At 52.3% G+C, this 57671-nt stretch carries 52 protein-coding genes (2 of these 52 running past the window's edge); 15 read left to right on the top strand and 37 right to left on the bottom strand.

Annotation, left to right across the window (positions count from 1 at the left end; translation table 11 throughout):
* Positions 1–1414, top strand: the 3' portion of a protein-coding gene (locus NHAL_RS07110) for a PAS domain S-box protein (protein ID WP_013032500.1). 113 nt of this gene lie to the left of the window's left edge; only the last 1414 of its 1527 coding nucleotides appear in the window; its start codon lies off the left edge, out of view; the stop codon is at positions 1412–1414.
* A gap of 18 nt (positions 1415–1432) precedes the next feature.
* Here the strand turns inward: NHAL_RS07110 and NHAL_RS07105 are convergent, their stop codons facing one another.
* The 5 genes from NHAL_RS07105 to NHAL_RS07085 all read right to left on the bottom strand — a co-directional run bounded on the left by NHAL_RS07105 (position 1433) and on the right by NHAL_RS07085 (position 5955).
* The gene (locus tag NHAL_RS07105; protein WP_013032499.1) at positions 1433–2251 is read right to left on the bottom strand and encodes a glycerophosphodiester phosphodiesterase family protein; all 819 of its coding nucleotides are present in this window, start codon (positions 2249–2251) and stop codon (positions 1433–1435) included.
* 148 nt (positions 2252–2399) lie between these two features.
* On the bottom strand, positions 2400–4073 hold the full coding sequence (ettA, locus tag NHAL_RS07100; RefSeq protein ID WP_013032498.1) for an energy-dependent translational throttle protein EttA: 1674 nt from the start codon (positions 4071–4073) through the stop codon (positions 2400–2402).
* Between the two features lie 107 nt (positions 4074–4180).
* The gene (locus NHAL_RS07095) at positions 4181–4756 is read right to left on the bottom strand and encodes a DUF1134 domain-containing protein (RefSeq protein ID WP_013032497.1); all 576 of its coding nucleotides are present in this window, start codon (positions 4754–4756) and stop codon (positions 4181–4183) included.
* 156 nt (positions 4757–4912) lie between these two features.
* Entirely contained in the window at positions 4913–5428 is a 516-nt protein-coding gene (locus NHAL_RS07090; RefSeq protein ID WP_013032496.1) for a Slp family lipoprotein, read from the bottom strand.
* Positions 5429–5469: 41 nt separating this feature from the next.
* Positions 5470–5955 (bottom strand): DUF5658 family protein, encoded by a 486-nt coding sequence (locus NHAL_RS07085; protein WP_013032495.1) that lies wholly within the window; start codon positions 5953–5955, stop codon positions 5470–5472.
* A 143-nt stretch (positions 5956–6098) separates the two neighbouring features.
* Here NHAL_RS07085 and NHAL_RS07080 point away from each other — a divergent pair, with 143 nt between their 5' ends.
* A complete protein-coding gene (locus NHAL_RS07080; protein ID WP_013032494.1) occupies positions 6099–6758 on the top strand; it encodes an esterase/lipase family protein in 660 nt (219 codons plus the stop codon).
* Here the strand turns inward: NHAL_RS07080 and NHAL_RS07075 are convergent.
* The 5 genes from NHAL_RS07075 to smc form a co-directional block, all read right to left on the bottom strand.
* Entirely contained in the window at positions 6755–7177 is a 423-nt protein-coding gene (locus NHAL_RS07075) for a secondary thiamine-phosphate synthase enzyme YjbQ (protein WP_013032493.1), read from the bottom strand. The two genes, NHAL_RS07080 and NHAL_RS07075, sit on opposite strands and share 4 nt — an antisense overlap.
* A gap of 80 nt (positions 7178–7257) precedes the next feature.
* Positions 7258–7452, bottom strand: a complete 195-nt coding sequence (locus tag NHAL_RS20245) for a (2Fe-2S)-binding protein (protein WP_013032492.1) — start codon at positions 7450–7452, stop codon at positions 7258–7260.
* Between the two features lie 129 nt (positions 7453–7581).
* Positions 7582–9609: an NAD-dependent DNA ligase LigA gene (gene ligA / locus NHAL_RS07070; RefSeq protein WP_013032491.1), complete on the bottom strand. Its 2028-nt coding sequence runs from the start codon at positions 9607–9609 to the stop codon at positions 7582–7584.
* 43 nt (positions 9610–9652) lie between these two features.
* Positions 9653–10561 carry a cell division protein ZipA gene (gene zipA, locus NHAL_RS07065; RefSeq protein ID WP_013032490.1) on the bottom strand — a complete coding sequence of 303 codons (909 nt, stop codon included), beginning with the start codon at positions 10559–10561 and terminating at the stop codon, positions 9653–9655.
* Positions 10562–10573: 12 nt separating this feature from the next.
* Positions 10574–14083 (bottom strand): chromosome segregation protein SMC, encoded by a 3510-nt coding sequence (gene smc, locus NHAL_RS07060; RefSeq protein ID WP_013032489.1) that lies wholly within the window; start codon positions 14081–14083, stop codon positions 10574–10576.
* Between the two features lie 65 nt (positions 14084–14148).
* Between smc and queF the strand changes: the two genes are divergently transcribed.
* The 6 genes from queF to NHAL_RS07030 all read left to right on the top strand — a co-directional run bounded on the left by queF (position 14149) and on the right by NHAL_RS07030 (position 20189).
* Positions 14149–14538, top strand: coding sequence for a preQ(1) synthase (queF, locus tag NHAL_RS07055; protein ID WP_013032488.1), 390 nt, complete (start codon positions 14149–14151; stop codon positions 14536–14538).
* 1 nt (position 14539) lies between these two features.
* A complete protein-coding gene (locus tag NHAL_RS07050) occupies positions 14540–15868 on the top strand; it encodes an FGGY-family carbohydrate kinase (RefSeq protein ID WP_013032487.1) in 1329 nt (442 codons plus the stop codon).
* A gap of 12 nt (positions 15869–15880) precedes the next feature.
* On the top strand, positions 15881–16705 hold the full coding sequence (gene cysZ, locus NHAL_RS07045) for a sulfate transporter CysZ (protein WP_013032486.1): 825 nt from the start codon (positions 15881–15883) through the stop codon (positions 16703–16705).
* Positions 16706–16834: 129 nt separating this feature from the next.
* Positions 16835–18478 (top strand): sensor histidine kinase, encoded by a 1644-nt coding sequence (locus NHAL_RS07040; protein WP_013032485.1) that lies wholly within the window; start codon positions 16835–16837, stop codon positions 18476–18478.
* Positions 18468–19076 carry a response regulator transcription factor gene (locus NHAL_RS07035; RefSeq protein ID WP_013032484.1) on the top strand — a complete coding sequence of 203 codons (609 nt, stop codon included), beginning with the start codon at positions 18468–18470 and terminating at the stop codon, positions 19074–19076. Before NHAL_RS07040 ends, NHAL_RS07035 begins: the two co-directional genes overlap by 11 nt.
* 177 nt (positions 19077–19253) lie before the next feature.
* Positions 19254–20189 carry a sigma-70 family RNA polymerase sigma factor gene (locus tag NHAL_RS07030; RefSeq protein ID WP_013032483.1) on the top strand — a complete coding sequence of 312 codons (936 nt, stop codon included), beginning with the start codon at positions 19254–19256 and terminating at the stop codon, positions 20187–20189.
* 33 nt (positions 20190–20222) lie between these two features.
* Here the strand turns inward: NHAL_RS07030 and NHAL_RS20240 are convergent, their stop codons facing one another.
* Positions 20223–20600 (bottom strand): RNA-guided endonuclease TnpB family protein, encoded by a 378-nt coding sequence (locus NHAL_RS20240; RefSeq protein WP_238985463.1) that lies wholly within the window; start codon positions 20598–20600, stop codon positions 20223–20225.
* A gap of 32 nt (positions 20601–20632) precedes the next feature.
* Between NHAL_RS20240 and NHAL_RS07020 the strand changes: the two genes are divergently transcribed.
* Positions 20633–21733 (top strand): sensor histidine kinase, encoded by a 1101-nt coding sequence (locus NHAL_RS07020; protein WP_013032481.1) that lies wholly within the window; start codon positions 20633–20635, stop codon positions 21731–21733.
* Positions 21734–21742: 9 nt separating this feature from the next.
* Positions 21743–22189: a response regulator gene (locus tag NHAL_RS07015; RefSeq protein WP_013032480.1), complete on the top strand. Its 447-nt coding sequence runs from the start codon at positions 21743–21745 to the stop codon at positions 22187–22189.
* Positions 22190–22209: 20 nt separating this feature from the next.
* Here the strand turns inward: NHAL_RS07015 and putA are convergent, their stop codons facing one another.
* The 8 genes from putA to rocD form a co-directional block, all read right to left on the bottom strand.
* On the bottom strand, positions 22210–25338 hold the full coding sequence (gene putA / locus NHAL_RS07010) for a bifunctional proline dehydrogenase/L-glutamate gamma-semialdehyde dehydrogenase PutA (protein ID WP_013032479.1): 3129 nt from the start codon (positions 25336–25338) through the stop codon (positions 22210–22212).
* 306 nt (positions 25339–25644) lie between these two features.
* Positions 25645–26652: a GTP 3',8-cyclase MoaA gene (gene moaA / locus NHAL_RS07005; protein WP_013032478.1), complete on the bottom strand. Its 1008-nt coding sequence runs from the start codon at positions 26650–26652 to the stop codon at positions 25645–25647.
* Positions 26653–26700: 48 nt separating this feature from the next.
* Entirely contained in the window at positions 26701–27162 is a 462-nt protein-coding gene (locus NHAL_RS07000; RefSeq protein ID WP_013032477.1) for a ferritin-like domain-containing protein, read from the bottom strand.
* Between the two features lie 110 nt (positions 27163–27272).
* On the bottom strand, positions 27273–27485 hold the full coding sequence (locus NHAL_RS06995; RefSeq protein ID WP_013032476.1) for a dodecin: 213 nt from the start codon (positions 27483–27485) through the stop codon (positions 27273–27275).
* 112 nt (positions 27486–27597) lie between these two features.
* On the bottom strand, positions 27598–28071 hold the full coding sequence (locus NHAL_RS06990; protein WP_238985462.1) for an LEA/WHy family protein: 474 nt from the start codon (positions 28069–28071) through the stop codon (positions 27598–27600).
* Between the two features lie 75 nt (positions 28072–28146).
* Positions 28147–29253 carry a PrnB family protein gene (locus tag NHAL_RS06985; RefSeq protein WP_013032474.1) on the bottom strand — a complete coding sequence of 369 codons (1107 nt, stop codon included), beginning with the start codon at positions 29251–29253 and terminating at the stop codon, positions 28147–28149.
* A gap of 17 nt (positions 29254–29270) precedes the next feature.
* A complete protein-coding gene (amaB, locus tag NHAL_RS06980) occupies positions 29271–30812 on the bottom strand; it encodes an L-piperidine-6-carboxylate dehydrogenase (protein ID WP_013032473.1) in 1542 nt (513 codons plus the stop codon).
* Positions 30809–32047 carry an ornithine--oxo-acid transaminase gene (gene rocD, locus NHAL_RS06975; RefSeq protein ID WP_013032472.1) on the bottom strand — a complete coding sequence of 413 codons (1239 nt, stop codon included), beginning with the start codon at positions 32045–32047 and terminating at the stop codon, positions 30809–30811. Before rocD ends, amaB begins: the two co-directional genes overlap by 4 nt.
* Positions 32048–32811: 764 nt before the next feature.
* On the opposite strand from rocD, the gene NHAL_RS06970 reads away from it, so the two are divergent.
* The gene (locus NHAL_RS06970) at positions 32812–33975 is read left to right on the top strand and encodes a hypothetical protein (protein WP_013032471.1); all 1164 of its coding nucleotides are present in this window, start codon (positions 32812–32814) and stop codon (positions 33973–33975) included.
* 375 nt (positions 33976–34350) lie between these two features.
* On the opposite strand, the gene NHAL_RS06965 is transcribed toward NHAL_RS06970, so the two are convergent.
* From NHAL_RS06965 to NHAL_RS06900, 14 genes are all read right to left on the bottom strand, one after another.
* Positions 34351–35313, bottom strand: a complete 963-nt coding sequence (locus NHAL_RS06965; protein WP_013032470.1) for a type II secretion system F family protein — start codon at positions 35311–35313, stop codon at positions 34351–34353.
* Positions 35314–35323: 10 nt separating this feature from the next.
* On the bottom strand, positions 35324–36295 hold the full coding sequence (locus NHAL_RS06960) for a type II secretion system F family protein (protein ID WP_013032469.1): 972 nt from the start codon (positions 36293–36295) through the stop codon (positions 35324–35326).
* A gap of 20 nt (positions 36296–36315) precedes the next feature.
* Positions 36316–37695, bottom strand: a complete 1380-nt coding sequence (locus NHAL_RS06955) for a TadA family conjugal transfer-associated ATPase (RefSeq protein WP_013032468.1) — start codon at positions 37693–37695, stop codon at positions 36316–36318.
* A gap of 19 nt (positions 37696–37714) precedes the next feature.
* Complete coding sequence (locus NHAL_RS06950; protein WP_013032467.1) at positions 37715–38902, bottom strand: CpaE/TadZ family protein; 1188 nt, start codon at positions 38900–38902, stop codon at positions 37715–37717.
* A 133-nt stretch (positions 38903–39035) separates the two neighbouring features.
* Entirely contained in the window at positions 39036–39506 is a 471-nt protein-coding gene (locus tag NHAL_RS06945; protein ID WP_013032466.1) for a TadE/TadG family type IV pilus assembly protein, read from the bottom strand.
* 118 nt (positions 39507–39624) lie between these two features.
* The gene (locus NHAL_RS06940; protein WP_013032465.1) at positions 39625–40092 is read right to left on the bottom strand and encodes a TadE/TadG family type IV pilus assembly protein; all 468 of its coding nucleotides are present in this window, start codon (positions 40090–40092) and stop codon (positions 39625–39627) included.
* A gap of 3 nt (positions 40093–40095) precedes the next feature.
* Positions 40096–41292: a Tad domain-containing protein gene (locus NHAL_RS06935; RefSeq protein WP_013032464.1), complete on the bottom strand. Its 1197-nt coding sequence runs from the start codon at positions 41290–41292 to the stop codon at positions 40096–40098.
* Between the two features lie 34 nt (positions 41293–41326).
* Positions 41327–41623 carry a hypothetical protein gene (locus NHAL_RS06930; RefSeq protein ID WP_013032463.1) on the bottom strand — a complete coding sequence of 99 codons (297 nt, stop codon included), beginning with the start codon at positions 41621–41623 and terminating at the stop codon, positions 41327–41329.
* Positions 41624–41636: 13 nt separating this feature from the next.
* Entirely contained in the window at positions 41637–43334 is a 1698-nt protein-coding gene (locus tag NHAL_RS06925; RefSeq protein ID WP_013032462.1) for a type II and III secretion system protein family protein, read from the bottom strand.
* A gap of 125 nt (positions 43335–43459) precedes the next feature.
* Positions 43460–44257, bottom strand: a complete 798-nt coding sequence (gene cpaB, locus NHAL_RS06920) for a Flp pilus assembly protein CpaB (RefSeq protein WP_013032461.1) — start codon at positions 44255–44257, stop codon at positions 43460–43462.
* 50 nt (positions 44258–44307) lie between these two features.
* Positions 44308–45648: an ATP-binding protein gene (locus NHAL_RS06915; RefSeq protein ID WP_013032460.1), complete on the bottom strand. Its 1341-nt coding sequence runs from the start codon at positions 45646–45648 to the stop codon at positions 44308–44310.
* Between the two features lie 26 nt (positions 45649–45674).
* Positions 45675–46202 (bottom strand): A24 family peptidase, encoded by a 528-nt coding sequence (locus NHAL_RS06910; protein WP_013032459.1) that lies wholly within the window; start codon positions 46200–46202, stop codon positions 45675–45677.
* Between the two features lie 92 nt (positions 46203–46294).
* On the bottom strand, positions 46295–46483 hold the full coding sequence (locus tag NHAL_RS06905) for a Flp family type IVb pilin (RefSeq protein ID WP_013032458.1): 189 nt from the start codon (positions 46481–46483) through the stop codon (positions 46295–46297).
* 180 nt (positions 46484–46663) lie between these two features.
* The gene (locus NHAL_RS06900; protein ID WP_013032457.1) at positions 46664–47518 is read right to left on the bottom strand and encodes a helix-turn-helix transcriptional regulator; all 855 of its coding nucleotides are present in this window, start codon (positions 47516–47518) and stop codon (positions 46664–46666) included.
* 323 nt (positions 47519–47841) lie between these two features.
* Here NHAL_RS06900 and NHAL_RS06895 point away from each other — a divergent pair, with 323 nt between their 5' ends.
* The gene (locus NHAL_RS06895; RefSeq protein WP_162010821.1) at positions 47842–48687 is read left to right on the top strand and encodes a tetratricopeptide repeat protein; all 846 of its coding nucleotides are present in this window, start codon (positions 47842–47844) and stop codon (positions 48685–48687) included.
* A 12-nt stretch (positions 48688–48699) separates the two neighbouring features.
* The gene (locus NHAL_RS21490) at positions 48700–49059 is read left to right on the top strand and encodes a hypothetical protein (RefSeq protein ID WP_013032455.1); all 360 of its coding nucleotides are present in this window, start codon (positions 48700–48702) and stop codon (positions 49057–49059) included.
* A 382-nt stretch (positions 49060–49441) separates the two neighbouring features.
* Here NHAL_RS21490 and NHAL_RS06885 read toward each other — a convergent pair whose 3' ends face one another.
* From NHAL_RS06885 to NHAL_RS06875, 3 genes are read right to left on the bottom strand one after another with little or no spacing between them, the layout of a single operon-like run.
* Positions 49442–50122, bottom strand: coding sequence for a CPBP family intramembrane glutamic endopeptidase (locus NHAL_RS06885; protein ID WP_013032454.1), 681 nt, complete (start codon positions 50120–50122; stop codon positions 49442–49444).
* A gap of 43 nt (positions 50123–50165) precedes the next feature.
* Positions 50166–53078: an FAD-binding and (Fe-S)-binding domain-containing protein gene (locus tag NHAL_RS06880; RefSeq protein ID WP_238985461.1), complete on the bottom strand. Its 2913-nt coding sequence runs from the start codon at positions 53076–53078 to the stop codon at positions 50166–50168.
* 18 nt (positions 53079–53096) lie between these two features.
* Entirely contained in the window at positions 53097–53564 is a 468-nt protein-coding gene (locus NHAL_RS06875; protein WP_013032452.1) for a nucleoside deaminase, read from the bottom strand.
* A 137-nt stretch (positions 53565–53701) separates the two neighbouring features.
* On the opposite strand from NHAL_RS06875, the gene NHAL_RS06870 reads away from it, so the two are divergent.
* Positions 53702–54391, top strand: coding sequence for an ABC transporter ATP-binding protein (locus tag NHAL_RS06870; RefSeq protein ID WP_013032451.1), 690 nt, complete (start codon positions 53702–53704; stop codon positions 54389–54391).
* Positions 54388–56940, top strand: coding sequence for an FtsX-like permease family protein (locus NHAL_RS06865; protein WP_013032450.1), 2553 nt, complete (start codon positions 54388–54390; stop codon positions 56938–56940). The genes NHAL_RS06870 and NHAL_RS06865 overlap by 4 nt, the downstream gene beginning before the upstream one ends.
* A 583-nt stretch (positions 56941–57523) precedes the next feature.
* On the opposite strand, the gene NHAL_RS06860 is transcribed toward NHAL_RS06865, so the two are convergent.
* Positions 57524–57671, bottom strand: partial view of a response regulator gene (locus NHAL_RS06860; protein ID WP_013032449.1) — the 3' end only. The gene runs 4352 nt beyond the window's last position; the window shows 148 of its 4500 coding nt (coding positions 4353–4500); its start codon lies off the right edge, out of view; the stop codon is at positions 57524–57526.

The following is a 57671-nucleotide window of genomic DNA, read 5'->3' as shown; positions in this document are numbered from 1 at the left end:
CCTCTACGCCAATCCTAGCGGACTAGAGGAACTTGGCTTACCATTGGAGGCGGTGATTGGGCGCTCTTGGCGAGAACTTGGGCTGCCCGCCGACATTATGGAGCGCTTTGAGTGTGATCTCCAAATCGTCATCACCTCCGGAAAACCCCAGATCAGCCCAATTACTTATTCCCGAGATGGGGGTAGTCGATACTATGAATACCTCCTCAGCCCCGTTAATAACGCCGCCAATACTGTTCAGATGGTCGTCGCTACCGGGCGTGATATTACCCCACTGATTGAAGCAGAAAAGCAAGCCCGGGAAAATCAGCAACGCTTTCGTAACCTCTGTGAAGCGGCGCCTGATGGGATCGTGCTAGTCAACCCAGAAGGCGCCATCTCCTTGGTCAATACCCAGACCGAGCAGCTCTTTGGCTACCCCCGGGAAGCGTTGCTCGGCCAACCTCCCGAAAAACTTATCCCCGAACTCTACCGTAAACTACATGCCCAGTACCGAACCGCCCACCAGCAATCGCCGACGACCCAGGAAATAGGTGTCGGTCGAAAGCTTTACGGCCTAAGGGCGGACGGCACTAAATTCCCTGTTGAGGTGGCCCTAAGTTCTTTCGTGTCCCAACGGGGCACTAAGACCATTGCCATTATTCGCGACATCACGGTTCGGAAACAGGCCGAAGAGAAAATTAGAGGGCTGAACCGTTCCTTACAACATAAGCTCCAGGAACTGGCGAGAGTAAACCAAGAACTCGAGGCTTTTAGTTACTCGGTCTCCCATGATCTGCGCGCTCCCCTCCGAGCCATGACAGGATTTAGCAAGGTCCTTTGGGAGGATTATGGAGAAGTTCTGGACGAGGATGGCAAGCACTATCTCAGCCGGATTCAAGGAGCCAGCCAACGAACGGGGCTGCTACTCGATGGCCTGCTCCAACTCTCGCGCATCAACCGCCACGAACTCGACCGTTCAAAACTGAATTTGTCAGTTTTAGCCGCTGAAATCGTCAACGAGCTCCGCCAGGAACAACCCGAACGGGGGGTAGACATTTACATTCAACCGGACATAACCGCAGCGGCTGATAGTAAACTACTCCGAATCTGCCTTGAAAACTTGCTTTCGAACGCTTGGAAATACACCCGAGCACAAAAATACCCCCAAGTGAAATTTACCTGTCTGGAAAAAAAAGGGGAGCAAATATTTATCATCAGTGACAATGGTGTAGGTTTCAACCCGAACTACCAGTCCAAGCTGTTCCAGGTTTTCCAGCGGCTACATAATGAACACGAATTTGAAGGATTAGGCATCGGTCTAGCGACAGTACAACGTGTGGTACACCGTCATGGAGGAACCATTTGGGCGGAAGGAGAAGAAGGCCAAGGTGCTTCCTTTTGTTTTACGCTAAGCCCTCTTAATCTTAAGTAAGAGAATTTGCGGGACCAACTACCCCAAGGGTTGGGGGTCAAAGGCGCCCACCATCCCAGTCTCTACCACAGGCATTGGAGCCGAGGTTTGTGGCTGTGAGCCACTGGTGGCATGGAATAGGGGGTGCTGCAACATCTCCCCAATAGCCATGGTCTCGATAAATTCCACTCCCCAAGCAGCATATTCCAATGCCTTCTCCACCTCGGTAATCTCATAAATAGCCCAGCTCCAGGGGTATTGGGCAAAGTCTTTCCATCCTGGAGGAATGCGGGTCCAATTGCAAAATACATATTCCGGGTTAAGCCTAAGGGCGGCCGCCAAATCCCAGGAAGACAGAACCCAACCGGTAGCCGCCATCCCCTCTTCCCTGGCAAAGGAGACTGCTTGAGCATCAAATGAGATCAGGACACATTGGGCCTTTACAGGCTCCAAAACACTCAACACCCGGGTCACTGCCCTTTGAATCCCAAAACGTCGTAGGCTCTGGGTCTTAATCTCCACAAAAGCGGTCACCTGGGGAAGCCCCTTTAACCAAAGGACGATATTTTCCAAGGTGGAAATCTGCACCTCCGGGAAATAGGGACCAAAGCGGGCGGCTTCGTTAACACAAATATGCTCAAGATCGGCCGAATTCATTTCGAAGATAGCCCCGTCATGCCCTGCGGTACGAAGGAGAGTGTCGTCGTGGAGCACCACGGGGATCTCATCGGCAGTCAATTGCACATCAAACTCTACCAAGCGTGCGCCAGCATTTACAGCAGCATCTAGGCTCAGCAGGGTATTTTCCGGAAATGCTTTGGCGTAACCGCGATGGGCAATCAATTGAGGTGTTTTCATGAATAGTCGTCCTTTGGAGATGACTGGGCTATCCTGCTACTCATATTCCCCTTTCACCTCCATGGACAATAGAGCAGAAAAAACGTTCGAGCTAGACCCCTAAAATTCAACACTAGCTCGCGGCCTCCTTTACCCTCCGCGTCAAGCCCTAGGAAGACAAAGGCTTGTAGCGGATACGGTGAGGCTGATCGGCAGCCTCTCCCAAGCGCCGCCGGCGGTCCGCTTCATAATCGGCATAGTTACCCTCGAACCAAACCACCTGGCTGTCACCCTCGAAGGCGAGCATATGGGTAGCAACACGATCGAGAAACCAGCGATCATGGGAAATCACGACAGCACAACCAGGAAAGTTTAGGAGAGCCTGTTCCAGGGCCCTCAAGGTTTCCACATCCAGGTCATTGGTCGGTTCGTCGAGAAGGAGAACGTTCCCCCCGGCACGAAGCAGCTTCGCCAAATGCACTCGGTTGCGCTCCCCCCCGGAAAGATCTCCAATACGTTTTTGCTGATCCGAGCCCTTAAAGTTAAATCGCGCTACGTAGGCACGGGAGGGGGTCTCATAGGTCCCTACTTTGATAATGTCCTGACCTTCCGAAATTTCTTCCCAGACGGTTTTACTGGCATCCAAAGCCTCCCGGCTTTGATCCACATAAGCCAAATCAACGGTTTCCCCCAGCCGAATATCACCGGCATCCGGCTGCTCTTGACCCACAATCATTCTAAATAAGGTGGTTTTCCCTGCGCCGTTAGCACCGATGATTCCCACAATCCCCCCGGGGGGAAGGCTGAAACTGAGATCATCAATGAGTAAACGATCCCCAAAGCCCTTGCGCAACCCTTGGGCCTCTACCACCACATCCCCAAGACGGGGTCCAGGCGGGATATAGATCTCATTGGTCTCATTGCGCTTCTGGTATTCCTGGGAAGTGAGCTCTTCAAAGCGGGCAAGGCGGGCTTTGCTTTTAGCATGCCGCCCCTTTGGATTCGCGGAAACCCACTCCAGCTCGGCCTTGATTGCTTTAACCCGCGCTTCTTGCTGCTTTTCTTCCAATTCCAAACGTTTTTCCTTTTGCTCTAGCCAGGAGGAGTAGTTCCCTTCCCAGGGTATGCCATGGCCACGATCCAGTTCTAAAATCCAACCCGCCACGTTATCTAGAAAGTAACGATCGTGAGTCACCGCCACCACCGTCCCCGGATAGATCTCCAAGTAGCGCTCCAACCAGGCCACCGACTCCGCATCCAGGTGGTTAGTCGGTTCATCTAGCAGCAGCATATCCGGTTTGGAGAGAAGTAATCGGCAAAGGGCCACACGCCGCTGTTCCCCACCCGAAAGGTGGGTCACTTCTGCCTCCCAGGGCGGGAGACGAAGCGCTTCAGCGGCGACATCAAGCTTATGATCGAGCTTCCAGGCATCCGCAGCTTCAATGGTATCTTGGAGCTGGGCCTGTTCCTCAAGGAGGAGATTCATTTCCTCTTCGCTCATCGGCTCGGCAAATAGCATGCTGATCTCATTGAAGCGATCTAGCGCGGCTTTTATCTCGGCAATGCCCTCCTCGACATTACCGCGGACATTTTTTTCCAGGTTCAATTGAGGCTCTTGAGAAAGGTAGCCAATCTTGAGGCCTTTTTGGGGAATCGCCTCACCCTCGATATCCTTGTCAATCCCCGCCATAATTTTGAGCAAGGTGGATTTCCCCGCGCCATTTAGGCCTAATACCCCAATCTTCGCTCCCGGGAAAAAAGATAGGGAGATATCGCGCAAAATAACCCGCTTCGGTGGCACTACCTTGCCCACCCGGTTCATACTGTAGACATACTGAGCCATCAAATTACCTCGTTCATTTTTAGATCAAATGTAAGTTTTCAGTTTCTATAAAAAACGCCGGCATTTTGCCGGCGTTTTTTATAGAAACTGAAAATAACGACTAGTACTTAAAAAGGAATCCAAGACTTTTTGCGAGTATAGTGGACGTAACCTATACTAGCACCGGCGCGCCAACCTACACCCGTACGAATTGGAGCCAAGATGAGATCACCGGTTTGCTGATAATTGACGCTAATCCCCCCCACAAGATAAAGGCTTCCGTCTACCCCGGGAATCCGTTGAAAAAGATCATCGATATCCCCGAGATGATAAACTAAGGTAAAAACCTTGGAAAGATTACCGCCGAAATCAAACCCCACCGATGGACCTTGCCAATAGACTTTATTTCTTCCCCCTCTTTTGGTATGCAAAACCCCTTCGCCATAGCGCAACCCCACACCAATGGCGCCGCCCCCTTCCGTCCCCGTGATATAGCCATTGGGACGGCCCTGTTCTTCAAATACTTTTTCTATAGCCTGGGCAAGAGCCTTGGTGGTCTTGCCAAAAAATTCCGAGGCCGCATCAATAATTGTCTCTTCTGAATAAGTCTCGTCCTCTACCTCATCTTGCTTTTCAGTTGCGCCCACTGCCGCGCAAGTCATTAAAAATACCGCTAATAAGATTAAACGCCAAATTCTAACCATTTTCTCTAGTTATTGAGTACGTGCCGAAAGCCTTCGCCCATTCAGAGAGGGATAGAAGGCATTCCTTGTTATATGGACGGACCAGCCCGTGAAAGCTGGAATCGTTAATTTACCTTGAAGCCTCGCCTTGTGGGAAGCAAAAGACGGGGAAAGTCGCTACCAATAATACCAGAAAGGATAAAAATGATAGGGATAATAATAAGGATAAGGGTAAGGATAATAATAATATCTCGATTCTCTAGGCGCCCACAGATGATAGGTTTTCACCTGCACCAGGGGAAACAAATAAGGATATTCTCCAATTTGACCTTCGACAAGTTTCTCTACCGAGCCATAGACTGTAATCTCTCGCCCTTTCTGATAAATCACCGGCTCTAAGAAGCCGTCTACCTGGGCCCAAAACCGCCCAGGGCTAAAATCAGTCTCTTTCGGGCGTCCTTGCTCGTCCAGTTCCCGGGCGACAATTTCTACTATGGTGGTCTCTGTTTTATTCTGAATACTAGCAATAGTTCCCCCCCAGCGGACAATACTCCCTTGGTAATGAGCAATATCTTCTTGAACCGCGCTAAGGCTGGGGCTTTCCGGAGGCGGTTGCCGAATCATCACGGGGACTTGGCTGGCGCAACCCCCAAGGGCTAAAAAGATGAAGGCAAGACTTATTCTCCACGGCATGGTGGTCACTCTCCCGCACTTAACCTCCCTGTTTGGACTTATCAGCCAAATAAAGGTTCGGTCAGCAACAAGAAGCTTTCATAACCCACCAGCCCCAAATAGATAAATAGAAAACCATAGAGGAGCGCTTGCACGCGAAGGAGATCTAACACCATGAAATTATGATGTATTACCAACCATACCAGACTGAGCGTGGTAATCGCCATTTTCACCCCCGCAAAGAGATGAGTGCTCGTGTTCATTAATGTCGCCATAAACGGATTGATTTCCACGGCGCCTCGCTGGAGTAAAGACAAGGTGAGAATCGCATCCATAAAACACAAGCCTAGGATCACCACGGTGATCCACAATAGATGGGCTGGATATTGGTCTAGATAAATCCCGGTGAGATCCTCTTGCCGCCTAATCTGACAGCGGCGCCCCCGGCGGCCCCAGTAGCTAAAGCGGGGGATCAAAGTTGCCCGCCGCTCCCGTCTGCCACGGCGATCGGAGTGAAAATTTATTTTTTTAGTAATTGTATCACTCATTTGCTTAGCTTTAGGCAATAAATAACTCTTTAAAAAACTTGGCAAAAAATAGACCAAAAAATAAAAAATATTTATAAATCATAAAATTATGATAATATTTTAAAGTTATTTAAAACATAAAATGAAGAAATGTGTAAAAATTGATGACAGTCTATTCTCCTCCTCACCCTGCTGAAAAACCAGAAACAGTCATTTTGCTCCATGGAATCTGGATGAAAGGATTTTGCCTGTATCCCCTAGCCAAACGGCTTAGGGCACAGGGCTACCGAACCATCTGTTTCAGTTACCGCTCCCTCCGAAGCAGCCTTAATGAAACGCTTGTTCATCTACACCGTTGCATCGAAGATTTAGAAGCAGAGACCATTCACTTCGTGGGACATAGCTTGGGAGGGCTTTTAATACAGCAGCTATTAGAGAGGTATCCCGGGCAAAGACCTGGAGGAGTGGTGGCGCTCGGGACTCCCTTCGCCGGCAGCATCGTCGCTCGACGGCTTTACAGCCACCGGCTAGGCCGCTATCTTTTGGGGCGAAGCACTGAAGAGGGTTTACTGATTGAAAGCGCCCCTCCCTGGCAATTTACACAAAAATTAGGGGTCATTGCAGGAATTCGGGACTTTGGTATAGGCCAACTGATTGCGCGCTTGCCCCAACCTAATGACGGGACGGTAGGCGTTATAGAAACAAAATTGGCGGGGATGACGGATCATTGCCTGGTCAAAACTAATCATACGGGGTTGTTATTCTCCCCTGCCGTGGCACAGCTTACCGGGACTTTTTTACGCTATCATCGTTTTACTCCCTAAGCCTGCTCTCCATACACGGTCACCGTGACCCGCCGCCGTTGGCCCGAGAAACGATGCTCCCAAACATAAACCCCCTGCCACGTACCCAGGGCACAACGACCATCAGTGACCGGCAGGTTGAGTTCTGAATGGGTCAGCACCGTGCGCACGTGAGCCGCCATATCATCCGCTCCCTCTTGCCTATGGGTAAACAAGGGGTCGCCATCAGGCACGAGGCGACTTAAATAAGTTTCCAAGTCATGCCGCACAGCCGGATCCGCATTCTCACAAAGCATCAATGACGCACTGGTATGGTGAATAAAGACATGACACAAACCGGTCTTGATGCCGCTACTCGTGACGATGCGCTGCACCTGGTCCGTAATTTCCACCGTTCCACGGCCTGGCGCCGTTATTTCTAACCTTTCCTGGACTACCATCGGCCTGATTCTGCCAGAAAGTGGGCAAGCGTCAACCCAGGGCGCCCGAGATCACAAGCACCTATAAAGTACCCGGCAAGTTACGCGGCGCTGCTCACTTCAGCAGTCGCAGCTTGTTGGCACTGCTGCAGAATCTCCCGCACGCAACGACCACACTTGCCACAACTGCTCACCACCCCTAACTGGCGCCTTAAATCACGAAGATTATTAGTGCCTTCCGAAATCGCTTCTTGCAGTTGCTTATCGGTGACAGCACGACATATACATACATACATGGCTCTAGTACCCTCTGTACCTTTTCCTACTAGAGATCTAATTATAAATGCAAATGATTGTCAATATTAAATTTGGTTTTTTTAAACCCAACTTATGCAAAGCGATAAAATGGCGTCAGTCCTGACGTATCAGGGATGGGATGCCTCGTCGAGCAAATTCCTAAAATTCCCTTCGTCTAAGAGGGTGATATGGAGGTCTTTTGCTTTTGTCAACTTAGAACCGGGATTAGTACCTACTACTAAATAATCGGTATTGGAAGAAACGCTGCTCGTGACCTTGCCCCCCAGCGCTTGTAGACGCTCCTTGGCCTGTTCCCGGGTCATGCTTTCCAAGGTCCCTGTCAGCACAAAGGTCTTACCGGAAAGGGGTTGGGGGATTGGTTTTTTACCTTCCTTTTCTGGCCAGCAGACCCCCGCTTCTCGCAAACGTTGGATCACCTGACGATTGTGGGGTTGGCGAAAAAAAGCGGCAATATGGGTAGCCACAACCGGGCCGATATCCGTCACCTCTTGTAGCCTCTCCTCACTGGCGCCTTCCAAAGCTTCCAAGGAATTAAATTCCTCCGCTAATGCCTGGGCAGTGGCTTCTCCCACTTCACGAATACCCAACGCGTACAGAAAACGTGGCAAGGTGGTGTGCTTGCTGGCCTCGATGGCATGCATCAAGTTGGCTGCTGACTTTTGCCCCATGCGCTCTAAGCCAGCAAGTTGCTCCGCCGTAAGGTGGTACAAATCAGCTACATCCTCAACCAGCTCACGTTCTATAAGCTGATCCACCAGCTTGTCTCCCAAGCCATTGATGTCCATTGCCCGGCGCGAGGCAAAGTGTTTGATCGCTTCCTTGCGCTGAGCCGGACAGTATAAACCGCCGCTACAACGGGCAATGGCTCCCCCCTCGTCTTTGATGACCTCAGAGCCACAGATGGGGCATTGGGTAGGCATCTGGAAAAAGCGAGCATCAGGAGGACGGTGATCGAGGATCACCTTAACCACTTCAGGAATCACATCTCCAGCCCGGCGCACATAAACGGTGTCGCCAATCCGGACATCCTTACGCCGGATTTCGTCTTCGTTGTGCAAGGTGGCATTACTTACGGTGACACCACCCACAAACACAGGCTGGAGCCGGGCAACGGGAGTCAATGCCCCGGTGCGCCCTACCTGCACCTCAATATCCAAGATCTGGGTCAACTCCTCCTGGGCAGGAAATTTATAGGCAATCGCCCAGCGGGGGGCACGGGCAACAAACCCCAAGGCCTGCCGCTGATCGAAGCGATCCACTTTGAATACCACTCCATCGATCTCATAGGGGAGCCCATCACGCCGTTCCAATAAACGTTGGTAGTATTCTTGGCACCCCGCCAGTCCTGCCACCACCTCCACATGGGGGGGAGTGCGCAGACCCCACTGCTTAAGGCGGGCCAACACCTCACTATGACGCTGCGGCAATGTCCCCTGTTCCACTTTGCCAACCCCGTAGCAAAATATCGCCAAGGGACGGCTGGCTGCGATTCGGGGATCCAATTGGCGTAAACTGCCCGCGGCGGCATTGCGGGGATTCACAAAGGTTTTTTCGCCCTTAGCAAGGTGCTCCCGGTTAAGCCGCTCGAACCCCTCCTTGGGCATATACACCTCACCACGGACTTCCAACAGGGAAGGAATCTTGTCGCCACGCAAATGCAGGGAGACGGTGGGAATAGTTCGAACGTTGTGGGTGACATCCTCTCCCGTCACCCCATCGCCCCGGGTCGCGCCCTGGACGAGAATCCCTTCTTGGTACAATAAACTAACGGCAAGACCATCAAGCTTAGGTTCAGCCGCATATTCCACCTGTTCAATACCTAAACGCTCTTTGACCCGCCGATGAAAATCGGCCAACTCTTCCTCACTGAAGGCATTGTTCAGGGATAACATGGGGATTTCATGCTTGACCTCCCCGAGGGCTTTAAGCGGTTCGGCACCCACCCGCTGAGTGGGTGAATCGGGAACAACCAACTCTGGATATTGAGCTTCCAGATTCTGTAACTCCCGCATCAAGCGGTCGTATTCGCTATCAGGAACTACTGGACTATCAAGAACATAATAGTTATAGTTATAGTCATTTATTAACTTTCGCAACGTCTCTACGCGCTCCCTCGCTTGAGCCGTCGCCGTCATAATGTACCTCTTGGCCTACCGACGCTATAGGGGACTGTCTAAGCTACACGCCCATGGAACGGCGGGTCCGATTAAAGCCCAGAATACGCTCTCGTATCTGCTCGATTGCCTGGGCGGTCAGTACATTCCGCCGTTCATCACGGACTTCTCCATTGAGCTTTTCAGCCAACAGTTCGGCCGTCTCCAACATGGCATCGAAGGCGGCAAAACCGCCTGCCGGTCCAGGCAAACGCAGAAACAAAGCAAGCCCAGGGGTGGAAAGATGGTCAATCTGCTCCAGATCAAAGGATCCCGGCTCCATGATATTGGCAACACTAAATACCGCTCGTCCTCCAGGCGAGTAGGCATGATAAATATCCATTTCTCCATGCCGAAGTCCCTTGCCTTCCAAGACCTGAACGATCTCGGTGCCTCGAAACATGCTCTTTCCCCGCGCCACTACTGTCAGCACAATGATAAGCTCAGGTCCCGAGGCCTGGGGCGGGGGCGGAGGAGATTGCGGTGCCGACTCAGGTTTGGATTTTGTCTTGAACCACTTTTTCGGTAGGGCAAAGCGGCTTTTCTTAGCTTCCTTAGTTGACATAACTTCAGTGTGCTCCGGTACTTTTTTCTCAGGATGGTGTTCTTTAGTCTCCTCTACTAGAGTAGCCAAACCATCCAGATCCTCCAAAAACTCCTCTTCTGATCCTCTCGACCCTTGGATTTCCCCCAGGGGTGGGGAAGTCAAACTCTCCTCAGGTTCCGGTGGCGAAACCTTAGCCTCTTGCGGGGGCTCGGCGGACCCCGCTGGAGCCTCTAAGCCCTCCTCATAGGCGCCCAGTGTTGGCATGCGTCTACGCCCCAGTTGCTGATCTCGAATTCCTTTCCGTTTAGCTTCCCAACGGCTATAAAGATAAATTACAACAAGGATTAAAACACCGATTGCAAGCAACGCCAGGCGTAGATCATTCATAAAAACCCCTCGCTAAACGGCCGCCAGTTGCACGGCTTCGTCCACATCCACCGCAACCAAGCGTGAGACGCCAGGCTCATGCATGGTTACTCCCGTCAGCTGGTGCCCCATCTCCATGGTGGTCTTATTATGTGTCACGATAATAAATTGCACCTTTTCTGACATTTCCTTCACCAATTCACAAAAACGCCCCACATTGGCATCGTCAAGAGGGGCATCCACCTCATCTAACATGCAAAAAGGCGCAGGATTGAGTTGAAAAATAGCAAATACCAGGGCTATTGCAGTCAGCGCCTTCTCCCCCCCTGAAAGCAGATGGATAGTGCTATTTCGTTTACCTGGAGGGCGCGCCATGATCTTAACACCCGTGTTTAACAAATCATCATCGTTCAATTCTAAGTAGGCTTTCCCCCCCCCAAAAAGCTTGGGAAAGAGGGTTTGCAAACCACCATTGACCTTGTCAAAGGTGTCCCGGAAACGACTACGGGTTTCACGGTCAATACGTTGAATGGCATTTTCTAGAGTTCGCAGTGCTTCGGTTAAATCAGCATATTGAGAATCCAGGTATTGCTCCCGTTCCGCTTGGACCCGGTATTCATCAATAGCCGCCAGATTAATGGCACCCAGGCGCTGAATGCGCTGGGCAATGCGCTCGCATTCCCCTTCCAAGGCAGTCAGTTCACTTCCTGCAGGCATCTCCCCTAATATTTGCTCCGGGTTAAAGCCGCCTTCATTCAACTGTTCCCTGAGAGTCTGTGCCCGCACCCGAATCGCCTGTCCATCAACTCGGAGCTGCTCCAACGCGGTCCGCTGCTCCTCGATAGCTTTTCCAATCTGGCGCTGTTCCTCTTCCCTGGCGCGCAACTCGGCTTCCAGGGTAGTCACTCCCTCCCGCGCCTCGTTTAACTGATGCTCGATCTTCAGCCGCTGTTGCAAATGGGCCTCCAGCCGAGCTTGCAGTTCCTGCAGGGGTCCTTGCCCCCCCGCCAGAGTAGCTTCTAATATTTCCCGGCGCTGGAGTAACTTGCGGTACTCCCGACGAGCCTGAGCAGTGGCTTCCTGGGCCGATTCCAAGGTCACCTGGAGGGTCTGCCCCTCCATTTCCAACCGATGGAGGGTATCTTTTGCTGCCCCCGCCTCCCTGCGAACTTGCTCCACCGCTACCCTCAACCGATCCCGCTCCGCCACCAGCCGTTCTCGCTCCTCGGCGAGATTTTCAATGTCTATCAGCGCCTCTTGGAGTTGTTCTTCAGCCAATTGCCGCTCTTGTTCATTTTCAGCAAAATAGAGCTGAAGCTCTTCTAGTTCCTCCTCCACCTGCCTCCGGCGAAGACGCTGCTGTTCCTGCTGGGCCTCCGCCCGTGCCAAAGCGGATTGGTGCTCTCCTAGTTCCTGTTGCAACTGGTGAGTCGCACTTTGATACTGCTCCCGTTCGCCCTCTAAGGCATGAAGACGCCCGCGGACCTCCTCTAACTGTTTCTCAAGGATCTCCACCTCCTTCTGGCATTGGGCAACTTCCTGTTGCAAATCCTCTATCTCCCGCCCCCTGGCCAGCACCCCTGACTTCTCATCGCTCTCCCGGATCAGGCTTAACCAGCAGGAGCTAAGCCAAATGCCGTCGCGGGTGATGACCGATTCACCCGGAGCGAGGCGAGCCCGCAAAGCGAATGCCTCGGCCAGGGTTTCCACCGCGTAGATTCCCTCCAGCAAGGAGTCCAAAGGCCATGGGGCCTGGAGCTTGCTTAACAAGGGGACTCCCGCCTCTGCTCGGTTAGCCTGGGCTGAAGCGGCCGTATCAAATAGGATAAGAGACCCTGCTTCCAGATGCAGTAGCTTGTCGGCCAGTAGCTCCAGGTCTTCCACGCAAACAGCTTCCAGGTGCACACCCAAAGCCCGCTCTACCGCCTGCTCCCATCCCGGTTCAACCCTCAGGACCTCTGCCAAGCGGGAACTCTCCGCCAAGCCCTGCTGTTCTAACCAGGCACCGACTCCGCCCTTGCCACGGCCAAGAGCAGCCTGCTGTAACGCCCGCAAGGAAGTCAAATGGCCCTGTAAGTGATGCAAATGTCCTTGCTGGCTATGGAGTTTCCTAGAAAGTTGCTTTTCTTGCTCTCGCTGTTCGGTAATCTGAGCGGTAGAACGGGCAAGCGCTTCCTGCTGCTGGGCCACTTGTTGCTCGAGGATAAACCGCTCTTCCCGTAACTCATCCACCCCTTCCCCATCATCGCTCTGGCCCAGTTGATAGGCCTCCTCTTCAAGGCGGGCCCGACGTTGTTGCAGTTGCTGTTGCTGTCGTGCTAACTGCTGTTGTCGGCTACGCTCCACCTGGGCCCTCTGGGTCGGCTCCGCTGCCCGCTGGTTAAAATCTTCCCAATTTACCTGCCAATCCTGCATGGAGGCTTCCGTAGTCTCTAGCCATTCCTGTGCGGCCTGCCATTGTTGCTGTGCCCCTGCCTGGGACTCCCCATGGCTGGCCAGGGCTTGCTGAGTCTGCTCAATCAGCGTCCGCTTCTCCTCTTGGGTCTGTTGCACCTGTGCCAACTGATGCTCTATCTGTTCCTGCTCCTGTTGGTGCTGTGCCCACTGCTCCCGTTCATGGTGAAGTTGCTGTTCCAGTCGGGCAATCTCGGCCCCCTGACTGTAGTAGGCCTCCTGAATTTCAGCCGCCTTATCCCGGGCTTGATGGAGCGCCTCTCGCTGCTGTTCTAAACGGGCTTCCACTTGACGCAAAGCCGCGACGCGCCCTTCCAGGAGAGTCTCCTTTTGCTCAATGTCCTGGTTTTGTTTGCGTCCTTCCTCATCCAATGCCTGCCAGCGAAGAGCTTGAATTTGAGCTTTGATTTCCCGTTCTAACTGCTTAAATTCCTGATATTTTTCTGCATTTTTTGCTTGGCGCTTCAAAGTATTGAGCTGTCTTCCAATTTCCTCTCTTAAATCATTAATGCGATTAAGATTTTCTGAGGTATGCCCCATGCGATTTTCAGTCTCCCGCCGGCGCTCCTTGTATTTGGAAATACCTGCGGCTTCTTCCAGAAAAACACGCAGCTCCTCCGGCTTAGCTTCGATAAGACGAGAGATCATGCCCTGTTCAATAATCGCATAACTCCGTGGCCCCAGGCCGGTCCCCAGAAAAATATCGGTAATATCACGGCGGCGACAGCGGGCACTATTAAGAAAATAATGGGACTGACCATCCCGGCTGACCTGCCGCTTGATGGCAATTTCGTTGTAAGTGGCATATTGCCCGCCCAAGCTCCCCTCACTGTTATCAAACACCAGCTCCACGGAGCACTGACCTACCGGTTTACGGGAAGTCGAGCCATTAAAAATCACATCGGCCATGGAATCGCCGCGCAAGTGCTTCGCTGAACTTTCTCCCATTACCCAACGCACGGCATCAATCACATTGGACTTGCCGCAGCCATTGGGTCCCACAATGGCTACACAGTTACTGGGCAAGGGTAAACTAGTGGGATCGACAAAAGATTTAAAGCCAGCGAGCTTGATTTTCTTTAGGCGCATGGCATGGATTTAAGCGATAATAAAACCAAATTTGAAAGACGCAACGCTAACACAGAGACAACAAGATGCCTAGCCAACCGAGTAGAGAACTTGAAACCTTTCCCAACCCCTTCCCGGAACGAGACTATACCATCCGGATCAAAATTCCGGAGTTTACCTGTTTATGCCCAAAAACGGGCCAACCGGACTTCGCCACCTTACATCTGGAATATGTGCCCGATCGCACCTGCGTGGAATTAAAGTCCCTCAAACTCTATATCTGGTCCTATCGGGACCAAGGCGCTTTCCACGAGGCAGTCACTAACCAGATCCTAGATGATCTGGTCGCTGCCTGTACGCCTCGATTCATGCGCCTGAGGGCTGAGTTTAATGTGCGTGGTGGCATCTACACCACGGTGGTGGCTGAATACCGCCAGCCCGAATGGGATGCCCCCGAGGTTGTCCGGTTGCCCTGAAATGTTTAAGGATCTTTTTCTTGGCATTGATCTGGGCACTTCAGGCTGTCGAGTGGTGGCGATCGATGAAACGGGGGTTGCCGTAGGTCGCAGCCATGCCTCCCTCCCCTCTCCCCGGCGTCAAGGGGAAGCGGTTGAACAGGATCCCACGCAGTGGTGGCAAGCTGTTCAACAAGCCCTCCAAAGCTTGTTTGCTTCGGTGCCCGCCAGCGCAGTTCGGGCCCTCGCCGTGGATGGGACCTCCGGCACGGTATTACTCGTGGATGCAAAAGGGAATCCCCTGACCCCCGCCTTACTCTATAACGACAGCCGCAGCCGTACCGAAGCACGGACCATTGCCGAACAAGCGCCTTCCGATAGTGGGGCTTTCGGCGCCACCTCCAGTTTGGCCAAACTCCTCCACTTACAAACCCGACCCGAGGCCAGCCAAGCCGCGTATTTGCTCCACCAAGCAGACTGGATCGCCTTCCGCTTAGGCGCCAGATTAGGACTCAGCGACGAGAACAACTGCCTCAAAACGGGATACGATCCCCGTCGGCGGGAATGGCCCGCCTGGCTCGAACAGGTAGGCGCACGCTATGAACTATTGCCCTCGGTGGTCCCTCCAGGAACGATTATCGGCCCGGTTCACCCTGCCCAGGTAGAGGCTTTTGGAATCCCCCCCCAGGCGGTCCTGGTCGCGGGCACTACCGACAGTATTGCGGCCTTCCTGGCCACTGGTGCGGGCAAGCCAGGCGATGCCGTCACTTCCCTTGGTTCTACCTTAGCCCTCAAAGTAGCCTCTGAGCGTCCCCTCTTCAGCGCAAAATATGGAGTCTACAGCCATCGCTTGGGCAACCTTTGGCTGGCTGGTGGTGCTTCTAATAGTGGTGGTGCTGTCCTGGGACAGTACTTCACCCAGGCCCAACTTGATGAGATGACGCCACAGCTACGGCCGCAACAACCCACGGGATTGAATTATTATCCCCTGCCGGCTCAAGGCGAGCGCTTTCCTATCCCCGACTCCCAATATCCACCACGCCTCACTCCCCGCCCCCCTGATGATCTTACCTTTTTCCAGGCTATCCTCGAAGGCATCGCCCATATCGAAGCACAAGGATACCGGCAACTCCAAGCCCTTGGCGCACCCTTTCCCGGTCTGGTAAAAACTACCGGCAGGGGGGCTCACAATCCCGCTTGGATCCAAATCAGGGAGCAAATTCTCAAGGTCCCCGTCACTATGGCAAGTGAGACTGAAGCAGCTTATGGAAGCGCGCTGCTAGCACACCAGGCCTTGACCTGTTCTTCAGGCACGGCAACGCTGTGCCCCTACTTAGATAATTTTAGATAAAAGGAATCAACCATGGCTACTCAAACACTTGTAGGTGCGAGTTACCTTTTACGGGGGCTTTCCCTTATCCATCGTCCTGGTTTGCGTCTCTACGCCTATATTCCCCTGGCCATTAATACGCTCCTTTTTGCTACTCTCATCTGGCTAGGGGCAGCCCAGTTCGGCACCCTCATCGATTCGCTGCTGCCCCAGTGGCTGGATTGGTTACGCTGGCTGTTATGGCCACTGTTTGCCATCACCATGGCCGTCGTGGCCTTTTTTATCTTCTCCATGATCACCAACCTGGTCGCTGCCCCCTTCAACGGAATGCTGGCGGAGGCGGTCGAGCGGCAGCTCACCGGCCAGGAAATTCATCAATCAGGCACTTGGAAAACATTGCTTCAGGAAGCGCTCCCCGCCATTTGGATGGAACTGAACAAGATCGGTTATTTTGCCTTGCGGGCCATCCCCCTGCTGATCTTATTTTTCATCCCAGGGCTTAATATTGTGGCTCCTTTCCTATGGTTCGCCTTCAGCGCTTGGATGCTCACCTTAGAATATATGGATTACCCCATGGGAAACCATGGAGTCACTTTCCCCGAACAAAGGCAACGCCTGCAACAGCACCGCTTGTTAGGGCTGGGATTTGGGGGAGCTACCATGCTAGCCAATTCTATTCCTTTAGTGAATTTTCTAGTGATGCCCAGCGCCGTCGCAGGCGCCACCGTCCTCTGGGTCACCCAGCTAAAACCCAACAGCCCAGAGCAGGAACGTTCTTCCACTACCCAAAACGTTTCCGGCCAACCGGAAGATGTAACTGCTGCCTCTTCCCACGAAAGTCGGGCAGAAATCCGGTAAACACCACTAACCCCATGACTTATGGTTATATTTAATTGGAAGGCCTAGCAAGTCTATAATGACGCAATAAATAAATTTTGATAGGCCATCCATGTCGGATAACGGCTGGTAGTGACTCTACCAAGGGAAATGCGGTCCTCTCCGATTCAACTACTGCTTATTGAGGACAACCCGGGCGATACCCGGCTTGTGCAATTGGCCCTGCAAGAGGCCAAAGGAACCCAATTCGAGGCCACCTCGGTAGAGCGGCTCAGTCATGCTCTGCCAATGCTTCGCAACCAGCCATTCGACGCCATTTTATTGGATCTGTCCCTCCCTGATGGTCACGGTCTAGACACCCTGAATCGGGTGAAGGAAGCCGCGCCTCAGCTCCCTATCGTGGTACTCAGCGGTCTTGCTGATGAAGAATTGGCGATTGAAGCGGTGAAACGGGGGGCTCAAGATTATTTAGTCAAAGGTCAAGGTGACGGCCAACTTGTCGGACGGGCTTTGCGCTATGCCATGGAGCGAAAACAAACGGAAACCGCATTGCGCCAAGCTCAAGACGAGTTAGAGCAACGCGTCGCCGAGCGAACAGCTCACCTGAAAGAGGCAAACCGTCAACTTCAACAAGAAATCTTACAGCGCAAGCACACAGAAGAGCTGTTTCGCAAAGAGCGGGATTTCACTTCTGCAATTTTGGATACCGCCGACGCTTTGGTAGTCGTCCTGGACTGCCAAGGCCGGATTGTTCGCCTTAATCGAGCCTTCCAGAAAATCAGCAGGTATTCACCCAAAGAAGCTAAGGGGCGGTATTTTTGGGAATTCACCCCTTCCCCAGACCAGACTAAAAAAGGTGTCGCAAAAAAATTTAAACAATTGCAAGCACGAAATATTCCCAAAAAATATGAGGACTATTTGCAAGCTAAAACCGGAGAGCGGTACCTCATCGCCTGGTCGAGCACGGCGTTACTCGACTCCAGCGGTGCCCTGGAATATGTGATCTGCACCGGTATCGACATCACGGAGCAAAGGCAGGCAGAAGATCTTGCCAAGCAACGCCTGTTAGAGCTGGCCCATATTTCACGCCTAAGCACCCTTGGGGAAATGGCTGCTGAGATTGCCCACGAACTCAATCAACCACTGGGGGCTATCACCACTTACAGCGATATTTGTTTACGCACCCTTGAACCCCATTCCCCGGAGTCTCAGCCTCTTCGCGATATTCTAGAAGAAATTGCCATGCAAGCGGAGCGGGCAGGCAAAATCATTCGGCATCTTCGCAATTTTGTCCGTAAAAAAGAACAACAGCGGGTGCCCGTGGAAATTAATGAACTGGTTCGGGAAGCAGTGAATATCATGCAGGTGGAGGCCCGCTGGCAAAATATCGCCATTGAATTGGCCTTGCAGACGCCCCTTCCCTCTGTCACAGCCGATAATCTTCTACTCCAACAGGTGCTCCTCAATCTAGTGCGCAATGCTTTCGATGCCATGATCACAGCTCAATACACAGAACGGAAACTCAAGATTCAGACCCTATGGGTCGGAGAAACGGCTATTGAGGTGCTGGTCCAGGATACGGGTCCGGGCTTGTCTGATAACCTCAAGCAGAAAATATTTGAACCTTTCTTTACCACCAAACAAGAGGGCATGGGAATGGGGCTATCCATTTGCCAATCCATTATCGAGGCCCACAGCGGCCAGCTCTGGGCTACTTCCAACGGTCACAGGGGCACTACATTCCAGTTTAGGCTACCGATTACCCCTGCAAAGGATAATCATAATGCTACCTGAAAACACGATATACATCGTGGATGACGACGATGCAATGCGTAAATCATTAGCTTTACTTTTAAAGGGAGAAGGTTTTAATGTAAAGACCTATGCCTCTGCCCAGGCGTTCCTTGAGAGCGAGGAATCCCCATTCACGGGATGTATTTTGCTCGATGTGCGGATGCCGGGTATGGATGGATTCGAGCTGCAAGAGCTGTTGCCGCAACGGGGGATTCACCTCCCTGTCATTATGATCACCGGCCATGCCGATGTCCCCATGGCAGTTCAAGCGATGAAATCGGGGGCTGAAGATTTCATCGAAAAACCTTTTCGCGCCCAAGCTTTGTTAGACCGGATCCATAAAGCTTTATCCGAGGGGAATCACCAGGGACAGTTCCAAGATCCCCAGAGGGAATTTTTAACCCAGCTTGAGTCTTTAACTAAACGAGAGCGACAAGTCTTCGAGCTGTTGGCAGAGGGCAAAATGAACAAACATATTGCCGCTGAACTGAGCATTAGTATCCGAACCGTCGAGGCTCATCGGGCCAAAGTCATGGAGAAGCTCAAAGCAAAATCCTTAGCCGATCTGATCCGTTTAGCCATCTTAGAAAGATCTTAACCCCCGTTTGCACCAGGTTGGGATAAACAAAACAATATACCACTTAAGTCAAATAGTTATATTTAATGTTAGCTCACTCTTCATCACCTTATCCGTAGAACTACGGATAGTCAGCGCTAGGATTTGCCCTTATAAAATGGCTGCGAAATAGGCCAATAATGAGAGAGAACAGCAGCTATGGTGAACGAAAAAATTCCCTCTTCCCAATCGGCAAACTCCCCGGCCACCTTGGTAGATCATGAAGAGATCGAAAATAGCGCTGACCCCACCTTAGAGCCTGGATTGACTCTAGAAAATCTTTATATGCGAGATGCCGGCAAAGCCCCCCTATTAAGCGCCGAAGAAGAAAAACATTATGCGCGATTGGCCCAACAGGGGGATCGCAAAGCCCGTGACCGCATGATTGAAAGTAACTTGCGCATGGTCATAAAAATGGCGACCCGTCATGTTAACCGGGGCCTACCTTTGATGGATCTGATTGAAGAAGGCAATCTTGGGCTGATTCACGCCGTGGAAAAATTTGATCCCGAGCTTGGTTTTCGGTTCTCCACTTATGCCAGTTGGTGGATAGAACAAGCCATAGAACGGGCCCTGATGAATCAAGTACGAACCGTTCGAATTCCCGTTCATGTTTTAAAGACCATCCGCCGCTATCAACGGGAAGCAAAGCGACTGGGCCAAACCCACAACACCGAGCCGCGCTTGGAGGAAATTGCCAAAGCACTTAACGAACCCCTGGAGAAAATCCAGCGCTATCTGAGTTTCCAGATTCCGGAGACTTCACTCAATGACCCCCTAAGCGAGGACAATGAAGATTGTCTTGCCGATTTACTTCCGGATGAAAGGAACAACCCGGCCATTTTATGGGAAATTTTCGATAAAAATATCACTATTAATCATCAGCTATCGCAGCTTACCGATCGCCAACAGGAAGTCCTTAAACGCCGTTACGGATTAGATGGATATGAAGCGACGACTCTAGAAGAAGTGGGTCAAACTATTGGGATTACTCGCGAGCGGGTACGACAGATTCAACAAACCGCTATCAAGCGACTGCGTGCAATTGTTGAAAGCGAGTCCTCAAAAGAAGATAACTGCACAATGGCAATGTAACGAATCCCCTCCCTAAAGGAAGGGGCTTTATGGTCAGCGGCGAGCCACTGCCACATGAGCCGGCGCTACCTCCGACCTGGCGATGCCGATAGACTTCGCCAACGCTGCAAGATTTCGAGTGGCATTCCAGTCGGCGTGCGCAACGTGACCACACGAACAGGAGAATTTATGTTTAACGCGAGCACCCAGGCAACCACAGACCGAGCAGGTCTTGGAACTGTAGGTCGGGTTAACGTAGATCACTCGGATACCCGCCGCCTCGGCCTTGTACTCGATAAAGGTCTGCAACTCGCGCCAGGCCCATCGGTGCAGGCGGGAACGCATACGCTTACCGGCTTTTATCCGCTGGCGGATATGGGTCAACTCTTCCATGGCAAGGGTCGAAGCCCCCTGTTCCAATGCTTCGACCACAATCGCCTTGCTCGCCTCGTGATTGACATGAAATGATAGCGGAAGTCCAGATCCCTTTTCGCCAGTTACTGGATGCGGCTCCTGATGCGATGGTGATCTCCGACCAGTACGGTCGCATCGTGCTCGTGAATGCTATGGCGGAACAAATGCTGGGCTATTCACGGGCTGAACTCATTGGCCAACCCATTGAGATCCTAGTGCCTGAGCAACACCGCCCTGGCCACGGACAATACCGCCAGGAATATTACCAACACCCCCGTACCCGCCCCATGGGTGAGGGCCGGGAACTCCATGCGGTACGCAAGGATGGGAGCCTATTTTCTGCTGAGATCAGCCTGAGCCCTATGGAAATCGAGGGCAACCTCTTAATTACCAGCGCTATCCGGGATATTACCGAACGCAAAGAGATACAAAAGGCCCTAGAACGGCAAACCCAGGAACTGACTCGCTCAAATACCGAACTAGAGCAATTTGCCTATGTGGCGTCCCATGATCTCCAGGAGCCCCTGCGGATGGTGAGCAGCTATGCCCAACTGCTGGCGCGACGCTATCGAGGCCAACTGGACTCAGATGCCGATGAATTCATTGAGTTCATGGTGGATGGGGCCACTCGAATGCAAGCGCTTATCAATGATTTGCTGGCCTATTCCCGAGTAGGCACCAAGGGAAAGCCCTTCACCACGACAGACGGTAACCAGATCATCCAACAAGTCCTGGAGAGCCTCAGATTTGTAATTGAAGAAACCCATGCCCATCTCACTGTTGACCCTTTGCCAGTCTTAATCGCGGATAGGGCCCAATTAGTACAGCTGTTTCAAAATCTCATCAGTAATGCTTTAAAATTTCGGGGGGAAGAGACACCAAAAATCCATATCAACGCAAAAGAAGAAGGAGACCAAGTTATTTTTTCCGTAGCCGATAACGGGATTGGGATTGAACCCCAATACGCCGAGCGGATCTTTCTACTTTTTCAGCGTCTGCATACCAAAAAAGAATATCCCGGCACGGGGATTGGTCTTTCCATTTGCAAAAAAATTGTGGAACGCCATGGAGGACAAATCTGGCTAGAATCTAAGCCGGACGAAGGCACCACCTTTTTTTTCACCCTGCCGTTACCAGCAAAAGAGGAATAGCCGCCATCAATGAGAGTATCCACGAACCGACAAGATATCGAAATTTTATTGGTGGAAGATAACCCCGGCGATGTGCGATTAACCCAGGAAGCCCTCAAAGAAGCCAAAGTGCAGAACCAGCTCCACGTAGTGGAAGATGGGGTTGCGGCAATGGAGTTTTTACACCAAGAAGGTCAATATGCCGATGTACCTCGCCCGGATCTCATTCTGCTGGATTTGAACTTACCGAAAAAGGACGGTCGCGAAGTCCTCCAAGAGATCAAGCAGGATCCTGTCCTCAAACGGATTCCAGTGGTGGTCCTCACCACTTCCCGAGATGAAGAAGACATTTTAAAAAGCTATGATCTGCACGCCAATTGTTATGTCACCAAACCAGTGGAGCTAGACGAGTTTATTCAGATTGTGAGGAGCATCGATAACTTCTGGCTCACTATTGTCAGGCTGCCGGGTGAATAATCGGCTCAATCAACCCCCTATTACTCCCGCAGGGACATGAGATCGGTATTGCCTCCCACCGCCGCCGTATTGATACTTGTCGAGCGCTCAGTGGCAAAACGCAATAGATAATGGGGGCCACCGGCCTTAGGTCCCGTCCCTGAAAGCCCCTCCCCCCCAAAGGGTTGCACGCCGACTACAGCACCGATCATGTTGCGATTGACATAAACGTTGCCCACTTGAGCCCGGTTCTGGATATAACGGACCGTTTCATCCACGCGGCTATGAATTCCCAGGGTTAAGCCATATCCCGTCCGGTTGATGGCATCAATCACTTCATTGAGCTGCTGGGATGAATAGCGGATAACATGCAAGATAGGGCCAAAAACCTCATAAGTCAGTTGTGCCAAACTCTCCAGTTCATAGATCCGGGGCGCAAAATAACAACTCTCTTGAGCGTCTTCAGGTAAGGATAATCGGTAAAGCAAGCGCGCTTCCCGGTCCATTCGTTGGCAGTGGGCTTCGAGGCGGGCTTTGGCCTCCTCATCAATGAGAGGGCCTATATCGGTCTCAATCCGCCCCGGATCACCCATTCTAAGTTCCTCCATGGCGCCCATAAGCATTTCCAATATAGGCTCGGCCACTTCTTCCTGGAGAAACAGTACCCGCAATGCCGAACAACGTTGACCGGCGCTATTAAAGGCTGAACTCATGACATCCACTACCACCTGTTCCGGCAAGGCGGAGCTGTCCACGATCATGGCATTCTGGCCGCCGGTCTCGGCAATGAGCGGCACCATGGGCCCCTCACGCTCGGCCAATATCCGGTTAATGGCATGAGCGGTTTCGGTTGAACCGGTAAAGGCAACGCCACTAACCCGGGGATCGGCCACTAAAGCCTGACCCACGGCCGGACCTTCCCCTGGCAGGAGATGTAAAACCCGGGATGGAACACCCGCCTCATGTAACCATTGGATCACCAACCCTGCGATTAAGGGGGTCTGCTCAGCAGGTTTGGCAATCACTGCATTTCCCGCCGCCAACGCAGCCGCCACTTGGCCGGTGAAAATGGCCAGAGGAAAATTCCAAGGACTGATACAAACAAACACCCCGCGCCCATGAAGAGCCAACTCATTGCGCTCACCCGTGGGCCCTGGTAATCTCTTGGGCATAGCAAAGTGCCGACGGGCTTCAGCGGCATAATAACGACAAGCATCCACCGCCTCTCGCACTTCAGAGAGGGAGTCGGGAATACTCCTTCCCCCTTCGCGAATACACAAGGCCATCAGTTCAACTTGGCGCTCTTCAAATAAATCAGCCGCATGTTCCAGGCACTCGGCCCGCCCCAGGGCGGAGGTAGCATCCCAGCCGGGGGCGACGGAGGCGGCTTCAGCCAAAGCTTCAGCAATAGCTTCTTGACCGGCTTCAACCACCGTTCCCACCACTCGCTGCCGATTACTGGGATCTCGCACCACTCGCCCATTCCCCTCTCTCGCCTCGCCACTGACGATAGGCGACGCTTGCCTTTGCCGCCCCATAGCAGAGTCAAGTTCAGCCATTAAGCGATCCAAAGTGGTGGGATCATTCAGATTAATCCCCAAAGAATTACGCCGGTCTCTTCCATAAAGATTGGGCGGTAAGGGGATCCGGGGGTGGGGCTTAGAAGACAGGGTACGAACGTACTTAGCCGGGTCGGCCACCATCTGCTCGAGGGGCACTTTTTCATCCTCAATCCGGTTGACGAAAGAAGTGTTGGCGCCATTTTCCAGCAGCCGACGCACCAGATAAGGCAAAAGGTCTTTATAACCTCCCACGGGGGCATAGACTCGGCAGGGAACCTTAATTCCTTGTTCTCGCAAAGCACTATACAGGAGTTCTCCCATCCCATGTAACCGCTGAAATTCGAAACCCTCCTGCTCCCCCGCCACCTCCAACACCCAAGCCACGGTGTGGGCATTATGGGAGGCCAATTGAGGGTATAAGGCATCGCGAGCATTGAGCAATCGGCGGGCCAGGGCAAGGAAAGAGACATCCGTATTGGCCTTCCGGGTAAAAACCGGGTAGCCTGGTAATCCCTGTTCCTGGGCGCGCTTGATCTCCGTATCCCAGTAAGCGCCTTTGACCAAGCGCACTGGAATACGCCGACCTTCCTTTCGGGCGAGATCCAGCAAATACTCTAAGACTGGTACGGCCCGCTTTTGGTAGGCTTGTAGCGCCAGGCCGAAACCTTCCCATTTCTTTAGGGCGGGATCGCGGAATACGGCTTCAAAGACATCTAGCATCAACTCCAAACGATCGCTCTCCTCCGCATCCAGGGTTAAGCCGACGTTGGCAGCAAAAGCTTCACGGGCTAACGACAACACCCGAGGAACCAGCTCCGCTTGCACCCTTTTTCGTTGAGAAAAAGTGTAACGGGGATGTAGCGCCGAAAGCTTAACGGAGATTCCTACCGACTCTCGCTCCTGTTGGCCTTGCCCTACCTGGGTTAGGGCGGCAATCCCATGCCGATAGGCATGATAATATTGCTCAACACGGGCTTGAGTGAGGGCGACTTCACCCAGCATATCAAAGGAGTAGCGTTCATTCCTCCGGCGCTGCGTCAGGGCTTCCTCAATGGTAGGCGCCATAATGAATTGGCCACTAATAATGCGCATGGCTTGCCGGAGGGCTAACCGCACTAAGGATTCCCCCCCGCGCTTCACCAACCGTTTAAGAACGCCCCCACCATCATCAAGCAAGTGGGTTTCCAAACGCACCCATCGCCCCGTCAGCATCAACCCCCAGGTAGAGGCATTGACAAAGAGTGAATGGCTATGTCCAAGGTGCTTATCCCACTCGCCCTTGGTGAGTTTGTCATGGATAAGCCGGTCCGCATTCTCATCATCGGGGATCCGCAATAGGGCCTCGGCCAAGCACATGAGCACCACCCCTTCCTCACTGGAGAGATCATACTCATGGAGAAAAGCATCTAATCCCCCATGGCGATGACGCCTCTCGCGCACTAACTGCACCCATCGGCTTGCCCGCTGCTCCACTCGCTCACTGGCCTCCTGGTCCAACTCCGCCTCACGCAATAGGGACCGAATCCAGACGGTTTCATCGGCGAGATAGGCCGCGCTGACAGCAGCCCGCGGCGAGCTTGGGGAGGGTAATTCAATACCAGAAATCATGAGCTTCCTCGCTTTTTATAACAGTTCCCATTTAGTTAAGTGGGTTAAGGCGTGTTAGCGCCGTACCCACCAAAAATTAAGTGCTTAATGGTGGAACTATTTTTCAAGCTTGACTTGCCCTTCGCTGCAAGCAAGGTTTTCCAGCAGCTTCTTAGGCAATCAGCATCGGCCCCACGAATCGGCTAACATTGGTCAATCTCTTTCTGTAAATATAGTTCAGGAAAGCCGTAAAATTAGGGGGTAGCCCCTGCTATAGCGCGGGCAGCCTCGAATTGGGGGCAGAGTTAAAACAGAGACCGGGGGCGCTCAGCCCCCAATGCGTGACATTTCGACCTTATCGAAAGCAACTGTTTCCGCGCTGCGTAACTCTGAATAGCGGTCATTGCGGCGCCACCAGATGAGCTTGAGGAAAGCTGCAATATCAGCATCGGAACAATCACTGCGCAGGAGCCGCCGCAGATCATGGCCCCGGTTCCCAAACAAGCAGGTATAGAGCTGGCCATCGGCAGCAAGCCGGGCCCGGGTACAACCCCGGCAAAAGGGCTGGGTCACCGAGGCGATGATCCCAATTTCTCCCCCCCCATCACCATAGCGGTAACGGGTGGCCACCTCTCCAGGATAATGGGAAGCGATCCGTTCTAGGGGCCAGTGGGCAGCGATTTGGTCAATCATCTCTTGGGCCGAGACAACCTCTTCCCAGCACCAATCATTAGTGTGGCCCACATCCATGTATTCAATAAAACGGACAATATGACCACTATGCCGAAAATAGCGGGCCATGGGCACTATGTCCTGATTATTCACGCCACGTTTGACGACCATATTGATTTTGATTGGCATTAGCCCGGCTTTGGTGGCCGCCTCAATCCCCTCCAATACCTGGGCCAGAGGAAATTTAACGTCATTCATGGCCATAAAAGTGGTTTCATCCAGGGAATCCAGGCTTACCGTCACTCGCTTCAGACCCGCCTCCTTAAGCCTCTCTGCTCTAGAAGCCAGCAGGGAACCATTGGTGGTTAGTGTCAGGTCTTGCAGCGCCTCTATGGACGCCAACATCCGGACCAATTGCTCCAAATCTTGGCGAAGCAAGGGTTCACCCCCTGTGAGCCGGACTTTCTCAACGCCAAGAGTGACAAAGATCCGCACCAGGCGACTTATTTCCTCAAAAGTTAATAGCTCATTGCGGGGCAGAAAAGCCCACTTCCGCCCATAGATTTCCTTGGGCATGCAATAAGGACATCGAAAGTTACAGCGGTCAGTCACAGAGACCCGCAAATCCCGTAAAGGACGATCCAAGGTATCGACAACCGACAAGTACGTGTGTCCTTAACTCAAATTAAAATTTTGAAGCGTGTTGAGGGGCTAGGGAGAAAACACGCCTACCTCTCCAGGCTTTCGCAACATCTTATTGATCTCACCTTGATGGATCTCCTCCTCTGAAATCAATCGCCGTGCATATTCTTCAAGAAAAACCGAGCGATCTTTTACCAAATCCAACAATTCAAAATAGACCTTGAGGGTAGCCTTTTCATGCTCTAGGGATTCTCTCAAAATAGCCCCAATATCATGATTGTGGGTCTCCAACAAGGGGCCAATCCCCAAGGAAGGGTGGCCGCCAAGATGGGTAATCATTTCCCCCGCTTCATGAGCATGGGCAAGGCCTTCATCCGCTTCTTTGCGTAACCAAGAGACAATAGGTATCCGGCTATAGCCAAAAACCATGAACGAGTAATGGGTATAACGCACCACTCCCGCCAGCTCCATCTCCAGGATTTGATTAAGCTTGGCGATAACCGCCTCGGTATCAATATTTTCGCTACTCATCACGAGCCTCGCTGATTGCCCTTGTCTCGCTTCGGTCCGTCTTCCCAATGCTTATCAGCGTCTTCGCTCTTCCTTACCTCTTAAGAGTTCCAAGGCCGATAAGGTCCGCTTTACCCGTCGATTCGGAACCCCACCTTCAAGCTCACCTGCCAATGCTTGATCTGCCCCTTCTCATCAACCTCACCCCGGGTCTCGACCACCTCAAACCAGCGTAGGTTATGGAGGGTTTTCGAGGCTTTACTAAGCGCCTGTTGAACGGCATCCTCGATACTTTTAGTAGAGCTTCCCGTCAACTCTATCTTTTTATAGACATGATCTGACATAGAAATTTCCCCCTTACTATGAATGTCTATGTGTTCACCTAGGGCACCGTCATCAATTCAGACTTGCCCCCTTCACTCATAGCTTAGGCAATCGCCAGCCATACTGCCAAATTCAGCGTCCGCCCGGTACGGTATTCAATCTTGTACCTCCCTTCTGGATCCTGTCTAAATCTAATACTCCCTGCTCTTGGAAAGGAAAATCGTACCGCCCAAAGCCTAAGCTGCGGTCGAGGTGTAATCGTCCAGCGATTTCATAGCTCAACTTCTCTCGGCCTTGAAGGGAGAAAATCTGTTGAAGTAGGCTAATAAGGGTCGTCGTCGCCTGCACCTCCACCTCAGCGCTGCCAAAACGAGGCACGGAAAGGGATTGATTGCTTAGCCCCTGGGCAAGGGAATGCCCGTTCAAGATGAGTTCCACATTAATCCCATTAATGGGCAGGGCACTATCATTGGGATTATCGATACGTAAGCGTAGTAAAAAAGTCTGCGCCAGCATACTCGCTTCTTGGAATTGGAGATGAGTAAGGTAAACCCGTGGCCGTTCATAGTTTGAAAGGGTGGCACAGGCCATCAACGCTAAGCTCAAAAGAGTGAGTACCCCCCATTTGGGGTCTAAAATTCTTCTAAAGAAAGTAATTTTTGGCAACCCGCTTCCTAACCATTAAGGGATTTGGTAAGCCCGCGTTTCATCAATTAGTTGCTTGAGCCATTTGATATAAGGGGTTCCCCCCGTGCCCAAGGGATCATCCGTCTGATTCTGGATATATTCTCGGGCCAAGCCATAGTGAAATTCCCGGAAACTGGCTATCGCTTCCAACACCTGATTATAGATTTCTTTCTCCCCATAGGGGCGCAGGTCCGGTAACTCCTCTACCGCCTTGAGCACTTGGAGATGTTCTTTTGGCATGTAGCGGCGCATATCGGCCAGATGCTCAGTCAGGGACGAAGGTTGATGGGGGATTTTGAGCAAAGCCACCAACAGAGGCATAACACTACTTTGGGCACCGGTCTCGCCGCGGAAATCCATGGGCGCTTGCTTCACGCCCTCATAGATGACATTCTCGAAGTAGCGAATGTAGGGCCGGAAAGTTCGATAGTAAAGCGCTGGGTCCATTCGTTCCGGAATCCGCCTGAGAACAGCGACTTGACGCCAAACCGTTTCCCCGATGGCCTGGAGAACCGAATTGATCAGATCATCCTGCCACGGTTCTTGCAGTAACCGGCCAATCCCCGAAAAGATACCGGCGGCAAGGGCCTCGATCTCCACATGAACCAAGATAAACCAATGCTCATCGTAAAGATGAACGAAATTCTGCAAGGTGTCGATGTTGCCTAATGCAATGGGCTCTTCGGAACGGAAACGTTTCCAGTTATAGAGGGCATAACCGTCATAACTGAGGATGGGGGGCCGTTTCAGCAGGGCGCAAGCCTGGCAAAGGGGGCGGGCAATATTAGGGGGTAATCGGGTCGCCCGAGGTTCTCCCACCTGATTAATATAAGCTGAAGCCAAAAATCCCAGACGCAAATAATAGAGCCGCAGTTCAGGTAGATCCTGGGGACGGTTCCGCTCTCCTGGCCAGAAGGGTATCTGCTGCTCCCGCAAGTACTGGCGGCATCCGGGATCCTGTAACAAGCTGGGCAAATCCCGGCCAAGCTCATCAAACACAGCCCATTCAGAATCACAGGGAAAGTGCCGAACCGGATCAGGCTCGGGCAGAAATCCTCGCCGGGTAAAAGATCTATTCAGAGCCAAATCCCACTTATTCATGGCCAGAATGTTCCATCTCACCCTTCTGCTGGGCCTGCCTCATCCAGATCGAAGCGAATCCCCTGGGCCAAAGGCAACTCCGTGCCCCAATTCAGGGTATTGGTCTGCCGCCGCATATAGTTTCGCCAGGCATCAGAGCCTGCCTCCCGGCCCCCGCCGGTTTCCTTTTCACCGCCAAAAGCCCCCCCGATTTCAGCTCCCGAGGTCCCAATATTAATGTTGGCGATACCACAGTCACTGCCCCAGTGGGAGAGAAACTGTTCTGCATGACGGAGATTATTGGTAAACAGGGAGGAGGAAAACCCTTGGGGCGCGGCATTGTTAAGTTCAATGGCCTCATCCAGGGTTTTAAAAGGGAGCAGATAAAGGATAGGCGCAAAGGTCTCTTGCTGCACAATCTCCCAATGATTTTCGGCCCGGACCAAGGTAGGCTCGACAAAATATCCAGGTTTCTGGAGCACCCGGCCCCCGTAGAGAATCTCAGCTCCCTGCTGCTTAAGCGCTTCAATGGCATGGCTAAATCTGGTCACGGCCCCCCTATCAATGAGGGGCCCCACTAAGGTCTTTTTGTCTAGGGGATCCCCAATGGGGAGCTGGGGGTAAACATGAATGAGCCGGGAAATCAGTTCCTCATAGCGGCTTTGGTGAACAATAAGACGCCGTGTGGTGGTACAACGCTGCCCCGCCGTACCTACCGCTCCAAAGACCACCGCCGGCACAGCTAGGTCAAGATCAGCGGTTTCATCCACAATCACTGCATTATTGCCAGAGAGTTCCAGGAGGCTCCGTCCCAACCGTGAGGCCACCAACTCACCCACTCGCCGCCCGACCTCGGTTGAGCCGGTGAAGGAAATCAGGGGAAGCCGTGAATCTTGCACCAAACTTTCGGCAAGTTGATTCTCATCGGTAACCAAGAGACTAAACACCCCTGGATAACCGGCCTCTTCCATCGCTCGGTTGCAAAGGTGCTGCACCGCCACCGCCGTTAGAGGCGCCTTGGGTGAAGGCTTCCAAATCACCGTATTGCCACAGATGGCGGCAATCAGGGCATTCCAAGCCCACACCGCGACCGGAAAATTAAAAGCGGTAATCACGCCAACCACCCCTAAGGGGTGCCATTGTTCATACATGCGGTGGCGGGGACGTTCCGAGTGCATCGTCTTGCCGTAGAGCATCCGCGACTGGCCCACGGCGAAATCCGCCATATCAATCATTTCCTGCACTTCCCCATCCCCTTCCTCCTTGATCTTGCCCGTCTCCAAGCTCACCAGGCTGCCCAATAGATCCTTATGGGCCCGCAGGGCCTGCCCCAGCCGACGCACCAACTCTCCCCGTACCGGAGCGGGGACGATACGCCAAGTTCTGAAGCTCTCCTGGGAGGTGCTAATAAGGGTTTCCACATCGGAGGCAGTGGCTCCCCCGACACTGGCGATCCGCTGCCCAGCCGCCGGATTGATGGAATCAATTCCCCGCTTAGTATCTTTTCCAGACCAACGTCCCGGTCCCCCACAAACCCCTGGATTGAAATCTTCTAGGCCCAGATCCTTAAGTAATGTCATCGTGAACTTACCTTTGCTGCGGAAGGGGGGTGTTTTTCTTCCAGATCTTGAAAAGTCCGGACAATACGCTCCACCGCCCAATGGATTTGCTCTCGGGTAATGGTGAGCGGGGGTGCCAATCGAACCACCACCTCATGGGTTTCCTTGCTTAACAGCCCCTGTTCCATCAAAGCCTCGCAAACGGTTCGCGCCGTCACCCGTTGCGGATCAACCTCAATGCCAATAAACAGGCCCCGGCCCCGGATCTCGCGAATCAGGGGGCTTTGCAGCCGCTGAAGCTGTTGCAATAAGTCATCTCCCAGTTCAGCCGAGCGTTCTGGTAGCCGATCTTCAACCAGAATTTTGAGGGCTTTCAAGGCCACGGCACAAGCTAAGGGATTACCCCCAAAAGTACTGCCGTGATCCCCAGGCTGAAAAACCCCCATGACCTCCTCCCGGGCCAGAAACAAGGAAATGGGTAACAGCCCCCCACCCAGGGCCTTGCCAAGAATGAGGCCATCCGGTTGGACTCCTTCATGCTGGCAGGCAAACAACTTACCGGTGCGTCCCAACCCGGTCTGAACTTCATCACAGATGAGCAGAACATTATGACGGCGGCAGATCTCGGCACATCCCCGGAGATAACCCTTATCCGGGATAATAATGCCCCCTTCACCTTGAATCGGTTCGACCAAAAAAGCGGCGGTATGAGGCGTTATTGCTGCCTCCAAGGCTTCCAAGTCATTATAGGGAATGCATTTTAAACCCCCAGGAAAGGGCCCAAAGCCTTCTTGATACTGGGCTTCAGAGGAAAGACCCACAATGGCGATGGTACGTCCATGGAAATTCCCCTCACAGGCGAGGATTTCCGCTTGCCCTGCCGGGACTCCTTTGACTTGATAAGCCCACTTGCGGGCTGCTTTAAGCGCGGTTTCCACGGCCTCCGCACCGGTATTCATGGGGAGAGCCCGGTCGTGCCCACTCAACTCGCACGCATACTTTAGCAACGGCCCTAGTCGATCGGTATAAAAGGCTCGGGAAGTCAGGGTCAAGCGCTGGGCCTGGTGGGTCAGGGCCTGAACGAGTCGGGGATCGGCATGGCCGTGACCCACCGCCGAATAGGCACTCATCATATCCAGGTAACGCTTTCCTTCCGTATCCCAGAGATAGACTCCTTCGCCCCGGGTCAATACCACCGGCAGCGGATGGTAATTATGGGCTGAGTACCGATTTTCCAATTCGATAATTGGGTTCATGGGTAAACCTCTGTGGCGTAAATGCCGAGCACAGCAACTCACCAATGGGGCTGGTTTCTGGCAGGTGACCGTCCTTTAACATCCTGACGCAGATCTCCCCGCATTTATCGACTTGCTCTTCAAATTGGACCCCCAGGACGCTGCTTTTGTTCAGGGATAGCGTTTCCCTTATAGGAGGATTGAGAATTGAGAATTAAGGTCCTGCTAGGTCGATATTCGTATCTCATTTATTCGGGAAACGCTATATGTATCCCGGCAAAAATTTTGAGATATTGGAGCGAGGGGGTAGTGTGGAGCCAGGAGACAGGGGTGTGCCGGGCGCGAATCGGGACATCCAGAGGATGCTCTCAGGGGGCGCGTCAGGGAGGGCGCGCATCAAACCCTTACCCATCGCTGCTTGTTAATTCTCCTAAAATAAAATATTTAGCCGCGAATTAGCGCCTATGAACGCAAATATTTCAATCGCTTAAAGACAGGCAGGCGTTGATCCGCCAGAAAATCATTCCAGGCCATTTTTTATAAGCGTTTATTCGCGTGCATTGGCGGCTAAAAACCGAATCTAGGTTGTTCCTCGTCTCTATTTCTTTGTCCCTGTCGGTAGGTTCTAGCGTAGAGCCCCACCGCTACCTACAAAGGCTTTCCACCAGCCTCTAAACATCCCCATATGTTATTCATAGGCACTAAGCTTACATCCAGGTCATTTGAACGCCCAGTGGCCGCTAAAGTCAAAATAGAATAGGAATATCCACCTTGAGGATTTGGAAATGGGAGACCCCTATACCCTCTTTGCAAAAGGTCTCGTCACTGCATTACTTGAGGAGGCCCCTCAATTAATCCCCGATCCTGATAATCCCTACCGGGTGCGGGCACCCCGACCCGATGGAAGCTTTGCCAGCCTTGATCTCACTCCCTTCCAAGGTCAACCCCAACCGGTCTCGGCTCTTCCCTACTTTCAGCATGTCCTCACCATGGACGATTTGCTGGATGCTTACCACCAAGCCAGCAAGGCCATGCCCTTAGAAGGAGACCTGCCCGGGATGACCATCAGCCCACCGGCCCGCTCCTTTTTAGAGGATTTGCTCGGGCAGGCGCAGGCCGCCTTAGCGGACACCCATGCTCAACGTATCGCCCGTTTCGTGCAAAATTTCGATATTTATGTAGCCGTCAAGGCAGTGGAGTCCCTGCTCAACAGCCGGGCCGATCTTGCCTTGCTTGGGATTGCCGAAGAACAAGGCTGGGTCGTGCATTTTGACCATGTGGCTATCCGCTGCGGTTCGGGAGCCACCCAAGATGCAGAGAGGGTGGCCCAACTATTACAAACAACACACGGTTATCTGCCAAGCCAGGTTCCTGAAGAAGCCGCCTACCAATTTCCGGACGGCTGGAATGCTTATCCGTTATACAAAATATTGTCGAACGGCCAGGTGCTGCGGATATTTTTAGATCAATCCGATGCCGAGGCGCCGGCCCAAATCATCCAGCACTGGAATCGAGTTTATGGTTTTACGGCTCATCACTTGGCTCTACGGGCCAGTCGGCAAGACTCAGATAAGCGCCGGGCTATGAGCTTGGAAGCCCTTATCCAGGCCTTGAAAAAAGCGGGAATAGCTTCCAGGGAGGCGACGGGCCAGTATACGGCAGGATTACTATTGCAAGTCTTTGTCCAACCCGAGCGTCATGTAAAAGTGGCCCTGAAGATCAAACAAGAACTTGCCGCCATTGATCCCAGTCTTGAACGCAGCATTGAAAACGGCAAGCTATTGGAGTTGGTTTCACGGCGCGAGATGCCGTCCCTCTTAGGGAAAGAATATTTCGCTCTTTATGGCCTCACCTATGAACAGAGCGACCCTCTCCATTCAGCGCCCTACTATCATTATTTTCTTCCCGCGCAAGCGGCCCATGTGATCCGGACCTCGGTCGCCAGTTAACTCAGTCTAAATAGCGTTCGGTTTTCCCGCTTTGCCAACTCTTGGGGTTGCTTCTTGAGATCGGATTCGACTCGCACATTCAATAACTCTCTTGCCTTTTTCCCTTAACACCTAAACCTTCCTTAAAACTTTTTCTCCAGGCTGACAAGGTGAGGCTAGCCTGAATTTTTCACCACCAAGACACAAAGAACACGAGGATGAGGGAATCTCAGTCAGTTGGGAGAAATTGATGGATATGCTCATTGCTAACGAAGCAAATTATTTTAATCTATTTACCTTTTTGATTTCTTTGTGCCCTTAGTGCCTTTGTGGTGATCTCATGAATTATCCAGGCTAGTCATGGTGAAACTCCAAGGATCTATCACCTACTCATGACTAACGCACTCCAAGCGCTTTGAGAACGCCGAGAACAGCCGGGCCTATAGCCACCAGGAAAAAGGATGGCAGTATGCAAAAGATGAGGGGAAAAATCATTTTGGTGCCCATCTTTGCCGCCATTTCCTCAGCCCGCTGCATCCGTTTATCCCGGAATTCATCGGAGTAAATTCGCAGGGTATCCGCGATGCTGGTGCCGAAACGCAAGCTTTGGGAAAGGAAAGCAACGAAGCTGTGGATCTCCTCTATTCCAGCTCGCGCGGAAAAATTTTTCAATGCCTCGACGCGATTTACCCCCGCCCGGATCTCCATATTCACTAAAGTCAGCTCCCCGGAAAGTACGGGATGGCTGACAGCACATTCCTCCGCTACTCGCTTTAAAGCCGCATTCAACCCCAAACCAGCCTCAGTACAAGTGATAAGCAAATCGAGCACATCGGGAAAACCGTTGTAAATCTGGCGCTGACGTTTTTTAATCAGTCGTTCTAGAACAATATTCGGGAACAATAGCCCGATAAAACTTAAAAACAAACCTAAGAAAACAATCTGGAAGGTTGTAAATTTAGGATAAAAAATTGTCGTTAAAAATATTGCAATCGCCGGTAGAATAATTCCTGAAAGCAGCTTAATAGCATAAAACAGGGTAAGTGCATTACCTGAGCGGTAACCGGCGTGAACCAGCTTAGTGGTGGTTTTGGATCGTTCCCATTCTTGCCTCGGTAAGATATAGGGTGATAAAGGCGCTATCGCTTCCGCTACCGCATCCGTGGTTTTCCTATCATGATGTCCGGAATTGGCTATGGAACGCAGCCGTCGGCGCACTGGATCGGACAATCCAGCGACGAGCAACAATAAGGCCAGCACAAAAAGAGTGGTCGCCACACCCATGATAACGGCAAAAAACCACGTGGTTTGGCCAGGTTCACTCAGCAATTTGGACAAAGTTTGCAGAAGATATTCCATGAGGGCCCCCTCAAACATCAATACGGATAATACGACGCATCCAAAAAACACCCACCATGATATTAATAAAAGCCAACAGGATTAGGGTTCGACCCAAGGGTTCCTTTACCAACATAGGCAGGTATTCAGGATTAATCACATGGAGTGCCGCTGACAGGACAAAGGGTACTAAAGTCAGGATCCAAGCGGAAAGCCGTCCTTCCGCCGTGAAAGTCCGTACCTTGCGCTGAAACCGAAATCGCCCTCGCACTACTGCGGCAATCTTCTCCAGGATCTCTGCTAGATTACCGCCCGTATCCCGCTGAACTAAGACTCCAGTCACCACAGCCATCAGACTCATGCTGGGAACCCGCTGTAATAGACTGAGGAATGCAGTTTTGATATTCATTCCATAATTAATGTCCGCAAATGTGGTACGAAATTCTTTGGCCAAAGGATCCCGCATTTCTTCTGAGGCGACGTGCAGCGTTTCCACAAAAGGGTATCCCGCCTTCATCGCCCGGCTCATGATATCAAGGGCCTCAGGCAACTGTTCCTCAAATTTTCCTATCCGCTTGTCCCGCTCTATGCGTATCCTTAAGATAGGAAAAATAAAACTCACGAAGGCCACCAGGAATCCCAATAATGGGGACCGGGCCAAAACCCACACCAACAACCCAAGGCCCATACCCAGGCTAAAAGCGAACAATACGACCCGATAAGCGGCGGTCTCCCGACCGGATTGCTTGATAAGCAGGCTCAGCCGCACCATTCCTGGCAGCCCTTCTATCCAGCGTTCAAGGGGCGAGAGTTTATGAAAGCTTTTCTCCCGTAACAGAGAGATCGCCGCAGGATCTAATTCCTCTATGGCTCCCTGAATACGCCGCCGCAGATTTTTCGCCGCCTGGGCTGAGGTTCCAAAGGTGGGGACGATAATAGCGGTGGCAAGCAGGAATACCGCCAGAAACACCATAATCAAAAAGATCAGCTGGTCACCGGCCATAGAATACACCCTGTCCTTTATTACATTTGACGATCAGGATCGAAAAGATCAAAATCGAGCTCAATTCCTCGCTGGCGCAAACGTTCATGAAACTTAGGCACCAGTCCCGTGGACTGGAAGCGGCCTTGCACATTGCCATCGCCGTCGATACCTTGGCGATGAAATTTGAAGATTTCCGACATGGTGATCACATCCCCCTCCATCCCCTGGATCTCTTGCAGGCTGACCACTCTGCGCTTGCCATCCTCCATCCGCTCGAGCTGGATGACGATATGGATAGCAGAAGCCATCTGCGCACGCATGGCGCGAATAGGCAGATTAAATCCGGCCATCGTGACCATGGTTTCAAGGCGGGAGAGCGCATCGCGAGGGCTATTGGCGTGAATCGTCGTAAGTGATCCATCATGGCCCGTATTCATCGCCTGGAGCATATCCAAAGCCTCGGCCCCACGCACCTCACCGACAATGATTCGATCCGGGCGCATGCGCAGACTATTGCGGACCAGATCCCGCTGCGTCACCTCCCCTTTGTTTTCAATGTTGGGCGGTCGTGTCTCCAGCCGCACCACATGGGGTTGTTGCAGTTGCAGTTCCGCCGAGTCCTCGATAGTTACGATCCGCTCATTATGGGGAATAAATCCAGAAAGCACATTGAGCAAGGTGGTCTTGCCCGATCCGGTGCCGCCTGAGATCAAAACATTTAACCTCGCCTTCACAATCGCGCTGATGACCTCTGCAATCATTGCAGTAATGCTCCCATACTCAATCAGGTCTTCAGTACTGGGGCGATACACGGAAAAGCGGCGTATCGACAACATGGGACCGTCAATCGCCAAGGGCGGGATGATCACATTCACCCGGGAACCATCTTTCAGGCGGGCATCGACCATGGGAGAAGACTCATCAATGCGGCGTCCCACATTGGAAACAATGCGGTCAATGATATTCCTCAGATGGGCGTCATCCCTGAACTGCACCTCAGTGCGTTTAATTTTTCCATGCCGCTCCACATAGACCGAATCGTGACCATTGACGAGGATATCAGAGACACTCGGGTCAGCCAGCAGGGGTTCCAAAGGTCCCAAGCCCAGAATTTCATCTTCGATCTGCGTCACCAAACGCTGCCGCGTCGCAGCGGGCAGGGGAACGGATTCCTCTATCATGAGGCGGTTAACCACCTCACGAATCTGGGTGCGCGCCTGTTTTTCCTCAAGTCCCGTGACTAAAGAGAGATCAATGACTTTAAGAAGTTTCTGGTGGATATGATGCTTCCACTCTCTTTCCAGGGCGGACGCCGTTTCCTTTGCAGGGGACTGATCGTGAGATGCCGGCGGGGGAGTATTCGCCGGTACCAAGCTCTCTTGGGAGCCCGCGTTACGCATTCTTTCCTTTAAATTCATAATTGAATACCCTTAAAAGCTAATGCGGCAGAAAGTACGATAGCGCCCTTCGCAATATATTTTGTGATTGCGTTTGGGGTTTACCACTGAGTTTCACCGCCACCTCAAGGACGGCTTTAGTAATCGCCGCATTCTTTTCGCTCTCAAAAAGGGGAACACCCGTGTTAATGGACTGCATGACTCGTTTAAAATCATTGGGGATGAGCAAAAAACTCGAAATCTTCAAGGCATCCCTCAGATCGGCCAGGCTAATCGCATTCTTATCTTGATGGCGATTCACCACCACATAGATATTTTCATCCAATACCGCCAAATCCCGTTGGACAATTTGTAGCAGCCGTTTGGCATCGCGGATGCTGGTTAAACTCTCCTGCATCACGATGATGACATGATGAGCCCGCTCCAATACCGTGCTTGTCAAGGAGTCGATTTGCCGAGGTAAATCGACTACGACATGCTCATAAGTTTGGAGGGAGATATCCAGGAGACGATTGAGATCTTTTTCAGAGATTTCCCAAGGGAGCAATACTTGCTCAGAGGCGGATGCCAAAAGGTGTAACCCGCTAGGGTGTTTTCCCATATAGCCTTCAAGAGCAACCCCATCGAGTTGGTCCACCGCAGCAAACACCTCTGAGAGGCTGTTGCGAATATTCATATCCAGATAGAGAGGAAGATTGCCAAACTGGAGGTCCATATCCATTAAAGCGACCTTGATCCCGGAGTGGACAGTCATCATATGGGCGATATTACAGGCAAGGAACGTCGCCCCTGATCCGTTGGTCCCATTGATAACCGCCGTCAACACGCCTTGCCCCGTTACCGCCGGCGAATGAAGGTCTTTCACAATTTGCAATGTGGAAGCCAATAGTTCTTCTGGCGGTGCTGGATGGGTAAAAAAGTCACGGGCACCCGCCTGCATTGCTCTTCGCATGACTTGGGTATTTCCCGCGGGTCCGATGGCAATCATCGGCAAGCCTTGGGAAGCAGCACGGGTTCTAAGGGCGCGCAGTTCCTCTTCCCAAGCAGCACTTAGGACCAGCACAAGAATATCGGGTTGGACGGTTATCCCATATAAGGGATCGGTATGGCCATTTTCCATGTGGTGAATGCGCACCTGTAACTCTGACGGGTCACAAAATAAACGTCCCATCGCCTGTAGATGCTGTTTATCCCGCCCCGCAACAAGAATCATGGGTTTGTTTTTCATCAATATCTGCTCCTGACCTTTAATTCCTCGCTTGGAGTTTGGCTAAGCCTTGCTGTACTGTTCCCGACAGCCGCACTCGCCTTGTTTCCTCCTCGCTGGAGGGGCATCCCACTTCCTTGTGCTTCTTCAACGGTTAAACCCCAAAACATTCTCGGGTCCCTAGATCGGGGATATAGCCCAGGCTTTCAACGGGGAGTGTGGTGCTAAAGGCAGGCACCTCCAGGGTTTGCCCCACAAAGGGAATCAGTAAAGTATGCTGATAATTAGTGATGCCAACCCGTACATAGGCGATGTCGGCAAAAGTTGCCGTGGCCGCACCCCCATTATCAAGATAATTGAGGGTCACGTTGCCCGCCGACAAGCCGCTGAGAATGGGGCTGGAATCCCCCCCATCTGGCTCGCCGAAGATGGTAATGCGAGCGATAGCAGGATGATTTACGGGACAGACAGTGGCAACCCGCGCCCCGCGCCGCGTTGCTTCGGCAATGGTGTTCCAGACGAAAAATGCCCGCGCGACTTCAATAACCCCAAATAGCACGATCATGACTAGGCCAGCAATGAGCGAAAACTCCACCGTGGTCAGTCCTTGCTGTGATGTCTTCATACAACCCTCTTACTAGCACTCCTGTTAGCCGATATTTCCATTTTCTTTTTTAATAGACACGCATTGCTTCGTTCTGTGTGATCTAAACCTAGCCAACCCCATGCCTGGCAGCAGCAGTTCATAAGGCTCTCATGGTCGTCGCCGCCTGGAAGTTGAGCTCAAGCACAATGTCCTCACCCAACCCAAACGCAGGTATCTTTGAAAACATTGGTTTAAAAGCAAAGGTAGCGCTGACCCGGATATGGGCGGCATCAAATCCAGCAGCGGTAACTTCTGCCGGCGACCACCCTTCTAAGAGCGGACTACCGCTTCCCGTCGTATTTCCATACACCACCAAATTCTTGGTTTCCGCCTCAGTCGCCGCATCAATGTCAATCACCCCCGTCGCCCCCTTAATGGCATTGTCAGCCAGGTATCGCGCCCCATCCCGCACTGCTTTCGTCATGGTGTTGTACTGGTAAAAGGCACGGCCTAGCTCGGCTGTCCCCAGCATCAGCAGCAAAATCACCGGAAGCACGATGACAAACTCAGTCGCCGCAATGCCCCGTTGCCTGGCTTTCGTTGAATCACACGGTGGTATCATCATGGCTTACGAATCTTGGCTATCCGGGTCCTTATAAAGGACGATTTTGTACAGATCGAAGTCATCGTCATCGATGGGCGGCGCTTCGATGACGCTACCATCGGCCTTACACTCGGCGATGAACTGTCCATAGATTTCCTGGGTGTTACCTGAATGGGAGGTGGGTCGAGTCATGAAAAAGCAACCATAACCCAACACTTCCACCTCTCCTCTCCCATCCGTGGTGCCGGTGCAGTTGCCAAAGGGCACAGCCAATATTCGGCGTTGGGGGACACCCATCCCCTCCGGCTGGGGACTGTAGTCCCAAGGCCCGTTCTGCAGGCGGCTCAAGTAGCCCTCATGCCAAAAGTAGTTACCTGAAGAATCAAAATCCCGATAAGTCACCACATCAGGAGGAGCCTCGCTTGAAGACATGCCCCCCTGATAAATACCAAAACGGGTATTAAATCCTTGGGCCACAGGGCCTACGGTATTCCCTGGCTTGGTGGTGACACTATCCCCTTCAATACAACCTTCGTATTCACCGGAGAGGGCATCCCGGACACAATCTCCGCCTGGACCGCAATCAAGCTCAATCAGCTGAAAGTTACCGGGCCCCACTTCCCAATCACTACTGTTCCCCGAATGGGTTTTGAGCGTCTGTTCTTCCTCTCCACCCATGGAATAACCAAAGCAATTCCCATCGGAACAATCCGTATCCCCTGGATCGGCGCAAATGATCATAGGTGCGATATCACATTTTTTAGGCCCTAGGGGGATGGGGCCCGCAACCGCACTCCCCCCTACCGATTGGGTGTTGCCGATACCCGGGAGCACCTGGGCCAGCCAGACCTGCATGGGAAAGTCATTCACCCTGGCCCGGAGGTAACGGGGATTGATCCCCCCGGGAGCAAAGGGGGACAAGGTCTCAGAAACCTCCACCGTGGGAACCAAACCGGCATCCGCTAGTTCACCCTCAAGATGCATATTGAAGGTGGTTAAAGCAGCCGCAGTGGCCTGACCCACATCATGCATGTCGTTCAGGACCTTGGCACCGCTCAGGGCGGCGGCATCCAAGGCATTCTGCAAACGGGTTTTGTTCAGGTAAGCATGGCCCATGTCCAACGCCAGCCCGGCCATGCCGATAATAGCCACCATGCCGATAGTGAACAGAACCATAGTCACCCCCCGCTGGGAATGGGGCGTAGAAGGCAGTACGTTCATTTCAGTCCCTCATATTCACAAATAACAGTACCGATCACTGGCCGATGAGGATATTTAAGGGTAATTCTTTTTCCACTTTGCTAGGCTTGCCCACATCCTGGCGATATTCTTTCAGGGCCTCCCCCGCTTTAGCGCCGTCAAGTGCCGCCGGTGGTTCTACAGGAGGATTACGGGCGGCCTCTGGATCATAGATTTGCGCCTGAATCATATTGCGTACTGAATTGCCAAAGTCCTGCTCGACACGCACCGGATCAGTGCTGGTACAACCGAGCAGTAGCACCAGGGGAATTCCACTGGAAAAACAAAAGACTTTTATCAGGTTTGCTCGCATCGGGGCATGCTCCTTACAACTGGTGGCCAAAACGGTGACTCTCGGGGCCAATATCAATAATGCCCTGAGAAGATGGGGAGGAGTTCGACATTTCCCGCGCCTCCATTCTGCCCATTAAATAAAACTCAAGATCGGTAGGGGGGACAAAACTGTCCGTGGGCAGTTTGACCTGCTGGGGTGAAATGGGACGGGCTAAATGGGGAGTAACGAACATCACCAGTTCCGTCTGGCCGGACATAAATTCTTGGCTCCGGAATAGAGCCCCCAGGATCGGCACATCACCCAGGCCTGGAAGCTTAGTCACGAGTTCCCGAAGGTTATCGTTAATCAATCCGGCAATGCCGATGGTCTGACCATCGGCCAATTCCACTGTCGCTTTGGCGCTGCGCTTAGTCAGCGAAGGAATCACGAAGGTGTTTTCGGTGCCTTGGACTCCCAAGGTTACCGGGACATCCTGAGACAATTCGCTCACCGCCACATTGAGTTTAAGATTGATGCGGCCCGAATCCAAAACCAGCGGTAAGAAATTGACGATCACGCCAAACTCCTTGAATTCAATGGTCACATTGCCGGTAATGCCGCTCTGAGGGACCGGAATGGGAAACTCACCTCCCGAGACAAACTGGGCTTCTTGGCCCGTCAACGTCGTGAGGGTGGGTTCCGCCAAGACTTTGGCCAGCCCTTTCTGACGCGAGGCTTCCAGCACCGCTTCCAGGAAGAACTTGCTACTCAGGTAGCTCAGAAAGACCCCCTTATCTTGTATCCCGGGAGTATTGGGCTGAAAGAGATCAACCACGGGGCCAATGGGGCTGTCCTCTCCATTGAGAGAGCCTAAGATCGGAACCTCATTGCCACTGGGGGTCAAGGCATTGGGGAAGGAAGCCCCCCCACTGTTAGCACCAAACTTCCAGGGGCTGTCGAAGCTAAAGACATTAAAATTGGAGTCGAACCGTTTCAGTACCGTACGGGCAATCTCGGCGACCTTGATCTCCAGCATCACCTGATGAGCGCCGCCTACCTGCATCAGATTAACCACACTGCCTTTCTTACAGCCCTCCTGGTTCGCTCCACTGGCGCCACGCCCACCATCACCCTGTTGAATAATAATGGGCGTTCCTTGGGTGGTATCCCGCACCAAGACATTCGATTCGGCACTGATGCATTCGGGTAAAAATCCTTGGGCCAAATCCTCCGCCGCCTTCATCTTCACCACGCTCGAGACCTGACCACTGAGAATAATCCGTTCCTGGGCGGAATGGACTTCGATGACTTCACCGGGCAATAGCCGATGAAGTTTACGTTTTAACGTGTCCAGGTCATGGACGACTTCTATGTTGAAGGAAGCAAAAACCCGTTCATTTTTATCCCAAACCACCACATTGGTGGTGCCGAGGGCCTTACCCACCACATACAATTGACGGCTGTGGAGCATGAGAATATCGGCAATACCGGGATTACCCACGGAGATCCTCTTTGCTCTTTCTTCAAGCTCAATCACCCCAGACTTATATAAAGGAACCTGAAAGTCACCCTCGATATCGGATTGAATAATCAAATTCTCTGACTGCCTTGGGGTCAAGGGAGAGGTTTGCGCCAAAGCAAGAGAGGTCAGGCTGAAAAAAACAATAATATTAATGACGAGAAAAAATAAGATACCGGATAGCCAGGTTCGGCGATTGCCAACGACAAGATAATTTTTTTGCGGGGACATGCTGAGGACTCTCCTTTCTATAAATATAAGTCGCTGGCTAATCGTTCGGCGGCAAAATTAATCTCTTTAGATCTCCCTACTTATTTAAAAAACCTCAAGCGTTCTGACTCCTTCCAAGACTTAAACTAAAGCCTGACTTTGGAGATATCCACCTGGGTTCCCCGGATCACGGTGACCGAATCGGAAATCGGCTGCGGCGCTTTAGAATAGGTTTTCTTGGCCACCTTTACCGGTTCGGGATCTTTGATAACGGCCACATCTTGTGGATTGCGCAGAACCAGTTGAATGGTCCCCTCCTCGGTCGCTTTGAATAGCTTCTCTGCTTGCTTCGGATCAGCTTCCAGGGTCACCGCGCGCACCACCAGGGGCTGGTTTTTATCCTGGGAGGCCGTTTGATCCACCGCCAGGACTTTTAAGTTTTGCAAAATGGTCTCGATTTGAACTTTGTTTTGACTCCTATCAATTTTGCGTGAGGACAGGACATCCACCTGGTTGCCGGGCAAAAGAAAACCCGCCACACCGATGACGTCATTGACACGCACGGTCACCGCCCGTTTATCGCGAGGAACAATGGCCGACAAGGTGCTACCGCCAAGCTGCTCCACCGCCCGATCCTTCATGATCGGCTCGCCTGGATAAATTTTTTGACTGGCAACCCGGCCTTCCACGGCGGATGTCTCATGAAATATTCCCTCTGGCATGTTATCGGCAGGCCAGGAAATTACTTTCAGGTGCATCGTCTCTATTTTTTGTCCAAAGGGTATCTCCAGGGCAGCAACCACTACGGGAGCAGTCTCCGGAGCGACCACTTCTACCGGCCCAGGCTGCATCCGATCCTGGAGCCATTGATTGGCCATCCAAGTGGCGCCGGTACCCAGGACGATGGCGATGAAAAACAGCATCAAACTCTTACGCTTGATCATGTTGACCTCCTATTTGATTATGACGATAACTACAGTGCAGTCTCCGTAAATCAGCTTTTGTCACTCTCCAGTCCGACAAAATAACTCTGCCAGGCCAGATCCAGCATTTCTTTGGTCACTTGATTGGAAATCTCCAAGTAGCAGGCTTGGTCCAAGGCCATGGACAGCAAATCCCGCGGATGGCAAGGCAGCAGCGGCCGAGGACTGGAGCCATAAAGCTCCTCCAGCACATACCTCAACAGTTCCCCATCGAACTCGATGCCCCGCGCTTCACAGACTTGACGCCAGATTGCCGCATATTCTTTCGCATTCAGCTCTCCAAAGCGGATTTTGTAGCCCAGGCGGCGGAGAAAGGCCTCGTCGGCAAGGGCGCTGGGGTTCAAATTGGTGGAAAAAATCAGGATCACATCGAAGGGGACGGGAAAGCGCTTGCCCGAGGCCAAATTCAAATAGTCCTGCTGACTTTCCATGGGAACAATCCAGCGATTAAATAAATCTACCGGCGCCACCCGCTGGCGGCCCAAGTCGTCAAGGAGGTAGATCCCGTTATTGGCTTTGAGTTGTAACGGCGCTTGATAGACTTTAGTGGACGCCTCATAGCTGATTTCCAGCATATCCAAGGTTAATTCCCCCCCCGTGAGTACGGCGGGACGCTGGCAGAAGACAAAGCGGGGGTCGTACCCTTGCTCGAACAGCGCATGGGGGGTTCCCTCAGGATCTTTAATAGGCTGATGGAAGATGGGATCAAAGAGTTGAATGGGGGTATCGCCGACCGCAATGGCGTGGGGAATCAGCACCGGATCGCCCAGCATCCAAGCCAAGCGTTGGGCAATATAGGTCTTGCCGGTACCGGCAGGACCGTACACGAAAATGGCCCTACCGGAGTTCAGGGCCGGACCTAACTGATTTAAGAGATTATCGCGGATAACGATCTCAGAAAAGGCGGACTGCATCTGGGCCTGGGTGACCTGGTGATGATGGACGCTTTGGGCCTGCACGACCTGAATATATTGCGTTAACGACACCGGAGCCGGTCCCAGATAACCGCTTTTCATTAAAGACTCAAGGGCAAAAGCCCGGCCCCGATCCGTGAGTCCATAGCGCAAGGCGGTGGTTCCGTCCACACTGCCCCGGATTTCCACATAGGCTTCGCTGCGCATCAGGGCCAACACCGTTTCCAAAATCGATCCGGCTAACAGGGTTCTCGCCACCAACTCCCGGAGGGTGCTGACGCCTCCATCGTAGAGGTGCTTGGCGATCAATGCTTGCAAAAAATTCTGGCTAAGGCCCGTCTCCTCCACCGTTCGGGGACGGGGAGCTAGGGCGGCCAATTTCATTTCCATGGGGTCCATGGAAGGCTGCTCTGAAATTTGTCGTGCCAATGCGTCCACAAAAATCACCTCATTGAGTATTTACCCTAGGGCGACAACAAAAAGACCGCACCCAAAGTTCCCGCCGCAATGGCCACGGCATAGGGAAAGCGGGTATTCAAAGTCCTATTGATCTCCGGGGGAATGTAGGTTCCCGCCAATAACAGGAATTTGGCCGTGGTGGCATAGGGACGCCAGACTTCCAGAAAAATACCCCGGACAAGGAGTACCCCCATGCCAATCACTGAACCAGCCAAGAGGCTTAAAATGGCAACCCACAATATAGCTTTGGCCCCTAAAAAGGCGCCCACAGCCGCCAGGAGTTTCACATCCCCTGCCCCCATACCGCCGAGAAGATAAAAAGGCAGATACAACAATAAGCCGAGGGTCAATCCTCCCAGGCCAGAAAGTAATCCCTCCAGACCTAAAAACCAGACCTGTAATATCAGTCCTAGCAGAGCGCCGCCGAAGGTGAGCACATTGGGAATGCGATGAGATTTCAGATCCCGATAGCTGGCGGCAGCCAGCAGAAATCCTAAAAGACTAAAAGCCGTGAAACTGATAGAGGTAAGCATGGGTTTTACCTGGAAAGAGAATGAGTAAATTTTTAAAATGAGATGTCCCAGGAAAAATTAGGGAGGGGAGCCGAGCCCCTCCCTGCAGCGCTTTAGGCTCCTCCTACTTTTGCAAGCTCAGCATTAACTAACCCAATTACTCTCTCAATTTCACCTCCCAGAGCCATAAATACCGCAGCACCACCAACAACGATTAAACCACCCGCCACTGCATATTCGGTCATGGTCAAGCCTTCTTCATCGCGCAAGAAAGAACGGATTTTTTGGGTAAGATTGCTCATGATATCTTCCTCCATCGTTATAAATTTGTTAACTCAAGTTCATCACAGACAGCGGTAAAGTTGATGCAAGATTGATTAAGTTGTTTACCGTTGTCTGGTGGTCATTATGGGACAGAGAGGATTTAAGTGTTATAAAAATATTGCGTTCGATTAAGACTGTTTTGCTTTTCCCCTGCCGGCCTAGGAAACTTGGGAGGAAGAAGAAAAGGAAGTATGCAGGTTCTCCAGATCGGCCTTATAGCGAGAAGGGGTCATCCCCACATAGCGCCGAAAGGTGCGGGTAAAATAGGACAGATCCCGGAAACCCACGGTATAGCAAACATCCGTAACCGAGGCGCTCGGATTCTTAAGCAAGCGTACGGCCTCGGTCATCCGCCGCCGGATGACAAATTCTTGGAAGGTCATGCCATAGGCTTGCTTGAAACAGCGGCTAAACTGGAAAGGCGTCATGCCACAAAGCTCGGCTACCTCGGATTGGGAAATATTCTCATGGAGATTCTTTTCTATATAGGAGATTCCCGCATTAATGGCGTTTTTTTTTTGCGACAAAGGCCGAAAGCGGGCATCCGTGGGGATGGAATGGGGGGGTAAAATCGCTTTCCTGGGCACCCCTTGGTGCCGCTCTGCAATCACAAGCTCAAGACTTTCCATGCAGTGCAGAATATCGTCGACGACAAGGGGCTTTACAAAATAATCCCAAACCCGTGAACGAAACGCCCAGACAGCAAATGCCTCGGAATGCTGTTCCGTGACCAAGATAATGGGAATGGAGGGATAGTGGAGTTTAGTTTGCTGGAGGAATGAAAGCCTGGCGATGTCGGGATAATCGTATTCGAAAAAAAGGACCTGGGCTGCCGTCTCCGCTATCTTCTTGGGGATATCACCCGTCCAAGGAATGTGGTGAACGACAGCCCGCTGTTCCAGAATATGCCGGAGATCAGATCTAGCATCAGGTGGCGTTAACTCCCTCCCCTGCTGCCTCAGATCGATTAAAAGTAGGGTTAACCCTTCCGAAGTCGATGCTCCCTTCCTCATAATGGTCCCGAAATCTTCTCATACTGTGATTAATTTCCTCTATCTATCTGTTTCGGCACCTTGGCCTCTAGGTTTAACACGCTTGAAAATCAGGGTAGCTTGGAGCTGAACTCGGCATAGAGAGGCAACAAGTAGCGTACGCCGTGCGCACGAAAGGGCTAATAAATAGCTTCTTGCTGCCGATAAGTAAGACACCGCTCTTTGTAAAAATAGTTACATTTTATTTTCCCCATAAAATCGGCTAAGGATAAAAAATGGATATCCTCTATTCTCAACAATACCCACAAAGAATGAGATTACTCGTGCAGATAATGCTGCTAGCATTGTCTACATCACTTTTGGGTTGCGCCACCGCCACTAAGCCTCCTCCCGAGAATAGGGATGCCGTTGCCCCCGATCCCCAAGCTATTCAAAAGGCGATGGAGACCGGCGACCAAGCCCTTAAGGTAGGCAATAGGGATCTGGCTCTATTTCATTACGTGAAGGTCTTAACCTTAGACCCGGAAAATGTTGAGGCGCTCTATAAAATAGCCACGATACATCGGGAGAAAGGAAATACGGAGCTAGCCGAGAAAGCCTATCGGGACACCCTAAAACAAAAAGCGAATCATGCCGGGGCATTGGAAGGTTTCGGATTATTGCAACTCCATAAAAAGGAGTTTGACTTGGCGAAGGATAAATTAGCCGCCGCGGTTAAAATAGATCCAAAGCGCTGGCGGGCCCATAACGGCCTGGGGGTCATTGCCGATCTTCGCAAGGATTACGTCACCGCACAGCAACACTACCAAGCCGCCCTGGAAATTAAACCGGGACTTCCCTTGCTGCTCAATAACCTCGGGTATTCCCACTATCTTGCCGGGAATTGGAAATTGGCCCGTTCTTTCTTTGAAAAAATATTGGCCAAAGATTCCCGTCATGAAAAGGCCTGGGCCAATCTGGGTCTTATCTATGTACGTCAGGGTCATCATGATGAAGCGACAAGCGCCTTCCAAAATATTATGGACGAACCCGAATCCCTCTACCATATCGGCTATATTCTGATGATGGAAGGCGACCATCGAACCGCTGCAAATTATTTCCGTAAAGCCATCAGTGCTTCACCCACCTACTATCCAGAAGCCAATGATAATTTAGAGAAAATACAGGCCCTCTTTAAAGCAAACCGATAGAGGAGAACAATCATGTCTGGACAAAAAAGAAAAATGCCTACTTTGGTTTTAATTATTATCTTGGTGCTGACTATCATCGGTTCCCCCGCCTTCTCTCAAGAAAAAGAGCCGCAAAACACCGAAGAACCTAGATGGACAGCACCAGAAGCCCTGACAGAGGTTTTAATTCTTCGTCCTGTAGGGCTTGTGGGGACTATTGTGGGAACGGCGGTTTTTATTGGGATAAGTCCTCTTACTGCCCTCGCTAGTATCGCGGATAGAGAAGCTTTTAAAGTGACGGCTCAAACGCTAGTGGTCGCCCCTGCCGAGTTCACTTTTAAAAGGCCGCTAGGACACTATGAGAAGGATTATTATGCGCCCCCAAAGCAATAACCCGGCGCATTAAAGTATCTCGGCAAAAATTTTGAGAAGAATGCGGTCGATTTCACGTTGCTCAACCGCCCCTACGAGCTCCCGTGCGCTGTGCGCACGAAGAGGCGTCGGCGGGGGATGAATGCTAAAAGAAACAAACAATCCCTCAAAACTTTCGCTGGGGTATTTAATTAGAAGAAAATTAGCCTGAATTTTTCACCACCAAGACACAAAGGACACGAAAGTGAGGGAATCTCAGTCAGTTGGGAGAAATTGATGGATAGGCTCATTGCTAACGAAGCAAATTATTTTAACCTATTTAACTTTTTAATTTCTTTGTGATCTTAGTGCCTTTGTGGTGATCTCATGAATTATCCAGGTTAGAGCAGTTGCAGCATTAAGCTTACGGTACTTGCTCAGCAAGCCGTTCTAGAATAACAAGGGAAAAGGTATTGAGTATGGCATGTGCAAAAATTGCCGGCCATAGGGTCCCCCAACGTACCGTTAAAGCGGCAAGCACAATACCGAACAGGGTCGTTTGCGCTACCCCGATCCATCCTTGGTATAAATGACCTAATCCAAATAGAAAGGAGGATAACAAAATGGGCGCCCATAGGCCTCCCAGTGCGGTCCGGCATCGAGTCAAGAGGAAACCTCGAGCCATGATTTCCTCATACACGCCCACAAAGAACATCATGGCCGCGATTCCGGCAAACGGGACTTCACTGCCCAGTTGGGTGGCGATCACTTTGAGCTGATTTGCATGCTGCTTGAGCAATTGCGGGTCGATAATGAATGCCGCCGTTGTCAGCACCATGTTGGCGCCAATACAGCTTAACAGTCCTATCAGAGTCCGGCCCAGATCCTTGAAGGTGAGCGCCTGTAACCCAAGGTGCCGCCAACTCTGCCCCCGCATGGCCAGCAGGAGGCGTAAACCGAGGAGAATGAACACCCCCTGCAATATCAACAGCAACGAAAATTGATGTTGGGCCATCAATGCGCTCATAAGCCCAACCGCTACGCCACTCACCCCCACTAAGGCAAGGGCGAGAATAATATCAACCCATGCTTGCCGCCGGTTCATGTCAATACTCTACCTAAGTTTTTTTTAAACTGTAAAACAACCGCTAGAGAGATAGAAGCGCTTTCTGCAACAACTCCGCAGGATGATAGGCCAGGACTTGGGCACCATCTTTGATCTGGGCCCGGCAACTGGTGCCCGGTGCACATATCAGAGTGCCCGCCGGGGCCCGGCGAACCGCCGGCAATAACACCAACTCACCGATACGTAACGAAAGGTCATAATGCTCCTGTTCATAGCCAAAAGCACCCGCCATCCCGCAGCAACCTGAAGGAATAGCTTCTACCACCGCCCCTCCCATCAAGGCTAGCGTATCCAGAAGCGGTTGCATTCCAGCAAGGGCCTTCCCGTGACAATGGCCATGAACCAAAATACGGCGGCTTTGGTCATCGAAAAATGACGGATTAATGTGTCCAGCGACCGCCTCCCGGGCCATAAACTCTTCGAATAACTGGGCTTTGCTCGCAATGGCTTCAGCCCTATGGCGGCTCTCGCCAACGGGTAATAGAACCAAAGCCTCATCCCGGAATGTCAATAACTCCGACGGCTCCAACCCAATCAGCGGTTTGCCCTCGGCGGCATAGGGATAAAGGACCGCGATCGCTTCCTGAAATTGATCCTGGGCCTGAGTCAACAGACCCTGACTGATCTGAATCCTTCCCGAGGACAACCAGGGGGTCACGGTGACTCCATATCCCAATTGCTCTAGGCAATTGACGGCCGCCATCCCGATCTGGGGATCAAAGAACTCGGTCCAGAGATCATTGATGAGCACCACTTCGCCAAGACGACCCTTATGAGCAGGGGGGGAGCGGTCTCGAAGCTGGGAACTAAAGGTTCGGCGCGCCAGGGTGGGAAGTGGCCGTTGATGATGCAATTTTAATACTCGCCGAGACCACTTCAAAGCCAATAGCCCATTGACCACGGCGGGCAACAAGGAGCCTAGCCAGGCCAAACGTTGGAACTGACTCAACACCCGGGCGCGCCAGGGAAGTCCATAGCGGTTCTGGTATTGTTGCAAGAACTCTGCCTTCATGAGCGCTATGTCCACCCCGGCCGGGCATTCCGTCTTACAACCCTTGCAGGCCAGACATAGATCCAGCGCCTCTTTAAGCAAAGGGCTATCTCTACCTGTCAACCCTCCAGGCGAAGCCAACACTTGACGGAAAACATTGGCACGGCCCCGGGTGCCATGCTGCTCTTCCTGGGTGGCCATATAGGAGGGACACATGGTTCCCTGACCGGCCCGCTTGAGACAGACTCCCGCCCCATTGCAGCGGGCCGCAGCGCCTCGTAAGCCTTGGTCTTTGCCCCAATCTAGAAACGACAAAGTAGGCTCTACAGGGGTTTTCTGCTGGGTGCGAAGGGCTTCCAGCAGAGGGGGAGGCTCGAGGATTTTGCCAGGATTAAAATGCCAGTGGGGATCGGCCGCCTGCTTAATGCGGTGCAGCAGAGCAACAACCTCCTTGCCCAATAGGGTTTCCAAAAACGGGGCCCGTAACCGTCCGTCACCATGTTTGGCGGAGAAAACACCCCTAAACCCCTTCACTAACTCCACCATTTCAGTCATGATGGATTGAAAGCGGGCTTGATCTTCCGCCAGCTCCAAATCCAACTTGGGCCGCAAGTGCAACAATCCCCGTCCTGCCGAACCATAAATCACACAATCAACACCGTAACGGGCCATCAAAGCTTGCACCTGGGTAACATATTGGGGTAAATCCGCCACCGCAACCGCAGTATCTTCAATCCCGGTCACGGCCTTAAGTTTACCCGCTACCCCCATGAGCAACCCTAGGCCCGCACGGCGCACCGCCCATGCTTGTTCCGGGAATGGCAGCACAGGCGCCGCATAACTGCCATTCCCCGCGCCCAAGGCCCCCGCTAAAACCTCCCCCCGCTGCTGCAATGGGTCCCCATCACCTTCTAGCTCAACAAGCAGCACCGCCGCCGGCTCCCCTTCTATCCAGGCACAATTTTTTACCTGCTCCGGGTTGTTTCGGGCCAAATCCAATATCGTTTTATCCAATAACTCCACCGCCACCGGCTGGTGCTCTAACACCATGGCCACCGCCTGCAAGGCCTCCTCAAGGCTGCTAAAGTGCGCCCCAATCAGGGTCCGCTCCCCTGGCAGGGGAACCAGCTTTAAGGTGGCCTCGATAACCAGTGCCAAGGTTCCCTCGCTACCACAGAGGAAAGGCGCCAGGTTGAAAGGGGGGCCATCGCTCACCCAAGGTTGCCCCTGGGCTAATAGGTCCAAAGGATAACCCTCATTGCAAGGGATCCCGCGGGTACTAGGATAGTGCTCTAAAATAACTTCCCGCTGTTCCTCCACGGCCTCCACTACGGCACGGTAAATCTTCCCTTCCAGGGAGTTCAGCGCCAGTTTAGCTTCCAATTCGCCGGGGCTCAGGGGGTCAAAAAAAACCACACTACCATCACTGAGGACCGCCTTGATCGCAAACACATGGTCCCGAGTGGTCCCATAGCGGAGGCTGTGCAACCCCCAAGCATTGTTACCCATCATACCGCCTATCTGGCAGCGACTGCCGGTAGAGGGGTCCGGCGCAAACATCAACCCCAAGGGCCGAAGCTGCTCGTTCAAACCATCTAAGATGACTCCTGGCTGCACCCGCGCCTGGCAACCCTGGGCATCAATTTCCAGCACCTTAGTCAAATGCCGGGAAACGTCGACCACCAACCCTTCACCCACGCATTGGCCTGCCAGGCTGGTGCCCGCGGCACGGGGAATCAATGGAATCCGGTGGCGGTTAGCAAAGCCTATCAGCGTCACACAATCCTCGACACTGTGAGGTCGAACCACGCCTAAGGGAAGTTGCTGATAGGGAGAAGCATCGGTAGCATAAAGCATCCGGCTCAAACGATCGGTCAGCACCTCCCCCTGGATCGCTTTTGAAAGTTCTTGGAAGAGGTGATCGCTGCTTAATCGAGGCATCATGCTCCCTATTGCTCTCTATCAGTAAAGGATTCGATCCGATTTTTCCATCCAGCGCTGAAAGACATGGAGAATCTCTTCTCGCATGAGCTGGATCATGGGAATACGGCGCCTACTCGGCTCAAGGCAAAGTTCATCATAAATCGCGGCATCGGCAAAACCAATATTGGCCGCATCTTCTCGGCTAGCGGCGTAGTAGATACCATCGAGATGGGCCCAGTAAGCAGCCCCCAAGCACATGGGGCAAGGTTCACAACTGCAATATAAAACACAACCCTCGAGATGAAAATGATTGATATGCTTGCAAGCCATGCGAATGGCTTGAATTTCCGCATGGGCGGTGGGATCGCACGCTTCAACGACTCCATTACAAGCATGCGCCAAGATCTCCCCATCACGCACAATCAGGGCACCGAAAGGCCCTCCAAGATCATCATCCATGCCTTGACTTGCTAGCCTAATCGCCTCTGCCATAAACTCTGGATTCATAAATCCTCCGCAAAAAACCCGCGACTTCAGCCGCGGGAGGAAAGGTTAATTAAGCCGGCGACTCAACCACAAGTCTAAATGTACTGTTAGAGTAAAATAGCACTTCCGTTAGTAGAGGACCCTAGAGCGATTGTCAAATGACGGCAGTATTAGAACTCCTTAACCTTAGCAAATCTTACTGGGAAGGCGAGACTGAGCATCGGGTACTCCATGGGCTCACCGCCACTGTGCAAAAGGGTGAATGCGTGGTTCTGCTTGGGCGCAGCGGCTCGGGTAAATCCACCCTCCTCAACCTCATTGCGGGTATCGATTTTCCCAGCACCGGTGAAGTGAAAATTAATGGGATATCCCTGACTCAACTCTCCGAGGAAGATCGGACCTTGCTGCGCCGGCGCCATATTGGGTTTGTCTTTCAATTCTTCAATCTCATTCCCACCCTCACCGTAGAAGAAAATCTGCTGCTGCCACTCGAGCTTAACGGCCGCAATAGTCCCGCTGAGCGCGCTCACGCCCGAAATTTGCTCCAGGAAGTGGGTCTCCTAGAGCGGGCCCAGAGCTCTCCGGATGAACTCTCCGGTGGCGAGCAACAGCGGGTGGCCATCGCCCGAGCCCTGGTCCACGATCCCTTGCTCATACTGGCTGATGAACCCACGGGAAATCTGGATCTGGAAACCGGACAACGGGTTTTATCCCTCTTAGACCGTCTCACCAAACAAGCCGGCAAAACCCTCATCATGGTCACCCATAGCCCAGAAGTGATCGGGCAAGCGGATCGCATTCTGCGGTTGCGCAGCGGGGGATTGGTGGCCGAGGAGTTCCCCCAATGATGCCAGTACTATGGCGAGCCAACTGGCGCAGTTTAAGGCAACACCCTTGGCAGATCGCCCTAGCGCTGCTAGGTATTGCCCTTGGAGTGGCCGTTGTCATTGCCATTGACCTTGCCAATACCAGCGCCCAGCGGACGTTCGTCTTAGCCACTGAAAGCGTGGCAGGGCGGGCAACCCATCAGATCATTGGCGGACCCGATGGACTTTCAGAACAGTTCTATCTCCGGCTGCGTTTGCATCACAAAGTAGAGCCTGCCGCCCCTATCGTGGAAGGTAGCGTTTACCTGACGGGTGAAAATGATCGGCAACTGCGGCTGCTGGGTATCGATCCCTTTGCAGAGCAACCCTTCCGCAATTATTTGAGCAGAACAGGCACGGGCTCAGAAATCGACATTCCCGCCCTGCTCACGGAACCCGGCACGGTCGTACTGGAGCAAGCAACAGCCCAACGATTGGGGTTTCAACAGGGGGATCAATTCACCATCCGGGTGGGAACTCGGAACATCCGCTTGACGGTGGCGGGCATTTTTCAGGGAGACACCCTGGCCCAAGAAGGTCTTGCGGACTTACTCATGGCCGATATCGCCACCGCCCAGGAGGTTTTAGGCCTGCTGGGAAAGCTAAGCCGCATTGATCTGATCTTGCCTTCTGGCAAAGCCGGGGTCGCCCAACAAACACGGCTAAAAACCCTCTTGCCGCCGGGAGCAGAGCTTATCAAAACCAGTGCCCGCAGTCAGGCCGTAACGGAAATGACCCGGGCCTTTCAAATTAACCTCACGGCCCTTAGCTTACTGGCGCTACTGGTTGGAAGCTTTATCGTTTACAACACAGTCACCTTTCTCTGGTTGCAACGACGGCGTCTCATTGGCTTATTACGGGCCATTGGCGTCGTTCGAAAACAAATATTCCTATTGCTTCTCAGCGAAGCGCTCGTTCTTGGCGTCCTAGGTTCGGTAGGGGGAGTACTCCTGGGCATCGGTCTAGGCGAATTCCTCCTGGGGTTGGTAAGCCAAACCTTCAACGATCTTTATTTCGCCCTTCAGGTCCGCGACCTGTCTATCTCCTCAGAGAGCTTGGCCAAAGGCATCGCCCTGGGTCTAGGGGCGACCCTTGCGGCCACTTTGGTTCCCGCCCGGGAAGCGACCCAGGTACCCCCAGGGACTGCCCTCCGCCGCTCCCCCTTGGAAGCCCAAGCCCGGCGTTGGTTGAAGGGAAGCGCCTTGATAGGCGGCGGCGTCCTCACCGTGGGAACCCTACTGCTACTGATGCCGAGTAAAAGCATCCTCTTAGGCTTTGTGGGCCTGACCGGACTGCAAGTAGGATGTGCCCTACTGGTGCCGGCCCTGGGCACGCTCTTGCTCGCCCTGGCCCGGCCATTACTGGGGCGTGGCTTTGGGACTCTAGGACAATTGGCCGCCCGGGGCATCGTGGCGAGTCTCAGCCGAACCGGCGTGGCAATGGCTGCCCTCACCCTGGCAATTTCCGCCACGGTAGGAATCGGCGTCATGATTGATAGCTTTCGGCTTTCAGTCAGTCAATGGCTCTCCACTACTCTACAAGCCGACCTTTATGTCTCTATTCCCGGTTCCCACTCCACTCCCGCCACCAGCGCCCTAGATTCGATCTTGATTGAACAAATTTCCAAGACTCCAGGAGTCGCCACCATTAGCACTACCCGTTGGATACGGCTGGAGGACAGGAAAGGGTTGACCGACATGGTGGCCCTTGAGCCCGCCCCCCAGAGCTTTGCCAGTTTTCAATTTACGGCGGGAGATCCAGAAAAGGCATGGGAGGCGTTTGTCCATGAAGGGGCCGTGCTGATTTCTGAGTCCTATGCTTATCACCATAACCTATCACCCGGTTCAAGTCTCCGCCTGCGCACCGACCAAGGCCCACAGACCTTTACCGTAGCAGGGGTTTACCGCAGTTACGGCTCGGATCGGGGGGTCGTGACTATCCACCGCCACACGTATCAACGCTATTGGTCCGATAGCGGAGTCTCCGGCATCGGGATTTATGTCCAACCCAATATAGACCTTGAATCACTTCGTCAAACCCTGCTGGAAAAAATCAGTCCAGAACATGAGGTGCAAATCAGAACGAACCGGTCCATTCGTGAATTGTCGTTGCAGATCTTTGACCGCACCTTTGCCATCACTGAAGTCGTACGCCTACTCGCTGGCTTGGTCGCTTTTGCCGGTATTTTTAGTGCTTTGATGGCACTTCAATTGGAGCGCACCCGGGAATTTGGAATACTCCGGGCCACAGGACTTATCCCCCGGCAATTATGGTGGCTGGTGACGGGACAAACCGGACTGATGGGGCTGGTTTGCGGCCTGTTGGCCCTTCCTCTTGGGTTGCTGTCAGCCATGGGACTCATTTATGTGATTAATCGCCGCTCTTTTGGCTGGAGTATGGAGTTTGCCATTTCTCCAGAGATTCTTTTTCAGGGAATTCTGCTGGCCTTAACCGCAGCCTTATTAGCGGGTATTTATCCAGCATGGCAAATGGCCAACACTACCCCGGCTGCGGGACTGAGGGAGGAGTAATAGCAAATTCCTTCTTATCCCCCCTCCCTTGGAGGGAGGGGGAAATCAAGAACCTAGATTCTAGGTAGCGGTGGCGGGTTTCTCTTCGTTCCTCCTACAGCTCTACGCGAGAACCTACCGACAGGGACAAAGAAATAGAGACGAGGAACAACCTAGATTCGGTTTTTAGCCGCCAATGCACGCGAATAATACCAATTTAATCAAAGAATGCAATTTATTAAGATCTCAAGTGGTTGTTTAGACTGAAGCTATACAACGCAAAATGACATGAAAACACTTATAAAAAATGGCCTTGAATAATTTTCTGACGGGTCAACGCTTGCCTGTCTTTAAACTATTGAAATATTTGCGTTCATAGGCGTTAATTCGCGGCTAAATATTTTATTTTAGGAGAATTAACAAGCAGCGATGGGTACCCTTGAAATGGAAAAGGGAAGCTACAATCAGAGGTGAGTTTTGCCGTACACAATTCATCCTAGTAAAGAATTTTCCAACGGCTTCTCAGCCCTCAAGGGGGAGGGAGTGCTATAGCATTTCCTTTATAGAAGAGATACGGTTAAGCTGAAAGACTTACCAACCACTTCTAAACCGTGCCCTTTGTCCGGAGGGGGTACACCTTTGACGAAAGAGGATATCCTTTCCTATGCCGGTGCAGAATTGTTTGTTCAATCCCGTTTGCTGATAAGGGCTGGCTCAGGTAAAAACCTTGAATCGAATCACAATGGTGCTCT

Origin of the sequence: Nitrosococcus halophilus Nc 4, from assembly GCF_000024725.1 — a bacterium.
GTDB classification, from domain to species: Bacteria; Pseudomonadota; Gammaproteobacteria; order Nitrosococcales; family Nitrosococcaceae; genus Nitrosococcus; species Nitrosococcus halophilus.
Note: the sequence above shows the minus strand (reverse complement) of the source record. Positions and strands in the feature narration are given on the sequence as shown.

Bases quoted from the DNA above. Each gene is read 5' to 3' on its own strand.
- NHAL_RS07105 (WP_013032499.1), bottom strand. From the start codon at position 2,251: ATGAAAACACCTCAATTGATTGCCCATCGCGGTTACGCCAAAGCATTT.
- ettA (WP_013032498.1), bottom strand. From the start codon at position 4,073: ATGGCTCAGTATGTCTACAGTATGAACCGGGTGGGCAAGGTAGTGCCA.
- NHAL_RS07095 (WP_013032497.1), bottom strand. From the start codon at position 4,756: ATGGTTAGAATTTGGCGTTTAATCTTATTAGCGGTATTTTTAATGACT.
- NHAL_RS07090 (WP_013032496.1), bottom strand. From the start codon at position 5,428: ATGCCGTGGAGAATAAGTCTTGCCTTCATCTTTTTAGCCCTTGGGGGT.
- NHAL_RS07085 (WP_013032495.1), bottom strand. From the start codon at position 5,955: ATGAGTGATACAATTACTAAAAAAATAAATTTTCACTCCGATCGCCGT.
- NHAL_RS07080 (WP_013032494.1), top strand. From the start codon at position 6,099: ATGACAGTCTATTCTCCTCCTCACCCTGCTGAAAAACCAGAAACAGTC.
- NHAL_RS07075 (WP_013032493.1), bottom strand. From the start codon at position 7,177: ATGGTAGTCCAGGAAAGGTTAGAAATAACGGCGCCAGGCCGTGGAACG.
- NHAL_RS20245 (WP_013032492.1), bottom strand. From the start codon at position 7,452: ATGTATGTATGTATATGTCGTGCTGTCACCGATAAGCAACTGCAAGAA.
- ligA (WP_013032491.1), bottom strand. From the start codon at position 9,609: ATGACGGCGACGGCTCAAGCGAGGGAGCGCGTAGAGACGTTGCGAAAG.
- zipA (WP_013032490.1), bottom strand. From the start codon at position 10,561: ATGAATGATCTACGCCTGGCGTTGCTTGCAATCGGTGTTTTAATCCTT.
- smc (WP_013032489.1), bottom strand. From the start codon at position 14,083: ATGCGCCTAAAGAAAATCAAGCTCGCTGGCTTTAAATCTTTTGTCGAT.
- queF (WP_013032488.1), top strand. From the start codon at position 14,149: ATGCCTAGCCAACCGAGTAGAGAACTTGAAACCTTTCCCAACCCCTTC.
- NHAL_RS07050 (WP_013032487.1), top strand. From the start codon at position 14,540: ATGTTTAAGGATCTTTTTCTTGGCATTGATCTGGGCACTTCAGGCTGT.
- cysZ (WP_013032486.1), top strand. From the start codon at position 15,881: ATGGCTACTCAAACACTTGTAGGTGCGAGTTACCTTTTACGGGGGCTT.
- NHAL_RS07040 (WP_013032485.1), top strand. From the start codon at position 16,835: ATGCGGTCCTCTCCGATTCAACTACTGCTTATTGAGGACAACCCGGGC.
- NHAL_RS07035 (WP_013032484.1), top strand. From the start codon at position 18,468: ATGCTACCTGAAAACACGATATACATCGTGGATGACGACGATGCAATG.
- NHAL_RS07030 (WP_013032483.1), top strand. From the start codon at position 19,254: ATGGTGAACGAAAAAATTCCCTCTTCCCAATCGGCAAACTCCCCGGCC.
- NHAL_RS07020 (WP_013032481.1), top strand. From the start codon at position 20,633: ATGATAGCGGAAGTCCAGATCCCTTTTCGCCAGTTACTGGATGCGGCT.
- NHAL_RS07015 (WP_013032480.1), top strand. From the start codon at position 21,743: ATGAGAGTATCCACGAACCGACAAGATATCGAAATTTTATTGGTGGAA.
- putA (WP_013032479.1), bottom strand. From the start codon at position 25,338: ATGATTTCTGGTATTGAATTACCCTCCCCAAGCTCGCCGCGGGCTGCT.
- NHAL_RS07000 (WP_013032477.1), bottom strand. From the start codon at position 27,162: ATGAGTAGCGAAAATATTGATACCGAGGCGGTTATCGCCAAGCTTAAT.
- NHAL_RS06995 (WP_013032476.1), bottom strand. From the start codon at position 27,485: ATGTCAGATCATGTCTATAAAAAGATAGAGTTGACGGGAAGCTCTACT.
- NHAL_RS06985 (WP_013032474.1), bottom strand. From the start codon at position 29,253: ATGAATAAGTGGGATTTGGCTCTGAATAGATCTTTTACCCGGCGAGGA.
- amaB (WP_013032473.1), bottom strand. From the start codon at position 30,812: ATGACATTACTTAAGGATCTGGGCCTAGAAGATTTCAATCCAGGGGTT.
- rocD (WP_013032472.1), bottom strand. From the start codon at position 32,047: ATGAACCCAATTATCGAATTGGAAAATCGGTACTCAGCCCATAATTAC.
- NHAL_RS06970 (WP_013032471.1), top strand. From the start codon at position 32,812: ATGGGAGACCCCTATACCCTCTTTGCAAAAGGTCTCGTCACTGCATTA.
- NHAL_RS06965 (WP_013032470.1), bottom strand. From the start codon at position 35,313: ATGGAATATCTTCTGCAAACTTTGTCCAAATTGCTGAGTGAACCTGGC.
- NHAL_RS06960 (WP_013032469.1), bottom strand. From the start codon at position 36,295: ATGGCCGGTGACCAGCTGATCTTTTTGATTATGGTGTTTCTGGCGGTA.
- NHAL_RS06955 (WP_013032468.1), bottom strand. From the start codon at position 37,695: ATGAATTTAAAGGAAAGAATGCGTAACGCGGGCTCCCAAGAGAGCTTG.
- NHAL_RS06950 (WP_013032467.1), bottom strand. From the start codon at position 38,902: ATGAAAAACAAACCCATGATTCTTGTTGCGGGGCGGGATAAACAGCAT.
- NHAL_RS06945 (WP_013032466.1), bottom strand. From the start codon at position 39,506: ATGAAGACATCACAGCAAGGACTGACCACGGTGGAGTTTTCGCTCATT.
- NHAL_RS06940 (WP_013032465.1), bottom strand. From the start codon at position 40,092: ATGATGATACCACCGTGTGATTCAACGAAAGCCAGGCAACGGGGCATT.
- NHAL_RS06935 (WP_013032464.1), bottom strand. From the start codon at position 41,292: ATGAACGTACTGCCTTCTACGCCCCATTCCCAGCGGGGGGTGACTATG.
- NHAL_RS06930 (WP_013032463.1), bottom strand. From the start codon at position 41,623: ATGCGAGCAAACCTGATAAAAGTCTTTTGTTTTTCCAGTGGAATTCCC.
- NHAL_RS06925 (WP_013032462.1), bottom strand. From the start codon at position 43,334: ATGTCCCCGCAAAAAAATTATCTTGTCGTTGGCAATCGCCGAACCTGG.
- cpaB (WP_013032461.1), bottom strand. From the start codon at position 44,257: ATGATCAAGCGTAAGAGTTTGATGCTGTTTTTCATCGCCATCGTCCTG.
- NHAL_RS06910 (WP_013032459.1), bottom strand. From the start codon at position 46,202: ATGCTTACCTCTATCAGTTTCACGGCTTTTAGTCTTTTAGGATTTCTG.
- NHAL_RS06905 (WP_013032458.1), bottom strand. From the start codon at position 46,483: ATGAGCAATCTTACCCAAAAAATCCGTTCTTTCTTGCGCGATGAAGAA.
- NHAL_RS06900 (WP_013032457.1), bottom strand. From the start codon at position 47,518: ATGAGGAAGGGAGCATCGACTTCGGAAGGGTTAACCCTACTTTTAATC.
- NHAL_RS21490 (WP_013032455.1), top strand. From the start codon at position 48,700: ATGTCTGGACAAAAAAGAAAAATGCCTACTTTGGTTTTAATTATTATC.
- NHAL_RS06885 (WP_013032454.1), bottom strand. From the start codon at position 50,122: ATGAACCGGCGGCAAGCATGGGTTGATATTATTCTCGCCCTTGCCTTA.
- NHAL_RS06880 (WP_238985461.1), bottom strand. From the start codon at position 53,078: ATGATGCCTCGATTAAGCAGCGATCACCTCTTCCAAGAACTTTCAAAA.
- NHAL_RS06875 (WP_013032452.1), bottom strand. From the start codon at position 53,564: ATGAATCCAGAGTTTATGGCAGAGGCGATTAGGCTAGCAAGTCAAGGC.
- NHAL_RS06870 (WP_013032451.1), top strand. From the start codon at position 53,702: ATGACGGCAGTATTAGAACTCCTTAACCTTAGCAAATCTTACTGGGAA.
- NHAL_RS06865 (WP_013032450.1), top strand. From the start codon at position 54,388: ATGATGCCAGTACTATGGCGAGCCAACTGGCGCAGTTTAAGGCAACAC.